44 protein-coding genes, 2 pseudogenes and 1 riboswitch (2 of these 47 running past the window's edge) are annotated in these 57,671 nt (G+C 66.7%); of the genes and pseudogenes, 13 read left to right on the top strand and 33 right to left on the bottom strand.

The features are described from left to right. The 6 genes in view from der to AC5Y7D_RS04575 are tightly spaced (each overlapping or abutting the next) and all read right to left on the bottom strand, a layout consistent with a single transcriptional unit that may run on beyond the window. Positions 1–289, bottom strand: partial view of a ribosome biogenesis GTPase Der gene (gene der, locus AC5Y7D_RS04550; RefSeq protein WP_499922081.1) — the start only. It extends 1,112 nt beyond the left edge of the window; the window shows 289 of its 1,401 coding nt (coding positions 1–289); its start codon is at positions 287–289; its stop codon lies off the left edge, out of view. Further along, on the bottom strand, positions 286–966 hold the full coding sequence (cmk, locus tag AC5Y7D_RS04555; protein ID WP_499922085.1) for a (d)CMP kinase: 681 nt from the start codon (positions 964–966) through the stop codon (positions 286–288). The genes der and cmk overlap by 4 nt, the downstream gene beginning before the upstream one ends. Then, positions 963–1,715, bottom strand: coding sequence for a pseudouridine synthase (locus tag AC5Y7D_RS04560; RefSeq protein ID WP_499922087.1), 753 nt, complete (start codon positions 1,713–1,715; stop codon positions 963–965). Before AC5Y7D_RS04560 ends, cmk begins: the two co-directional genes overlap by 4 nt. Further along, the gene (gene scpB / locus AC5Y7D_RS04565) at positions 1,715–2,410 is read right to left on the bottom strand and encodes an SMC-Scp complex subunit ScpB (protein WP_499922089.1); all 696 of its coding nucleotides are present in this window, start codon (positions 2,408–2,410) and stop codon (positions 1,715–1,717) included. Before scpB ends, AC5Y7D_RS04560 begins: the two co-directional genes overlap by 1 nt. After that, entirely contained in the window at positions 2,411–3,223 is an 813-nt protein-coding gene (locus AC5Y7D_RS04570; RefSeq protein WP_499922091.1) for a segregation/condensation protein A, read from the bottom strand. Further along, positions 3,220–4,083, bottom strand: a complete 864-nt coding sequence (locus AC5Y7D_RS04575; protein ID WP_499922093.1) for a ParA family protein — start codon at positions 4,081–4,083, stop codon at positions 3,220–3,222. The genes AC5Y7D_RS04570 and AC5Y7D_RS04575 overlap by 4 nt, the downstream gene beginning before the upstream one ends. A gap of 179 nt (positions 4,084–4,262) precedes the next feature. On the opposite strand from AC5Y7D_RS04575, the gene AC5Y7D_RS04580 reads away from it, so the two are divergent. Beyond that, positions 4,263–5,816, top strand: coding sequence for a DHA2 family efflux MFS transporter permease subunit (locus AC5Y7D_RS04580; RefSeq protein WP_499922095.1), 1,554 nt, complete (start codon positions 4,263–4,265; stop codon positions 5,814–5,816). On the opposite strand, the gene AC5Y7D_RS04585 is transcribed toward AC5Y7D_RS04580, so the two are convergent. Genes AC5Y7D_RS04585 through AC5Y7D_RS04615 form a run of 7 tightly spaced genes read right to left on the bottom strand, consistent with a single transcriptional unit; the run spans position 5,813 to position 13,908 of the window. Further along, positions 5,813–7,057, bottom strand: a complete 1,245-nt coding sequence (locus tag AC5Y7D_RS04585; protein WP_499922097.1) for a cytochrome P450 — start codon at positions 7,055–7,057, stop codon at positions 5,813–5,815. The two genes, AC5Y7D_RS04580 and AC5Y7D_RS04585, sit on opposite strands and share 4 nt — an antisense overlap. Further along, positions 7,041–8,426: an alkaline phosphatase family protein gene (locus AC5Y7D_RS04590; RefSeq protein WP_499922101.1), complete on the bottom strand. Its 1,386-nt coding sequence runs from the start codon at positions 8,424–8,426 to the stop codon at positions 7,041–7,043. The genes AC5Y7D_RS04585 and AC5Y7D_RS04590 overlap by 17 nt, the downstream gene beginning before the upstream one ends. Continuing rightward, positions 8,423–9,550, bottom strand: coding sequence for a metabolite traffic protein EboE (gene eboE / locus AC5Y7D_RS04595; RefSeq protein WP_499922103.1), 1,128 nt, complete (start codon positions 9,548–9,550; stop codon positions 8,423–8,425). The genes AC5Y7D_RS04590 and eboE overlap by 4 nt, the downstream gene beginning before the upstream one ends. Then, on the bottom strand, positions 9,547–10,398 hold the full coding sequence (locus AC5Y7D_RS04600; protein ID WP_499922105.1) for a TatD family hydrolase: 852 nt from the start codon (positions 10,396–10,398) through the stop codon (positions 9,547–9,549). Before AC5Y7D_RS04600 ends, eboE begins: the two co-directional genes overlap by 4 nt. Further along, the gene (locus tag AC5Y7D_RS04605) at positions 10,395–11,819 is read right to left on the bottom strand and encodes a TIM barrel protein (RefSeq protein WP_499922107.1); all 1,425 of its coding nucleotides are present in this window, start codon (positions 11,817–11,819) and stop codon (positions 10,395–10,397) included. The genes AC5Y7D_RS04600 and AC5Y7D_RS04605 overlap by 4 nt, the downstream gene beginning before the upstream one ends. Beyond that, on the bottom strand, positions 11,816–12,685 hold the full coding sequence (locus AC5Y7D_RS04610; protein ID WP_499922109.1) for an SCO3242 family prenyltransferase: 870 nt from the start codon (positions 12,683–12,685) through the stop codon (positions 11,816–11,818). The genes AC5Y7D_RS04605 and AC5Y7D_RS04610 overlap by 4 nt, the downstream gene beginning before the upstream one ends. After that, complete coding sequence (locus AC5Y7D_RS04615; RefSeq protein ID WP_499922111.1) at positions 12,682–13,908, bottom strand: inositol-3-phosphate synthase; 1,227 nt, start codon at positions 13,906–13,908, stop codon at positions 12,682–12,684. Before AC5Y7D_RS04615 ends, AC5Y7D_RS04610 begins: the two co-directional genes overlap by 4 nt. Positions 13,909–14,861: 953 nt before the next feature. On the opposite strand from AC5Y7D_RS04615, the gene AC5Y7D_RS04620 reads away from it, so the two are divergent. From AC5Y7D_RS04620 to AC5Y7D_RS04635, 4 genes and pseudogenes are all read left to right on the top strand, one after another. After that, the gene (locus AC5Y7D_RS04620) at positions 14,862–15,974 is read left to right on the top strand and encodes a PPE family protein (RefSeq protein ID WP_499922182.1); all 1,113 of its coding nucleotides are present in this window, start codon (positions 14,862–14,864) and stop codon (positions 15,972–15,974) included. 34 nt (positions 15,975–16,008) lie between these two features. Further along, positions 16,009–17,172, top strand: coding sequence for a PPE family protein (locus tag AC5Y7D_RS04625; protein ID WP_499922113.1), 1,164 nt, complete (start codon positions 16,009–16,011; stop codon positions 17,170–17,172). 61 nt (positions 17,173–17,233) lie between these two features. Further along, positions 17,234–18,602 (top strand): annotated as a pseudogene (locus AC5Y7D_RS04630) (amino acid permease); the annotation flags it as partial. Positions 18,603–18,730: 128 nt separating this feature from the next. After that, the gene (locus AC5Y7D_RS04635; protein WP_499922115.1) at positions 18,731–19,483 is read left to right on the top strand and encodes an O-methyltransferase; all 753 of its coding nucleotides are present in this window, start codon (positions 18,731–18,733) and stop codon (positions 19,481–19,483) included. Between the two features lie 12 nt (positions 19,484–19,495). On the opposite strand, the gene xerD is transcribed toward AC5Y7D_RS04635, so the two are convergent. The 12 genes and pseudogenes from xerD to AC5Y7D_RS04695 all read right to left on the bottom strand — a co-directional run bounded on the left by xerD (position 19,496) and on the right by AC5Y7D_RS04695 (position 31,569). Next, the gene (gene xerD / locus AC5Y7D_RS04640; protein ID WP_499922183.1) at positions 19,496–20,428 is read right to left on the bottom strand and encodes a site-specific tyrosine recombinase XerD; all 933 of its coding nucleotides are present in this window, start codon (positions 20,426–20,428) and stop codon (positions 19,496–19,498) included. A gap of 8 nt (positions 20,429–20,436) precedes the next feature. Beyond that, on the bottom strand, positions 20,437–21,060 hold the full coding sequence (locus AC5Y7D_RS04645) for an NUDIX domain-containing protein (protein WP_499922116.1): 624 nt from the start codon (positions 21,058–21,060) through the stop codon (positions 20,437–20,439). After that, positions 21,053–22,828: a CTP synthase gene (pyrG, locus tag AC5Y7D_RS04650; RefSeq protein WP_499922118.1), complete on the bottom strand. Its 1,776-nt coding sequence runs from the start codon at positions 22,826–22,828 to the stop codon at positions 21,053–21,055. The genes AC5Y7D_RS04645 and pyrG overlap by 8 nt, the downstream gene beginning before the upstream one ends. A 117-nt stretch (positions 22,829–22,945) precedes the next feature. Beyond that, positions 22,946–23,890: a copper transporter gene (locus tag AC5Y7D_RS04655; RefSeq protein ID WP_499922120.1), complete on the bottom strand. Its 945-nt coding sequence runs from the start codon at positions 23,888–23,890 to the stop codon at positions 22,946–22,948. Positions 23,891–23,901: 11 nt separating this feature from the next. Beyond that, positions 23,902–25,083 carry a putative cytokinetic ring protein SteA gene (steA, locus tag AC5Y7D_RS04660; protein ID WP_499922122.1) on the bottom strand — a complete coding sequence of 394 codons (1,182 nt, stop codon included), beginning with the start codon at positions 25,081–25,083 and terminating at the stop codon, positions 23,902–23,904. A 250-nt stretch (positions 25,084–25,333) separates the two neighbouring features. Beyond that, complete coding sequence (gene recN, locus AC5Y7D_RS04665) at positions 25,334–27,076, bottom strand: DNA repair protein RecN (protein WP_499922124.1); 1,743 nt, start codon at positions 27,074–27,076, stop codon at positions 25,334–25,336. Positions 27,077–27,079: 3 nt separating this feature from the next. Continuing rightward, positions 27,080–28,006: an NAD kinase gene (locus tag AC5Y7D_RS04670; RefSeq protein ID WP_499922126.1), complete on the bottom strand. Its 927-nt coding sequence runs from the start codon at positions 28,004–28,006 to the stop codon at positions 27,080–27,082. Positions 28,007–28,251: 245 nt separating this feature from the next. After that, positions 28,252–29,055, bottom strand: a pseudogene (locus AC5Y7D_RS04675) (TlyA family RNA methyltransferase); the annotation flags it as partial. Between the two features lie 8 nt (positions 29,056–29,063). Then, positions 29,064–29,240, bottom strand: a complete 177-nt coding sequence (locus AC5Y7D_RS04680) for a hypothetical protein (RefSeq protein WP_499922128.1) — start codon at positions 29,238–29,240, stop codon at positions 29,064–29,066. A 23-nt stretch (positions 29,241–29,263) separates the two neighbouring features. Next, entirely contained in the window at positions 29,264–30,298 is a 1,035-nt protein-coding gene (locus AC5Y7D_RS04685; RefSeq protein WP_499922131.1) for an HAD-IIA family hydrolase, read from the bottom strand. Continuing rightward, positions 30,267–31,049, bottom strand: a complete 783-nt coding sequence (locus AC5Y7D_RS04690) for a tetratricopeptide repeat protein (protein ID WP_499922134.1) — start codon at positions 31,047–31,049, stop codon at positions 30,267–30,269. The genes AC5Y7D_RS04685 and AC5Y7D_RS04690 overlap by 32 nt, the downstream gene beginning before the upstream one ends. 169 nt (positions 31,050–31,218) lie before the next feature. Then, the gene (locus tag AC5Y7D_RS04695; protein ID WP_499922136.1) at positions 31,219–31,569 is read right to left on the bottom strand and encodes a DUF732 domain-containing protein; all 351 of its coding nucleotides are present in this window, start codon (positions 31,567–31,569) and stop codon (positions 31,219–31,221) included. A 466-nt stretch (positions 31,570–32,035) separates the two neighbouring features. Between AC5Y7D_RS04695 and AC5Y7D_RS04700 the strand changes: the two genes are divergently transcribed. Together AC5Y7D_RS04700 and AC5Y7D_RS04705 are read left to right on the top strand one after the other, a co-directional pair. Then, complete coding sequence (locus AC5Y7D_RS04700) at positions 32,036–33,286, top strand: YcaO-like family protein (RefSeq protein WP_499922138.1); 1,251 nt, start codon at positions 32,036–32,038, stop codon at positions 33,284–33,286. Further along, entirely contained in the window at positions 33,283–34,722 is a 1,440-nt protein-coding gene (locus tag AC5Y7D_RS04705) for a TfuA-like protein (protein ID WP_499922139.1), read from the top strand. Before AC5Y7D_RS04700 ends, AC5Y7D_RS04705 begins: the two co-directional genes overlap by 4 nt. Before the next feature lie 6 nt (positions 34,723–34,728). Here AC5Y7D_RS04705 and tyrS read toward each other — a convergent pair whose 3' ends face one another. Further along, on the bottom strand, positions 34,729–36,009 hold the full coding sequence (gene tyrS / locus AC5Y7D_RS04710; protein ID WP_499922140.1) for a tyrosine--tRNA ligase: 1,281 nt from the start codon (positions 36,007–36,009) through the stop codon (positions 34,729–34,731). Positions 36,010–36,122: 113 nt separating this feature from the next. On the opposite strand from tyrS, the gene AC5Y7D_RS04715 reads away from it, so the two are divergent. Next, positions 36,123–37,001 carry a bile acid:sodium symporter family protein gene (locus AC5Y7D_RS04715; RefSeq protein WP_499922141.1) on the top strand — a complete coding sequence of 293 codons (879 nt, stop codon included), beginning with the start codon at positions 36,123–36,125 and terminating at the stop codon, positions 36,999–37,001. Here the strand turns inward: AC5Y7D_RS04715 and AC5Y7D_RS04720 are convergent. Further along, entirely contained in the window at positions 36,998–37,609 is a 612-nt protein-coding gene (locus AC5Y7D_RS04720) for a DNA-3-methyladenine glycosylase (RefSeq protein ID WP_499922142.1), read from the bottom strand. The two genes, AC5Y7D_RS04715 and AC5Y7D_RS04720, sit on opposite strands and share 4 nt — an antisense overlap. 56 nt (positions 37,610–37,665) lie before the next feature. On the opposite strand from AC5Y7D_RS04720, the gene AC5Y7D_RS04725 reads away from it, so the two are divergent. The 3 genes from AC5Y7D_RS04725 to AC5Y7D_RS04735 are packed head-to-tail and all read left to right on the top strand — an operon-like array spanning position 37,666 to position 39,781. Continuing rightward, positions 37,666–38,418, top strand: coding sequence for an ABC transporter ATP-binding protein (locus AC5Y7D_RS04725; RefSeq protein WP_499922143.1), 753 nt, complete (start codon positions 37,666–37,668; stop codon positions 38,416–38,418). Beyond that, positions 38,352–39,170 (top strand): ABC transporter permease, encoded by an 819-nt coding sequence (locus AC5Y7D_RS04730; RefSeq protein WP_499922144.1) that lies wholly within the window; start codon positions 38,352–38,354, stop codon positions 39,168–39,170. The genes AC5Y7D_RS04725 and AC5Y7D_RS04730 overlap by 67 nt, the downstream gene beginning before the upstream one ends. Positions 39,171–39,172: 2 nt before the next feature. Next, positions 39,173–39,781 (top strand): TetR/AcrR family transcriptional regulator, encoded by a 609-nt coding sequence (locus tag AC5Y7D_RS04735; RefSeq protein WP_499922145.1) that lies wholly within the window; start codon positions 39,173–39,175, stop codon positions 39,779–39,781. On the opposite strand, the gene AC5Y7D_RS04740 is transcribed toward AC5Y7D_RS04735, so the two are convergent. From AC5Y7D_RS04740 to AC5Y7D_RS04750, 3 genes are all read right to left on the bottom strand, one after another. Next, the gene (locus AC5Y7D_RS04740; protein ID WP_499922146.1) at positions 39,771–39,965 is read right to left on the bottom strand and encodes a Trm112 family protein; all 195 of its coding nucleotides are present in this window, start codon (positions 39,963–39,965) and stop codon (positions 39,771–39,773) included. The two genes, AC5Y7D_RS04735 and AC5Y7D_RS04740, sit on opposite strands and share 11 nt — an antisense overlap. Further along, complete coding sequence (locus AC5Y7D_RS04745; protein WP_499922184.1) at positions 39,958–42,945, bottom strand: acyl-CoA synthetase; 2,988 nt, start codon at positions 42,943–42,945, stop codon at positions 39,958–39,960. The genes AC5Y7D_RS04740 and AC5Y7D_RS04745 overlap by 8 nt, the downstream gene beginning before the upstream one ends. Positions 42,946–43,082: 137 nt before the next feature. Then, the gene (locus tag AC5Y7D_RS04750) at positions 43,083–44,777 is read right to left on the bottom strand and encodes a PPE family protein (protein WP_499922147.1); all 1,695 of its coding nucleotides are present in this window, start codon (positions 44,775–44,777) and stop codon (positions 43,083–43,085) included. A gap of 110 nt (positions 44,778–44,887) precedes the next feature. Next, positions 44,888–45,066: riboswitch (cobalamin riboswitch) on the bottom strand. A gap of 40 nt (positions 45,067–45,106) precedes the next feature. Between AC5Y7D_RS04750 and AC5Y7D_RS04755 the strand changes: the two genes are divergently transcribed. Together AC5Y7D_RS04755 and AC5Y7D_RS04760 are read left to right on the top strand one after the other, a co-directional pair. After that, on the top strand, positions 45,107–46,876 hold the full coding sequence (locus tag AC5Y7D_RS04755; RefSeq protein WP_499922148.1) for an ABC-F family ATP-binding cassette domain-containing protein: 1,770 nt from the start codon (positions 45,107–45,109) through the stop codon (positions 46,874–46,876). Continuing rightward, the gene (locus tag AC5Y7D_RS04760; RefSeq protein WP_499922149.1) at positions 46,873–48,168 is read left to right on the top strand and encodes a cytochrome P450; all 1,296 of its coding nucleotides are present in this window, start codon (positions 46,873–46,875) and stop codon (positions 48,166–48,168) included. The genes AC5Y7D_RS04755 and AC5Y7D_RS04760 overlap by 4 nt, the downstream gene beginning before the upstream one ends. Here the strand turns inward: AC5Y7D_RS04760 and AC5Y7D_RS04765 are convergent. The 3 genes from AC5Y7D_RS04765 to AC5Y7D_RS04775 all read right to left on the bottom strand — a co-directional run. After that, the gene (locus tag AC5Y7D_RS04765; RefSeq protein ID WP_499922150.1) at positions 48,165–49,226 is read right to left on the bottom strand and encodes a type III polyketide synthase; all 1,062 of its coding nucleotides are present in this window, start codon (positions 49,224–49,226) and stop codon (positions 48,165–48,167) included. The two genes, AC5Y7D_RS04760 and AC5Y7D_RS04765, sit on opposite strands and share 4 nt — an antisense overlap. 153 nt (positions 49,227–49,379) lie before the next feature. Beyond that, on the bottom strand, positions 49,380–52,394 hold the full coding sequence (locus tag AC5Y7D_RS04770; protein ID WP_499922151.1) for a type I polyketide synthase: 3,015 nt from the start codon (positions 52,392–52,394) through the stop codon (positions 49,380–49,382). Positions 52,395–52,403: 9 nt separating this feature from the next. Continuing rightward, positions 52,404–57,671, bottom strand: the 3' portion of a protein-coding gene (locus tag AC5Y7D_RS04775; protein WP_499922152.1) for an SDR family NAD(P)-dependent oxidoreductase. 1,032 nt of this gene lie beyond the right edge of the window; the window shows 5,268 of its 6,300 coding nt (coding positions 1,033–6,300); the start codon falls outside the window, past its right edge; its stop codon occupies positions 52,404–52,406.

The following is a 57,671-nucleotide window of genomic DNA, read 5'->3' on the forward strand; positions in this document are numbered from 1 at the left end:
ACTGCTGCAGGCCTGTCGCGTCGGGTTCCCATCCGCCGGTGTCCTGAACGACGAACCTGCGTCCGGTCCACAGCGCGTCGTAGGACACCCGATCACGGGTCACCCCCGGAACGTCCTGCACCACCGCTTCTCGGCGACCGATAACCCGGTTGACCAACGTCGACTTGCCGACATTGGGTCGTCCCACGATCGCCACGACCGGCGCCGGACCAGCCTCGCCCAGCTCGTCCGATTCGGATTCGGTTAGATCCCAGTCACTTTCGTCAGACCAGGTACCGTCCTCGGTCATCGCATCGCCCCACTTCGCTGCCTGACCAACTCCTGCAGGTGAGCGATCACCTCGGCTTCCGTCATGTCGCTCGTGTCTACGACGATCGCATCCGGCGCGGCTCGCAGTGGCGACACCGCACGGGTGGAGTCGAGGTGATCCCGACGGCGCACGTCCGCCAGGACGGCCTCGCAATCGTCGGCCAGTCCAGCCCGGACGTTCTGGGCGTTGCGGCGCGCAGCCCGGGTTTCAGCCGAGGCGGTAAGGAAGATCTTCACCGGCGCGTCAGGGAAGACCACCGTCCCGATGTCGCGGCCCTCGACGACAATTGTGCTTGGCCCGCTGGCCATCTCGCGCTGGAGATCCACCAGCCGGGTGCGCACGGACGGCACTGCCGACACTGCGGACACCGCCCGGGTGACGTCGTCGCCCCGGATCTCCGCCGAAACGTCTTCTCCGTCCAGAAAGAAGCTGCTTACGTCGGGGTCGTACCCCACCGAAAGCTGCACCGCCGAAGCTGTCTCGGCGACGGCCTCGGCGTCCGCAGGGTCGGCGCCGGCGCGCAACACCGCGAGTGTCACCATTCGGTACATCGCTCCGGTGTCCAGGAAGCGGGCCCCCAACCCGCGGGCCAGTCCCCTTGATACCGAGGACTTTCCGGTGCCCGCCGGGCCATCGATCGCAACAACCACATTCACAACCCGACCGCCTTGTACAGTTGCCCGATCTCGTCATGACGCAGTGCCCGCACCGAACCCGGGCGCTGTTTACCCAGCGTCACCGCGCCGATATCGGTGCGCACCAACGCTTCCACCGGGAATCCGACGGCCGCCAGTAGCCGACGCACAATCCGATTACGGCCTTCGTGCAACGTCACCCGCACCAGAGATTTGCCGGGGATCGAGTCCACCACCGCGAAATCGTCGAGTCTTACCGGGCCGTCATCCAACTCGACGCCGGCCCGCAGTTGCTTACCCAGTCCGCGTGGCACCGCACCGGCCACGGTGGCGAGATAGGTCTTGGGCACCTCATGGGAAGGGTGCATCAGCCGGTGTGCCAGTTCCCCGTCATTGGTCAGCAGGATCAACCCTTCGGTGTCGGCGTCCAGACGCCCCACATGGAACAACTTCTTGTTACCGCGGACTTTTCGTTCGATCAGGTCACCGATGCACGGCCGGCCACGATCGTCGGACATGGTCGAGTGCATACCGCGCGGCTTGTTCAGCGCGAGGTAGACAAGCGAGTCGTCCAGGACTACGCGGGCACCGTCGACGCGAATCACCGAGACGTCGGGATCGACCCTGGTGCCCAGCTCGGTCACCACCTGACCGTCCACCTCGACGCGGCCCTCGACGATCATCCGCTCGGCTGCGCGTCGCGACGCTATCCCGGCCTGCGACAACACTTTCTGGAGCCGAGTCCCCCGCTGCTCATCGAACTCGACCATCAGTCGTGGTCCACGTCGAACGTCAAAGGCTGATCCGCGACGCGGCCGCCGTTGAGTTTGATGAAACGTGGCTCGCTGTCCAGGTTTCCGCTGATGTCGTCGATGGTGTCGACATCAGGAAGCAGCGCCGCGATGTCGGGCAACTCGGACAACGACGTCAGGCCCAGGCGTTCGAGGAAAAGCTCTGTGGTAGCGAAAGTGACCGCGCCGCTGTCCTCGTCGTTGCCGACTTCGGTGATCAGCCCGCGCGCCAACAGGGTTCGCATCACGGCGTCCACGTTGACACCGCGGACCGCGCTCACCCGCGCGCGCGTCACCGGCTGGCGGTAGGCCACCACGGCAAGTGTCTCCAGGGCGGCGCGGGTGAGCTTGCTGCGCGCGCCGTCCAGCAGCAGCTTCTCGACGTAGGGCGCGAACCGCGCGCGGGTGTACAGCCGCCAGCCATCGCTGGTGTGCCGCAGATCGATGCCGCTGTCTCGTTCGGCGAGTTCGTCGGCCATCAGCCGCAACTTCGCCGCCACCCGGTAGACCGGCTGCTCGGTGGCCGAGGCCAGCGCCTCCGCGGTGACCGGGGTGTCCACCACCAGCAGCAGCGCTTCGAGCACCCTGCCCAGCTCGTCCGGGTCCATCTCGGCGGGCTCGGCGATCTCCGGGATGCCGGCCTCCAGTTCGCCACCGGGCGGCACTTCGGTCATCTACTGATCTCGCACTTCTAGCAAGGATTCGCTCGCTGGCCGTTCCCCGGTCCACGAAACCTGGAGCACGCCAAGGGGCTCGGACTGGTCGAATGCTACCGCCCGCGACCGATACAGTTCGAGCAGCGCAAGGAAGCGCCCGACGATCTCGACCGGAACGGTGCAGTCGGCCACCAATTCCGAGAAGGTCGCCCACTGGCCGCTACCGCGCCCCTCCAGCATCGCGAGGATGTGTCGGGCCTGCTCGGGCACCGACACCGGCTGCACGTGCAGGTGCCCGATACCCACCGTGGGAACCGGGCGCGGGGTGAAGGCGATCGCCGCGATCTCGGCGAATCGCTGGGCGTCCACCCCGATCATCACCTCGGGCAGCAGGCCCTCGAAGCGCTCCTCCAACGCCACCGAGCGCGGATAGCTGCGCAGTGCGGTGGCCTCCAGCTCGGCGAACATCTCGGCGACATGCTTGAAGGCCCGGTACTGCAACAACCGGGCGAACAGCAGGTCGCGCACTTCCAGCAGGGCGAGGTCTTCCTCGTCGTCAACCTGGCCGGTCGGCAGCAACCGGGCCGCTTTGAGGTCCAACAAGGTGGCCGCAACCACCAGAAAGGCGGTGGTCTCTTCCAGGTCCAGCCGAGCGCCGATGGCCTTGGTGTAGGCGATGAAGTCGTCGGTGACCTGGTGTAACGCCACCTCGGTGACGTCGAGCCGGTGGGCGAAAATGAGCTGCAGCAGCAGGTCGAACGGCCCTTCGAAGTTGCTCAGCCGGACCTGAAAGCCGTTATCGGATGCCGCCTGACTGTCTGGCCCGCTCACACGCCGAATCGGTCGATGAACTCGCGTGCCAGCGCGCGATAGGCAATCGCACCCGCCGACCGGGGCGCCCATGTGGTGATGGGTTCGCCCGCGACACTGGTCTCCGGAAAACGGACGGTGCGGGTGATCACGGTGTCGAACACTAGATCACCGAAGCGCTCGACGACGCGGGCCATCACCTCACGAGAGTTGACCGTGCGCGGGTCGTAGCGGGTGATCAGGATGCCACTGATGTCCAGTTTGGGGTTGAGCCGGTCGCGCACCTTGTCGACGGTGTCGGTGAGCAGCGCCAGTCCGCGCAGCGAGAAGAACTCGCACTCGGTGGGGATGACCACGCCTTCGGCGCAGGCCAGACCGTTGACGGTGAGCAGACCCAAGGATGGCTGGCAGTCGATCAGCACGTAGTCGTAGCGGTCGAGCACCGGATACAACGCCCGGGCCAGCGTCTGCTCACGGCCGACTTCGTTGACCAGCTGGATCTCCGCAGCCGACAGATCGATGTTGCTGGGCACCAGGTCAAGGTTCTTGACCCGGGTGTGGATCAGCACGTCGTCGATCGAGACGCGCGACTCCACCAGCACGTTGTGGATCGTCTTTTCCAGCTCGTAGTGCGGGACGCCCAGACCGGCGGACAGCGCGCCCTGCGGGTCCATGTCCACCAGCAACACCCGCCGGCCGTATTCGGCCAGGGCAGCGCCCAAGTTGATCGTCGATGTGGTCTTGCCGACGCCACCCTTCTGGTTGCACATCGCGACGACCTTGGCGGGGCCGTGGCCGGCAAGCGGCTTGGGGTCGGGAATGACCCGCGGTGGCCGGCCGGTCAGGCCGATTTCCGGACCGTTGCCGGGGTGCTCGGTCATGCCCGGTCGCGGTTGGTGGTCACGGGCGTCAGCATGGACATCGCAGGAAAGTCTAACGGCTTGCCTTGCCTGCGCCGGGAGACCCGCAGGCAACCGCCCAAGCTAGATGAATGCACCATCAGCGGGCGGGCGCTGTGCCAAGCTCTTGTCAAGCAATCCGCATCTGAGGAGCTGAGGGCATGGACGACACGGGCGCCGGCCAACTCAACGATTCCGGCCATCTCGACGCCCGGCTCCTCAAGATCGCCGGCGTGAGCGTACTGGGTTCGACGATGGCGATAGTCGACACCACGGTCGTCACCGTCGCGCAGCGCACCCTGGTCGCCACCTTCGACACCACTCAGGCCGTTGTCGCCTGGACGATGACCGGCTACACGCTCGCGCTGGCCGCGGTGATCCCGCTGGCGGGTTGGGCGGCGGACCGGTTCGGCACCAAACGCCTGTTCATCGGCTCAGTCCTGGCCTTCACCCTGGGCTCGCTGCTGTGCGCGGTGGCGCCCAATATTCACCTGCTCATCGCTTGCCGAGTCGTGCAGGGTCTCGGCGGCGGGATGCTGATGCCGTTGGTGCTCACCGTCCTGACCCGGGAGGCCGGGCCCAAGCGGATGGGGCGCGTGCTGGCGGTGCTGGGTATTCCAATGTTGCTCGGCCCGATTTTCGGGCCGGTTCTGGGCGGTTGGCTCATCGACAGCTTCGGCTGGCCGTGGATTTTCCTGATCAATCTGCCTATCGGTGTGGTTGCGGTGGTCCTGGCCGTAGTCGTGTTTGCGCCCGACCGTCCGGCACCCTCGGAGACGTTCGACTTCGTCGGCATGCTGCTGCTCTCGCCCGGCCTGGCGCTATTCCTGTATGGGGTCTCGGTTATTCCCGCTCGAAGTACGGTCTCCGATCCGCAGGTCTGGCTACCGGTGGCCATCGGCCTGACGCTGATCGCGGGGTTCGTCTTCCATGCCCGCTACCGGGCGGCTCATCCGCTGATCGATCTGGAACTGTTCACCAACCGCGTCGTCACACTGGCCAACACGGCGATGTTCTTCTTCGCCGCATCGTTTTTCGGCGCCGGTCTGCTCTTCCCGAGTTACTTTCAGGAGTTGCTGCACCAGACGCCGTTGCAGGCCGGACTGAGCATGGCGCCGCGCGGAATCGGAGCGATGATCACCATGCCGCTCGCGGGTTCGCTGTTGGACAAGAGTGGTCCCGGCAAGGTCCTGCTGGTAGGTATTTCGCTGATCGCGACGGGCATGGGCATCTTCGCCGTCGGTGTCGCCCTGCGGGCCGGTTACCTACCCATCCTGGTTTCGGGTCTTGTGATCATGGGTCTGGGAATGGGTGCCACGATGATGCCGCTCTCTGCGGCGGCGGTGCAGACCCTGGCCCCGCATCAGATCGCCCGCGGCTCGACACTGATCAACGTCAACCAGCAGGTGGCCGCCTCGGTGGGCACCGCGCTGATGTCGGTGATCCTGACTGGCCAATTCAACCGCAGCGAGCCGATCTCCGCCGCACACAAAGTAGCTGCCCTGCAAGAGGAATCCGCTCGGCGCGGAACACCGGTGGACCCTTCGACCCTCCCCAAGCAGGCACTCGACCCGGATTTTCCGGGCAACCTGCTGCGCGACCTGTCGCACGCCTACAGTGTCGTGTTCGTGGCGGCGGTAGCCCTGGTGGCGTTGACCTTCATCCCGGTGGCCTTGCTGCCGAAAAAGCCGGCCGGCCAGACGTCCGCGAATTAGCTTGATGCCCTGTCGAATTCGATGGGCAGGGTGATCGGTCCCGTCAGCGGGGTAAATGGCTTCCACGGCGCGGGTCCGGTGCGCCGCGGGTTGCGCATACGCCGTGTCATCACCATCAGCGCCTGAATGAGTTCGGCCCGGGCCAAGTGCGCGCCCAGGCAGTTGTGGGTGCCAAGACCGAATGCCAATGTCGGCGACGAATCTGCGCGGGTGATGTCGAGGCGCTCCGGATCGTTAAACACGTCGGGGTCGCGGTTGGCGGCGGCGATGTTGACGGCGACTTGGGTGCCGGCCGGAATGACCACGCCGGCGAGTTCGACGTCCTCGACGGCCTGCCTGACCAGGAAGATAACCGCCGGGGTATGCCGCATAATCTCTGTGACAGCCTTCGGCGCCAGCTCCGGGTGTTCGGCCAGTCGTGCCCATTGCTCCGGGTGATCGCAAAGCACCTGCACCGCTGCGGCCACCTGATGGCGGGTGGAGTCGGTCCCGGCTATCAATAGTGCCGACACCATCCTGCACACCTCGTCGTGGGTGAGGCGGTCGCCATTGTCCTCGGCGCGAAGCAATTCGGACACAAAGTCGTCGGTGAGGTTTCCGCGCCGCTGCTCGATCATGTCACCGATGTACGCATCGAGTTCGTCGTAGGCCTTCATGATGATGGCCTCGTTGCCAGCGGCATTCCAGGTGAACATCTTGAAGATGTCATCGGCCCAGTCCGAAAACAGCCGCCAATCCTGTACGGGGGCGCCCAGGAATGCGCAGATGACTGGACTCGGATAGAGCCGGGCGATGTCTTCGACGACATCACACCTGCCAACCGCGGTCAGCGGGTCTACGAGCGAGGTGATCACATCGGTGATCACCTCGCTCAGCCGCGCCGTAGAGCGTGGGCCGAACGCCGGGGAAGCCAGTCGGCGTAACCGATCGTGTTCGGCCCCGTCCAGGCTCGCGAGGTTAAAGCGGGACCTGTCCCACAACCGCCCCGAGGTAATGCCCTGGGCAGCAAGAAAGACCCCCTTCGGCACACAGAACCGGCGATCGGGCAGCACAATGCGCACCAGGTCGTAACTGATGATTTCCGGGCCGATCAGCCCCATGGCGATCGGACCCTGCTCACGGGCTTGCCGGATTAGCCGGTGCGCCTCCTCCGGACTTTCAGCGTCTTTGTAGGAGAGCGACGGCAGGTCGGCTTCAAACACGCTCGGGCACATGGAATTCACACTAACCTCGCGAGCCATGGGCATTGAGAACCAGGTCCCGTATCGTGGTGGCGGACATCGGCCCCGACGAGTCCGACAGCAGATCGGGCGACGAGGTGATAACCACCGGCGCGTCTTCCTCAGAATCCGGACGTCGCCCGTGGGTGCCGCCAACGGACGCGCCGTTGAGCGCTATGACGCCCATGGTGTACCGCAGCCCCACCGCCTTTTTCACCAGGGCCGCAGCAGCTTTGGCCTTCACCGCGCGGTCCGCGGGGTTCATCAGCAGCTCGGCCGGGTCATAGCCGGGCTTACGGTGAATATCCACGCACGGGGCGAACTCCGGGGCGCGGTCATCATCGAGCCAGTAGTAGTAGGTGAACCAGGCACCCGGCGCGGCGATCGCCACCAGCTCACCGGACCGGGGGTGATCAATCGACAAGCGTTGCTGCTTGTTTCGATCGAGCACCTCATCGACGCCGTCCAAACCGCTGACCAAACTGGCGACTCGGGCGATGTCCGAGTCATCGCTCACATAGATGTGCGCGGCTTGATGGTCGGCGACGGCGAACGCTCGGGATGTCCACGGGTCCAAGTACTCCCGGCCTTGCTGGGTGTACACGGCGAGGTAGCCTTCCCGCCGCAGTGCGCGGTTGATGTCCACCGGTTGGTGGGCCGGAGCGATCCCGTACTCGGAAACCACGATCGTCGTCATACCGTGCCCGGCGGCATAATCCAGCAAGGGGGCCAACGCTGTGTCGACGTCCGCAGCGGCCGCCACCGCCTGCGGCGAATGCGGTCCGTAGCGCTGAAAGTCGTAGTCCAGGTGCGGGATATACGTGGTGAGCAGGGTGGGCGAATAGCGGCGAAGTATCTCTATAGACGCGTCCACCAGCCACCGCGACGACGTGATGTTCGCGGTTGGACCCCAGTACTGGAATAGTGGAAACGTGCCCAGCTTCTCGGTCAAAATGTCATGTAGCTCTGACGGAATGACATAGCAGTCGGGCGATTTGCGTCCGTCTTGGTGGTAAACCGGCCGTGGTGTGACAATTACGTCATTGCTGGCGTTCATCGCGTACCACCACCCGACGTTCGCCGAGGTGTATCCGTCGAAACGGTCGGCCGCGGTCTCCCAGACCTTCTCCCCCGCCACCAGTTTGTTGCTTTGCCGCCAAAGCAGCACTTCCCCGAGATCGCGGAAATACCACCCGTTGCCCACGATTCCGTGCTGATTGGGCATCAGTCCAGTGACCATCGAGGACTGCACCGAGCAGGTGACGGCGGGAAAAACCGGGGCGAGCTGCCGGATGGCTCCCTGCGACGCCAGCGCCGACAGGTTGGGCATGTGCCGCAGCAGAGGTCGGGTCAGCCCGACAACGTTGACCAGCAGAACACGTCGCGTCATGCCGGATCCCGTGCCGCTAGCCGTTCCTCGAACCAGCAGATCTCGGCGGCCAGATCGTCGGCCATGCTGTCCATACGCAGCGACGAAGGCAGCACTTCCCACGTATAGGTCTCGATTTCGACGTCTACCGGCGCCGCGATCGTACCGTCGCGCAGCATGGTCATGACCTCGACGAGGATGTGCGCAGTATTGCTCAACGGTGCCGGCGGGCTGATGTGTAACGGCACGTGGTAGTGCACCCGGGCAGTTCCCGATGTCGGGGTGGACGGATCGGTCAGGTTCAGATCGTCCCGGAACCATCGGCGCCCGTCACCGTCGAAGCCGTTGACCTGGTGCAGATATGGCGAGTGCGGAAACAGCGCGAAGGCTTCGATGATGCCGTCGGCGGCCAGGTCGTGAATCTGAATAGCGTTGGAGGCCTGTATCTTCACTACTTCGACGCCCAAGTCGGCCAACCCCTTCACCACCTCGGCAGGGTTCTCGTACATCACGGCCAGGTGGCAGGCATCCAGGCACACGCCGATGTAAGCGAGGTCCAGCCCTCCAGCTTCCCGACCGAACCAGTCGATGGCATCGCCGCAAGATCCGATGACGCAGCCGGGTTCGGGTTCGATGGCCAATCTGATTCGTCGCCCGGTTCGTTCTTCGATACGGCGCAGTTCTTCGCTCAACGCAGCCAGATTGTGCCGCGCCCGGGCGGCGGAATCCTGGTCCCAGGGATCGGCCCAACCCAACGGCAATGTCGAGATGCTGCCGTGCTCGGAGTCGACCAAGAGCTCACTGAGGACTTCGGCACAGGCGGTGGTGTAGTCGAGCCGCTGCTGGGTTGCCCAATCGGGTTGGTAGACCGCATGCTTCACCACATCACCGTGGAAGTCACCGTAAGGGAAGGCGTTCATGGTCACCACGCACAGACCGTGCTCGGCCAGAATCGACGCCAAGCGCCGGCGCGCCCGGGGTTCGTCGGCCAACCGGGCCATGGTGTGCGCCGGCAGCCACAACCCGACGCCGAGGCGCTCGAGGCCGGCGCGTTCGCGGGCCGGCGCGAACACCGAACTCAGTCGCTGCTCGAGATCCTCCAGCGTGTCGGCAGCAACGACGTTGCTGCAGTAGGACAACGTCACAGCTTTTCCCCGCGGTTGATGGTATTTCCCGCGAACACCGCTTCCTGGTCGTCACTGAGCAGACGAAGTTGGCCGCTCTGATTGAAAAACTCCACCGGATTGCGCCACAGCACCCGATCGACGTCGTCGTCGGTGAACCCGGCGGCCAACATCGCCTGCGCCGTCTTGGCCGTCTTGAGCGGATCCGACCGGCCCCAATCCGCGGCGGAATTGACGATGATCCGTTCCAGCCCGAAGCGCTGCATCAAGGCGACCATCCGCGCTTCGTCCATCTTGGTATCGGGATAGATCGAGAACCCCATCCAGCAACCGCTGTCCCGAACGGGCTCGATGGTCACCTCATTCAGGTGGTCCAGCAACACCATCCCCGGGTCGATCCCCACCTTCTTCACCAAGTCGATGCTCGCCAGCGTCCCCCCGAGCTTGTCGCGATGGGGCGTATGCACGAGTGCGGGCAGCCCCCGTGCGGCGGCCATCTCCAATTGCGTCTCGAACACCGCTGTCTCCTCCGGTGTCATCGAGTCGTAGCCGATTTCGCCGACCGCGACAACACCGCTCTTGGAGAGGTAGCGCGGAATCTGCTCGAGCACACTTCGGCAGCGACTGTCGTTGGCTTCCTTGGGATTGAGGGCGATTGTGCAGTTGTGGGCGATCCCGAACTGCGAAGCGCGGTAGCGCTCCCAACCGATGAGGCTGTCGAAGTAGTCGATGAAGGACGCCGGGTCGGTGCGTGGTTGCCCCAACCAGAAAGCCGGTTCCACGATCGCCCGCACGCCCGCCGCGTACATCGCCTCGTAGTCGTCGGTGGTGCGCGACGACATGTGTATGTGCGGATCGAAGATCCTCACTCCGCAACCTCCATTCTGATGGCGGTCAGCTGTTTCAGCGTCTCGGCGTCGGATGGCACCGACCGTCCGGCAGCCTGCCGCTCTGCGATGTAATCGGTTGCCATTCTCCCTAATTCGGCATCGACGCGGGTGCGCAGGCCGTGCACCACGCGTAATGGCACGCCCATGAAGATCAGCTTCATCACACCGTGACGCCAGGTGTGCTGGTCCAAGAATCGCGAGCCGAATCCGCCGAGCGCCGCACCGACGAGGCGCGGATCGTTGCACCGCAACGCATCTGCGGCCAGCTCCACACCCGCCGCCGTCGTGACGGCGCCCAGCCTGTCATCCGGCGCCGCTGCCGACAACCCACGGAGCACGGCCAGGCGTTCGTCGGTGTCTCCCCAGCGGTAGAGCTTTTGCATGAGTGGACCCGCCGTCGCGTCGGGCGTATCAGCCAGCAACGCGGTGAGCAGGTGCTGCCGGGCCACCAAGGCCGCCTCGTCGCCGGCACCGGCAACACCGCGTTCGGCACCTGGAAACATCTCCAGGAGCTTGTCCGGATTCCTACTGATTTCCGCTGCGGCACCGGCGATCCACGAACGCGCGGCAGGTTTGAGGCGGGCCATCTTGATGGCCGACATGCTGCGGCGCATCACATTCGGCGCGTCATTGGAGTGCCGCGGCAATTCGACCGAGGCGATCCCGGTAAACCCGCTGCTGCTCAGCGCATCCAGCACCGCACCCAGATCCACGTTGCCGTGCCCGAATTCGAGATGCTCGTGTTTGTGTGGAGTCATGTCGTCGAGGTGGACATTGACGAGCTTTTCACCCAGTTCCACGATCGTCGGCGCGGCTCCGGACGGCTCAGTCATCACGCAGTGACCGACATCCAGCGTGATCCGCAGTGCCACCGGGTCGCCGAGTGCGTGGCATAGGTCGCGCGCTTGTGCCACGGTCTCGACGTACATGCCTGGCTCCGGCTCGAAACCCAGTGTGACGCTGTTGCGGTCGGCGTAGTCGACCAGTTCCGCCAGCCTGCCGATCAGCAGATCGCGGGTGGTCTGTGGGTCGGTGTGTCTGACCGCGTAACCCGACCAGAGTGAGACACAGGTCGCCCCCAGGTCCGCGGCGATATCGATTGCCCTGCGCATGAACTCGATGCGTGGTTGGGCGGCGATGTCGACCAGGGACGGCTTGTGCTTGTTATGGGGGTCAAGGAGGTAACGCGCACCCGTTTCGATTGCCAGCTGCAACCCGTGCTTGTCCAGCATTGCACGCAGTGCGCCGAGTTGGGCCCCAAGATCGGTATCGAAGGGACGTACGTGGGGATAACCGACGGTGAGCGCGACCGCGGTGTACCCGTGGTCAGCGACGAGCGCGAGCGCGTCCGCGAGTGGGTGGTCCGCCAGGCTGTTCGTGTTGTAGCCGATGTGCATCATGTCACCTCCGTCGGTATGGGCGCAGACACCCTGAGCCGCAGAGCGATTGCCAGCGCACACAGTGCGAGCAACGTCCCGGGCCGCGGCGAACGTGCCGCCAGGATTGTCTGCACGCCGATCATCGAGGCGATACCGCCGCGCACCGCACCGCGGATCACCTGTGCGGAGGGTTGCTGCCATGCTCGCCACAGACCAGGCCCAAACGACCACGCGTACAGAGCAACTCCCGGCAGCGCCCGATACCCGTGCGACGAACCGGCGGTGGCGGTGGCGGTCACTGCGGCGATGGCGACAGCCCCGCCCAATCCCGCAACCTGCACCGGGAGCTTGCGATCGGAGCCCGAGACCTCGCTGCGTGACAGCACCGTGACGGCGGTCGTGTGCAATCCGACCACCAACGCCGGTGACAGCGCGGACCCGTAGTCGGGCGCGGCGCCGAGCATGACGTCGAAGAACCGGCAACCCGACATGACCAGCGGCCCGGCGAACGTGTCCTTGGCGATCAGGTCATATACGGTGACACAGAGAGCAATTCGACTTGCGGCGGCCAGGCCGTGGCGTCCCCCGACCGCCGTCGCGGTGGCTGTTCCCGCCGCTGCCAGCGCCGTCGCGAGCGACAACGCTGTCCAGGGCGATACTGCGCCCGAAGGGATCGGCCTCTCCGGGCGTTCGAGTGCATCGCGCTCGCGATCAGCCCAGTCGTTGAGCACCATCCCGCTCCAGTACAACAGAGCAGAAGCCAGCGGCAGCGCATACCGCCGGCCCGTCAGTGGGCGTCCGGACCAGATGGCGCCCACGGCGGTGTCGCCGAGAACGGTTAGCGCAGCGGGCGCCCGCATCAGATCCAGGAACGGCTTGACCTTCACAGGTCGGCCGACGACGGCGCCGACAACGACTTGGCCCAGCGCAGCAGTGCATCGTATTGCGCTGCGAGCGAATGCGTTGAGCCGCCCCAGGGTTCCTTGAAGAAGTAGCCCAGTTCTCCGACCACGCCCCGCCTCCCGCGCATCCGCGCCGCGGCCAACAGCCTCGCGACGTCGAGAACCAGCGGAGCGGCCAGCGCGGAATCCGGTGCAGACCATGTTGTTTGCAGGGTGATCTGGCCGCCGAGGAACCCCGTGGCATGGATGTAATCCCAGGCGACCTTGGTTTCGCCGAGGTCTGGCACGTAGTCGATGTGCAGCGGAGCGCTCACCCCGCCGCCGAGCAGTTGTTGAATGCCCCGCTGCTTGCTGGCGAGCTTTGATTGTGCCGCAACAGGATCAGCCAGCGTCGCCCCGTCGCCGCCACCCAGCAGGTTGGTGCCGGCCCAGGAATGCACCGTCATCGCGCGGCTGGCGAACATCGGCGCCAGTACACTGCGCAACAGGGTTTGGCCGGTCTTGGCGTCCTGTCCCGCATAGAGAATGCCGGCCTCGTCGGCCAGGATCCGCAAGGCGGGTATACCCAGCGTGGGTGACGGGGTGAAGCAGGAATACGCGGCAGCATTGTTGATCGCGGCAAGCGTCGTCAGCGCGCTCGCCGGCAGCACGATTCGGTTCCGGTCCCCCAGTGCGGCCATCAGCAGATCAGGGTCGTGATACTCGGGCAGGTCCGCGACGGGCGGCTGGGTAGAGGCGACATCGATGACGATCAGGACATCGAGCGAGTTGCGCGAGACGAACAAAGCCATCGCGTCACTCAGGCGCTCGACCAGTTCGGCTTGGGTGGCAGCACCGGCAGTGGATGGATCCGAGGTCGCCATACAGGACGGGCCGACGATCTCGTCTTCGGTGGTCGCCAATCGATCCGCCACCGCGTCGACCACGCCGGGCGGTAGAAGTCCCGCCTCGACCAGGGTCTCTGCCCGTTTGGCCAGCGGAGTCGTGGAGACGTCGCGGCCGGCCACCACGAAATCGGAATAGCCCGGCAGCTTCACATCCGCGAAGTCCTCAGTTGCGGTGACGCACCCGGTCTCAGCAATCAAACCGGCGGACAGGGCATAGAGGCCGACGATCGATGTGGTCGCCACCGAACCGCGGGCTCCCGTGAGCCACAGTCCGCAGCGCGGATCAGCCCCCGACCCCCCGGTGTTGCGGTCGTGGCTCATCGCGCGTTCCCCGATTGCAAAGTCCTGGATGTTCGGCGTGTCGAACAACTGCTAAGCAAGCGATGCTAGCCCCGTGGCGGACTTTGGGTCTAGTAGGAAGCTTGCTGATCAGCCGGCCGCGGGGAAGGTCGGTGGCGCCGCACGCCGCCGGCGTTGCGGACGGGCGGAATATTGGTATCCGTGTCACCGCCGGGGCGAGTTTGTTCTGCAATGACGACCTACCCGTTTTTTTCCCAATCTCTCGATGCTGCAAAGTCTTTCGAACCCCGCTCATTCGTTGGCCACGCTCCGGCCGTCCACCCATGGTGCAGCCGGCAGTGCGGCGGGCACCGTGCGACCCACCCCGTCCAGTGCACCGGAGCCTGGGGCCAAAGCTGTCTCGCAACCGGCCCAGGAACCTGGGCTGGGGGCGGAATCCGCACGCTGGGATAAGGCGCGACGGCCTGTCCCACGAGTCGGGCGCAGCGTCGACCCACCCATGGCAGGTTTGCGAGAAATAGAACAGCATTCGACTTTCCGGGGCTTGGCGCAACTCCGGACGGTGGGGGCGTCGTTTGTTACGCCGCATTAAGTGTCCGCTGATTTTATCTCGATGAGGGTTCTCTACCTGCGGGTTTGACGAATTCCATGCCAGACCGACTGGCGGTGAGCATCCTCCCCGGTGAGGATTAATGCACTTGGCAACTATTGCAAGCACATTGTTTGCTGTCAGACAGAGCTGTCACGGCATACCTCGCCACTCCAACGAACCAGGCGGTGTCAGTGACTGTCCGTCACCCAACCCACAGAATCGATACGCGCAGCATGGCCTCGTCTCGATCTACCTGGCTCAAGCACGTGGCTGCTCAGGAGATGGGCCAGTAGCCATGTCCGGCGGGCTGACTTCGTCTCTTAACTGGAGCGCGTTCACGCCCAGCAACTTCAGCTTGTGCCCAGTACCGGACTTCGCAGCGTTGCCTCCCGAGATCAATTCGGGCCGTATGTACAGCGGCCCCGGATCGGGATCCCTGCTAGCAGCCGCAGCCGCCTGGGACGGTCTGGCGGAGGAACTCCAGTTAGCCGCGACTGGCACCGGTGGGGTGATCTCCGAGCTGACAACCCTGTGGTGGCAGGGCCCGGTCGCGGAATCGATGGCGGCCGCAATGCTGCCGTTTGTCACTTGGTTAAGTGAAACCGCACTGCTTGCAGGGCAAGTCGCAACAAAGTGCAAGGCTGCCGCAGCCGCCTACGAACTGGCCTTTGCGCTGACCGTGCCCCCGCAGGTGGTCGCGGCCAACCGGACCTTGCTCATGACCTTGATCTCCACCAATTGGTTCGGGCAGAACACGCCGGCGATCGCGACCGCCGAGTGCCATTACTCCGAGATGTGGGTCCAAGACGCCGTCGCCATGGCCGAATACGCCAACTCCGCGGCAGCCGCCTCGATATTGACTCCGTTCGCACCGCCGCCGGAGACCACCAACCCCGCCGGCCTGGCGGATCAGGCGGTCGCGACGGCCCACGCTGCCGCGACCACCGCACACCTGGTTGGCACAACGGCGGTGGTGTCGCTGCTGCAGCACCACGCCTCGATCGCGGCATTCCCCTGGAACACAGCTCTCAAATACTGGACCGAGTTCCTTAATGCCGTGGCCACCACCGAGGCTTTCGTCTACGACACCGGAGGGTTCACGCTGATGGACCTCCAGGTGTTGGGCGTGTTGTTGTCGGCCAATCGCACCGCGCCCACCGGTGTGGCCGCTGCAGCGGCGGATGCGGCCGGTGCCGCTATGGGGTCGGGCTGGTTGCAGCCCGGTGCTGGACCGATCGCCGCGGCAGTGGGTCTGGCCGACAAGATCGGACCAATGTCAGTGCCGCCGGACTGGGCCGTGTCGCCCACCACGCCAGGCGCGCAAACAGTGGGGATATCGGCTCCCAGTGCTCGCGCCGCCGCCACCCGGGCAGCTGAAATGTCTGGCCTACTCCAGGGCCTGTCACCACGGCGGGCGGGAGAGACCGGCGGCAACTTCGGACGCCGATACGGATCAAAAGTCCGTGTCGTCTGCCGCCCACCGAGCGCGGGATAGCCCGAGCGCCCAGAGTTACAGAGAGGAACACGACGTGGATTTCGGAGCCTTGCCACCGGAGGTCAACTCCGAGCGCATGTACGCCGGCCCCGGTTCAGCGCCGATGATGGCTGCCGCGGCGGCCTGGAGCGGATTAGCTTCGGAGTTGAACTCGGCTGCCCAAGGTTACTGGGAAGTCATCACAACACTGCATTCCGAAGAATGGCTGGGGCCAGCCTCGGTCGCAATGGCCGAAGCGGTCACACCGTATGTTGCGTGGATGCGCGCCACCGCGGAACGAGCCGAGCGAACCGCCAGTCAAGCGCGCGCAGCCGCCGCCGCCTTCGAGGCGGCGTTCGCCGGCGTGGTACCGCCACCACTGATCGCCGCTAACCGCGCACAAATTGCATCGTTGACTGCGAAAAACGTGTATGGGCAATACAATGCCGCAATCGCAGCTCTTGAAGCCGAATACGCCGAGATGTGGGCTCAAGACGCCAGAACCATGTACAGCTATGCGGGTTCCTCAGCCAGCGCCGCACAGGTGACGCCCTTCGCCCCGCCGCCGGACACCACGTCATCGGAGTCCACCCAGTCCGGCGCGGTAGCAAGAGCCGCCGCCGGCCAGGCCGGCACGGCGCAGAGCACACTCTCCGAAGTGGTCTCGCATCTGCCGAACTCGCTGCTGAGCCTCACTTTGCCCGCATCAGCACTGTCGCAGGCCGCAGCTTCAACGACTCCGGGTTGGCTCGAGTGGTTGATCCAGTGGTATCTGCCGATCTCACAGCTCATTTACAACACCACAGGTTTGCCGTACTTCGGCATTGGTATCACCAGCAGTCTCGCCTCCACGGTCAGTGCGCTGGGAATTGTCGGGCCGGCAGCCGCCAAGGCCGCGGCCGGGGTGGCTGCCGCCGCAGGTGCCGCTCCCGCAGCAGTCGCCGGCGCTGCGCCGATAGCAGCCAGCGTGGGCAACGCAGCCTCCGCCGGCGCCCTTTCGGTTCCCCCCTCCTGGGCGCCGGAACCGGGCCTGGCCTCGGCCGCGCCGTTGAAGGCCCTGCCGCTGACAAGCGACATCGTCAATCCGCCGGAGGTGGGAGCGCCAGGAAACCTACTGGGAGGCGTACCATTGGCCGGCACCGGCGCTGCCTCGGCCGGTTCGGGCCCCCGCTACGGATTCCGCCCCACTGTGATGGCCAAACCCCCGTTTGCCGGCTGATGCGCGGCAGCCCCCGTCGCGACCGTCCACCCGCTGAGGGCGCAGGTACGTACCAAAGGAAGGCGCTGTCGCCGACCCCGCCGACTCAGTCGCAGCTGCACCGTGGTCTTTCCAGCCGTCATATCCAGTTGATCGCTATCGGAGGTGCGATCGGCACCGGGCTGTTCATGGGGTCTGGACGCACGATCGCCCTCGCCGGCCCGGCGGTCGTGGTGGTGTACGCGATCATCGGGCTGTTCGTCTTTTTCGTGCTCCGCGCGATGGGTGAGTTGCTGCTGTCGAACCTCAACTACAAATCGTTCGTCGACTTCGCAGCCGATCTTCTGGGGCCGGCAGCGGCCTTTTACGTGGGGTGGTCGTACTGGTTCGCATGGGTCGTCACCGGCATCGCAGACCTCGTCGCGATCACCGGCTATGCCAAGTTCTGGTGGCCTGACTCACCCGCGTGGTTACCGGCGCTGGTCACGGTTGCTCTAATCCTCATGGTCAACCTGTTCAGCGTCGCCAACTTCGGCGAGACAGAGTTCTGGCTCGCCCTGATCAAGGTCGCCGCGATACTGGGCCTCATCGTCGCCGGTGCGTTCCTGGTGGTGACCGATTTCGTTTCCCCGCAGGGCGACCGGGCGACAATCGCTAACCTCTGGAACGACGGCGGGTTGTTCCCCCGAGGATTCATGGGGGTAGCCAGTGGCTTCCAGATCGCGTTCTTCGCATACATCGGCGTCGAACTCGTCGGCGCCGCCGCGGCCGAAACATCCGACCCACGCCACACTCTCCCCCGCGCGATCAATGCCGTTCCGCTGCGCGTGGCGATCTTCTATCTCGGTGCGCTGGTGGCAATCCTGGCGGTTGTACCGTGGCGGCGTTTTGCCGGCGGCGATTCCCCGTTTGTCACGATGTTCTCCCTGGCAGGTCTCGCCGCTGCCGCATCGGTCGTCAACTTCGTGGTGACCACCGCAGCCGCCTCCTCTGCAAACTCGGGCGTGTTCTCCAACGGCCGAATGCTTTTCGGCCTCGCCGATGAAGGCAGCGCCCCATCAATCTTCCGGCGTCTCAACCGCTGGGGCGTCCCCGCACACGCAATTCTGTGCACGGTGCCGCTGCTATTGACCTCCATCCCGCTGCTCTACGCGGGCGGTTCGGTGATAGGCGCCTTCACCCTGATCACCACGGTTGCGTCTCTGCTCTTCATGTTCGTGTGGACGATGATCATCCTCAGCTACCTCGTCTACCGCCGTCAGCACCCGCAGCGTCACCGTGACTCGATCTACAAGATGCCCGGCGGCGTGCGAATGTGCTGGGCCGTTCTCGTCTTCTTTGCCTTCCTGATCTGGACACTGACCACAAAAACAGAAACCTCGATGGCACTTGCGTTGGTCCCAGTATGGTTCGTCGTCCTCACCGTGGGCTGGCTGATCGTTCGGCGCCGGCCAGCCGCGGCGGACCGCGAGCCGTACCAACAACCGCCAGTGACACTGCCTCAAGAACCCAGCTGATGCGATGTCGTTCGTGAGCCTGCACCGCCAAGCCTGGAAAATTGCTGCGTAAGCTGAAGCCGATGAGCCTCAGAGCACGCTTCGCCCCGCTGCGGTGGTCCGTCTGGCGCATGGCGCCGGGAATCCTCAACATGAGCCGGACCGGTCAGATCGGCGACGGCCGGGAAGCGGCCGCCGTCGATTATGTTCTCCGGCATGCCAAAGCCGGCGATATCGACGACGTGCTGGCCACCATCGACCGGTTCGCCTACGAGAAGTCGATGTTGATCAACGTCGGAGACGAGAAGGGGCAACTGCTCGACGCCGCCGTACGACGCGCCGATCCCTCGTTGGCTCTGGAGCTCGGCACCTACGTCGGATACGGCGCGCTGCGCATCGCGCGGGCGGCACCCCAGGCCACCGTCTATTCGGTGGAGCTTGCCGAGGCCAATGCCGTCAACGCCCGGCGGATCTGGGCGCACGCCGGGGTTGCCGGCCGGGTGATCTGTGTGGTGGGCACGATCGGCGACGGCGGACGCACCTTGGAAACGCTGGCCAGTCAGCACGGATTCGGCTCGGGCCGTTTGGATTTCGTTTTCATCGACCACGACAAGAATGCCTATCTGGACGATCTGCACAGCATCCTTGGCCGCGGTTGGTTGCATCCCGGCTCGATAGTGGTGGCCGACAACGTCAGGGTGCCGGGGGCACCCAAGTACCGCGCGTACATGCGCGAGCAGCAGGACGTGTCGTGGCGAACCGTCGAGCACAAGACGCATCTCGAATACCAGTCCATGGTGCCGGACCTGGTGCTCGAGTCCGAGTACCTGGGCTAGGCGTTCGGCAAGTCAGGTGGCCCGCGGATGGGCCCCGGCCCACACCTCGCGCAGTGCGTTGACGGTGACCAGGGTGTAGATCTGTGTCGTGGTCACCGAGGCGTGGCCCAGTAACTCCTGCACCACCCGCACGTCAGCGCCGCCCTCCAAGAGGTGCGTGGCGAAGGAGTGCCGGAGCATGTGCGGTGACACACCCGAGGTGATGCCGGCACGTTCGGCCGCATCCTGCAATACCTGCCATGCACTCTGCCGCGACAACCGACCGCCCCGGGCGTTGAGGAAAATGGCCGGCGTACCGCGCCCCCGGCGGGCCAGATCCGGGCGGCCGCGCACCAGGTAGGCGTCCAGCGCGTGTACCGCCGGACGGCCCACGGGCACCAATCGCTGTTTCCCGCCCTTGCCGCGCAACAACACCGACCTAGCGTGCGTGTCGATGTCGTCGACGTCGAGGCCGACGGCTTCGGAGATCCGCGACCCGGTGGAATACAGCAGCTCCAGCAGCGCACGGTTACGTAACGTCAACGGGCCATCCGAGGCGTCTTCGCCACCGGCGGCTTCCAGCAGCGCCAGCACCTGGTCGACAGTCAGGCTCTTGGGCAACCGGCGGCCCGGCGTCGGCGGACGGACCGCCCGCGCCACATCCAACTCGGCCAGCCCCTCCGCGGCGGCGAATCGATGCAGTCCACGCACCGCGATCAGGGCCCGCGCCGCCGACACCGCGGACAGCGCCAAGGCACCGGATTCCGGGTCACCTCGGCGTAGCGCCACCAGGAACTCGCTGACATCGTCTTCACCGACCTTCGCCAGGTCGTGAATTCCTCTGTCTGCCAGGTGCTTTGAGTAGCGGCGCAAGTCGCGTCGATAGGAACTCAGGGTGTTGGCCGCCACACCGCGCTCGATCGTCAGATGGTCGAGATAACCCTGCAGCTGAGCGTCGAGCGTCAACGCCGCAGTCACTGCGCGGCCTTGCGTTCAGCGAAGGCCGTGGGCCTGTCGAGCCACGGACTGTCCACCGGGCGCGCCCGGGCCAAACCATTCCGCACCGCGTAGGCGGCCAGAATTCCAGCCACCGCAATGGAATTGACGAAGTCACCGGAAAGCACCCGCTGCACCGCGTCGTCGAGAGGATACCAGCGCATGATCATGTCGGCTTCCTCGTCATGCGCTTCGGGCCGGCCGATGTCGCGGAGACCCGTCGCCAGGTAGACGCGCACCGACTCGTCGCTGTAGCCGGGCGCGGTCTGCAGGTCCACCAACATCTGCCAGGTGCTCGCGTGCAGCCCGACCTCTTCCTCGAGTTCGCGCGCGGCGGTCAGGTGCGCGGGCTCTCCCGGTTCGTCGAGCAGGCCGGCGGGCAGTTCCCACAGTCGCCGGCCGGCGGTATGCCGGTACTGGTACACCATGGCGACGTTGTCGTCGTCGTCCAAAGCCACAACTGCGACGGCGCCGTAGTGTTCCAGGACTTCACGTCGGGCGATGTTGCCGCCCGGCATCCGTACCTGATCCCGACGTAGGGCGAAAATAGCCCCCCCATAGAGGATTTCAGACGAAATCGTCTCGAAGTCGTGCTCAGCCACGGGTGACGGGTTCGGCTAGCGGCTGCCCTACCACCGAACCGGCATTCTCTCGGTGCTCGCTGCCGTTGGAGGCGTGGTGCTCCGGGATCTCGGGGATCTCGACGGGAAGCAGTTCACCCGCCTTGTAATCGATTGCCGCTTTGACGAATGCCACGAACAGCGGGTGCGGCCGCGTGGGCCGGCTCTTCAGTTCGGGGTGGGCCTGGGTTCCGACGATGAACGGGTGCTGATCGGAGGGATACTCTACGAACTCCACCAGATGCCCGTCGGGTGAGGTCCCGCTGAATCGCAGTCCGCTCTCGGCGATCCGCTCCCGGTAGGCGTTGTTGACCTCGTAACGGTGCCGATGGCGTTCGGAGACCTGGGTGACCTGATAGGCCTGGGCCACAATGGAATCGGGCTCCAACACGGCGGGGTAGGCACCAAGCCGCATGGTGCCCCCGAGGTCCGCCTCGCCGGCGACGGCCTGTTCCTGGTCGGCCATCGTCGAGATCACCGGATCCGGTGTCTGCGGCTCGAATTCGGCTGAGTTCGCCTCGGTGAGACCGACCGAGCGGGCCGCTTCGATCACGATGCACTGCAAACCCAAACACAGCCCCAGCAAAGGTAATCCGCGCGAGCGCGCGTACTTTATGGCGCCGATCTTGCCCTCGATGCCACGGATGCCGAACCCGCCGGGTATCAGCACCCCGTGCACGTCACCGAGCGTGGCCGCGGCACCGCTGGGACTTTCGCAGTCGTCGGAGGCCACCCACACGATTTCGACCTTGGCGCGGTGCTTGAAACCCGCGGCACGCAACGCCTCACTGACCGACAGATAGGCATCGGAAAGCTCCACGTACTTGCCTACCAATGCGATTCGAACCGTTTCATGGGGTTCGTGTACGCGGCGCAGCAGGTCATCCCACTCAGTCCAGTCGACGTCGCGGAACGGCAGGTTGAGCCGGCGAACCACGAAGGCGTCGAGCTCCTCGCGGTGCAACACCTTGGGGATGTCGTAGATCGAGGGAGCATCCGGGGTGGAGATGACGCCATCGATGTCGACGTCACACATCAGCGCGATCTTGTTCTTCAGCGCTTCGGGGACCTCACGGTCGCAGCGCAGGATCAGCGCGTCCGGGCTGATACCGATGCTGCGCAGCGCGGCCACCGAGTGCTGGGTGGGCTTGGTCTTCAGTTCGCCGGACGGAGCCAGGTACGGCACCAGCGACACGTGCAGGAAGAACACGTCCTCGCGACCCAGGTAGTGGCGGACCTGGCGGGCCGCCTCCAGAAACGGCTGCGATTCGATGTCGCCGACGGTGCCGCCGATCTCGGTGATGACGACATCGGGACGGTGGCCGCTGGCGTCCGGTTCGGCCATCGCCAGAATGCGACGCTTGATCTCGTCGGTGATGTGGGGAATCACCTGGACCGTGTCGCCCAGATACTCGCCGCGGCGCTCCTTGGCAATCACCGTCGAATACACCTGCCCGGTAGTCACATTCGCGGACCCGGAAAGGTCGCGGTCGAGGAATCGCTCGTAGTGGCCGACGTCGAGATCCGTTTCGGCACCGTCCTCGGTCACGAAGACCTCACCGTGCTGGAACGGGTTCATCGTGCCGGGGTCGACGTTGAGGTATGGGTCCAGCTTCTGCATCGTGACGTGCAGACCGCGTGCGGTCAGCAATTGTCCGAGGCTGCTCGCCGTCAGGCCCTTGCCCAGGGAGGAAGCTACCCCACCGCTGACGAAGAGGTGCTTGGTGGCGATTTGCGAATGCTTACGCAACGGGGCGACCTCCGTGAAGACGGGCAGGGCATGATGCAGGAAAATCAACGAGCTGGGCCTGCCGACCCACGGAAACCCACCCTAACATCCACGGCTGCCGGCCGCGTCGAACACGCCCTACTGGGGAACGGTGACTGACGTCGCCCCATGTCCGGTGCCGTAGTGACCGGGGTGGCCACCGGCGGCCAGATCGTGCAGGGCCAGGATCGCCGTGATGCGTCCCGGCTCGGCGTCGACGTCGTCGACAGTGCTGATCGCGGCCGCCATGCCGGCATCGGCGCGGGCGACCGCCACCGCGGCACTGCCGCCGGCCGAACCGTCGCGGCCGGCCAGCACCGCGCCGGAGCCGTGCGGTGCCAACGCAGCCGCGAACCGGGCCACGGTCACCCCCTGATTGCCTGCGTCCGCGGGTACGGCGCCGCCGGTGACCACGATGGCGGCGTTGGCGGCCGCCATGTGACTGTTGGGCTGGTAGGTGATGAAGCCGGTCTCGCGCAGGGCGCCGAGCACGGTGTCGCGGGCGGTGTCGTCCACGGCCGGCGCCTGCGGGTTGGTGTTGACCAGTAGCGCGATGCCGAGCAGGTCACCCGCCTGCGAACCCTGGTCGACCAGCTTGGTGCTCAACTGGGTACCGGCCGGCAGGATCGACGAGTTGACCACCGAGCGCAGTTTCTCCCCGGAGTTGGCCTCGACGAATTCGTGCGTCAGGGACACGGTGCCCGTGACCGAGCCGCCGGCCTGCCCCACGATCTTCGACACCGCGGCCACGTCGTCGTCTTTGGCGTCCGGCGTCCTGAATACGACGACCGTCTTGCCCGCCAATACGTCGCGCACGATGCGGCCGAGCACTTGTGCGTCGAATGTATTTGCCGCGCCGAGCTTTTCATTGAGACGATTGCGCTGGTCGTTGAGCCCGTTGACTTGGCTCGCCAGGTCGCGCTTCTCATTACGCAGAGTGGACAGCACGGTGTCGGAGAAGAAGCCGGAGCCCAGCACCACTCCGATGGCCAGCGCCAGGAAGACGGCGGCCAGCGAAATGGCGTGTTGGCGTAACGAGATCATCAGGGCACTTCCTAGGAGATCAGGTGCTGGATCCAGAGCGTGAAGCGGTTCCAGTAGTCGAGGATCCAGTGCAACACCACGCCGTCGGTGCGGGAGACCCACAGCACCACGATGATCGCGATGAGCATGGTCAGCGCCAGTAGCGCAATCGCGCCACCGGAGATGTGGTTGCGGTACAGCGTCGCGACCGCCTTGGCATCCACCAGCTTCTCCCCTACCCGGAGCCGGGTGAGGAAGGTCGACGGGTTGCTCTGCGAGCGCGTCCGGTCGAAGAACGTCTCGATGTTGGCGGTGTGGCCGGCGGTGACCAGCAGCGCGGCGCCGTGATGGTCGGCCAGCAGCAGAGCCAGGTCGGTGGCAGAGCCGGCGGCGGGGAATGTCATGGCCCCCACACCGAGGTCCTGGATCCTCTCCAGACCGGCAGCGTGACCGTCGGCATCCGCCGGCAGTACAACCTGCGCGCCGCATTTGAGGACTTCGGTGCTGATCTTGTCGGGATCACCGACGATGAGCTGGGGCCGGTAGCCCGCCTTGCGCAGAACGTCAGCCCCGTGACCGACACCGACCAGGACGGGTTGGTACTCCTTGATGAACGGCTTGAGGGACTTCAAGTCCTCCTCCGCGCTGGGCTCCTCGGACACGATCACCACATGGCGGCGGCGCATGTCGACGTCGATGTCGGGAATGCCGATGCCGTCGATGAGTAGCGGGCTTTCGCTGCGGATGAACTCGATCGTGTTGCCCGCGAACGCTTCCAGATGCGCAGCCAGACCGCTCTTGGCCTCCCGCATCAGGTCGGCGATGTCATGGTCGGTGCGCTCGGTGCCACGAATCAGCCGGCGGTCGCCGGAGTAGACGCCGCCTTCGTAGAGGCGGATCTTCGAGCCGTCTTTGACCTTCTTGAAAATCTCCGGACCGGTCTCGTCGATCAGCGTGACGCCGTTGTTGACCAGTACCTCGGGACCGAGGTTGGGGTATCGGCCCGAAACGGACGGGGAGGCGTTGACGACCGCGGCGATGTCAGCCTCCACCAGCGCGTCGGCGGTGATGCGGTCGAGGTCGAGAATGTCGAGGACCACGATGTCGCCAGGGCAAACCCTGCGTAGCAGCCGGTCGATGTTGCGATCGACGCGGGCGGTGCCAACGAGGCCGGGCCGGACGGTGTTGCGAGATAGAAGCGCTGACATCTTCATGGGAGCCGATTCTGTCGGCGATGGGCCGCCGCGGTGTGGAGGCGCGCCGTAACATCTGCCCCATAAGTTATAAAGCGTCACATCTGTCACATTTCCATCGCGGGCCCGTCTCGCCGCTGCCCGACACATGCCGCGACACTGCAATCAGGAACAAGACACGCCGGAGCGAAGGTGCGTGACTTCAAATTCGGCGACAGATGAGCGGTCCTCCGCCCGTCGAGCTCCCCGAGCTCGCCGAGAAGCAGCGAGACTACGCGCGGTCGCGCTGTGCGGTCTCGAGCAGTTCGCGGGCATGCGCGCGGCCGCTGTCGGACTCCCCCAGGCCGGCCAGCATCCGGGCCAGCTCGGCCACCCTGTCGTCACTGGTCAGCCGCCGTACCCCGCTGGTGCCCCGGGGCCCCTGGCTGTGCACCACCAGGTGCACGTCGGCGTAGGCGGCCACCTGCGGCAGGTGTGTGACGACGATGACCTGGTGGGTACGCGCCAGCCGGGCCAGCCGCCGGCCGATCTGCACCGCCGCCCACCCGCCGACCCCGGCATCGACCTCGTCGAACACCATGGTGGTGCCGGTGGCCGAAGCAGACAGCACCACCTCCAGCGCCAGCATCACCCGCGAGAGCTCCCCGCCGGACGCGCTCTTGGCCAGCGGCAGCACCGACATCCCACGGTGGGCGGCGAAGCCGAACTCCACCACGTCGATACCGTCGGCCCCGGCCCGCGCCGCTTCGCCATCGGCCAGGACCAGTGCGGACGGATCATGCGGATCGACCGCGTCGGTGCTCACACCGATGGTGAACTCGGCGTTGTTCATCGCCAGACCGGCCAACTCGGCGGTGACCTCTTTGGCCAGCTTCTTTGCGGCCTTCCGCCTGATCTTGCTGAGATCGACTGCCGCTTCTGCCAGTTGGCTTCCAAGTTCGTCGACCCTGCGTTCCAGGGCGGCCAGACCCTCTTCGGACACGTCGAGTTGAGCCAGCCGGTCGCGAGAGTCCAGCGCCCATTGCAGCACTCCGTCGATATCGGCGGCGTACTTGCGGGTGAGCGTACGCAGTTGGGCTTGGCGGGCCAGTTTGACGTCCAGCGCGCTGGCATCGGTGGGCAGCGCTTCCAGGTAGTCGCCCAGTTCGCCGACCGCGTCGACGACCATCGTCAAGGCGCCACTGATCTGGTCGGCCAACGCGCGCAGCCTCGCGTCGCCCGTCGATTCCAGTGCGGCCTTCGCCCGTCCCAGGGCGTCGGCGGCGCCGAAGGCCTCCTCTGACGTACTCGACAACACTTCGCGCGCCGAGGCTGCGGCCTCGCGCAAAGTATCCAGTTCGGAGAGCCGGACGATATCGGCGACCAGCGCCTCGTCTTCCCCCGGTTGCGGGTCGACGGTGTCAATCTCGTTGAGCGCAAACTTCAGCCGATCAGCTTCCTGCGCGAGTTCGCGAGTGCGGTCGCGGCGGTCGACGAGGTCGCTCCGCGCAGACAGCCAGGCTTCGCGTAGCTTCCGGTATCGCTCCAGCGCGGGGCCGGTGGCGGCAAACCTGTCGAGGGCGGCACGCTGCTCGTCAGGCCGCATGAGCCGCAGCTGGTCATTCTGGCCGTGCAGGGCCAGCAGCTCAGTAGTGAAGCCGCTCAACGATTTTGCGGGTACGCTGCGGCCACCCAGGTAGGCGCGCGACGGCCCCTCCCGGTTCACCGTCCGCATGGCGATCACGCTGCCGTCTTCATCGCGCTCCGCGCCGGAAGCGTTCAGAATCTCGTCGAGCCGGGCGGTGACCGCGTCGTCGACATCGGAAGTGGTGAAACGACCTTCGACCACAGCGCGCTCGGAACCGGACCGTACCCGGGTCGCGTCGGCACGGGCGCCACCGAGCAAATGCAGGCCCGTCACCACCATCGTCTTGCCGGTTCCGGTCTCACCGGTCAGCACGGTCAAACCGCGATCGAACTCGGCGGTCGCAGCGCTGATCGCACCCAGCGCTTCGATGCGAATCTCGGTCAGCACCGGCTACTGCCGCCCACGCCAACCCGTTACCGGCAACCGGAACTTCGTCACCAGCCGGTCGGTGAAGGGTGCGCTGTCCAACCTGGCCCATTTCACCGGTGTGTTGCACCGGGTGACTTCGAGCCGGCTGCCGGCCGGCACCACCATCTGCCGGCGGCCGTCACAGAACACCAGCGCGTCATGTCCACCTGCCTCGACCTCGATCGCGATGGAGGCATCGGGACTGGTGACCATCGGCCGCCCGAAAAGCGCGTGAGCGTTGTTGGGTACCACCAGAATCGCTTCCAGGTCCGGCCATAACACCGGTCCGCCGGCAGAGAACGCGTACGCGGTGGAGCCGGTGGGCGTCGACACCAGCACCCCGTCACAGCCGAACGTCGACACCGGCCGGCCGTCGATCTCGACGACAACGCCGAGTACGCCCAGCCGTGGACCCTTTTCCAGACTGGCTTCGTTGAGCGCCCAGCCCTGGTCGATGATGTCGCCGCCCTGGCGCACCACGACATCCAGAGTCAGCCGCTCTTCCACCCGGTAGTCTTGCGCGACAACGTGTTCGAGGACGACTTCAATCGCCTCGGCTTCAGCCTCGGCGAGGAATCCGATCCTTCCGAGGTTGACCCCCAGCACCGGAATGCCGACATTGCGGGCCAGTTCCGCGGCGCGCAGGAAAGTTCCGTCGCCACCGAGCACCAGCACCAGTTCGCAACCTTCGGCGGCCATCGGGTCGGCGTCGACCACCTCGATGTCGACCCCCAGCGCCCGCATATCGTTGGGACTCAGCCGCAACGAACCCTTGTCGACCGCCTCTGCCGACAGCGCTCGTAACCCAATCCCCTTTTCTTCCAACACTTTCTCGACCCGCCGCGCGGTCTCGGCCGCTTCGTCGCGGCCAGAATGGACCACGAGCAGAACGGTACGTTCGGTGGTCATTGCAGACCTCTTTTCGATTGCCCGACCCCACCCCGGGTGGTGTCTCCCCCTGGCGTCCCGCCCCGCATCGTCGTCGGGCCGGGTCCACATTGCCCGACTTCTCCCCGAGGCGTCCCGCCCCGCATCGTCGTCGGGCCGGGTCCACATTGCCCGACTTCTCCCCGGGGCGTCCCGCCCCGCATCGTCGTCGGGCCGGGTCCACATTGCCCGACTTCTCCCCGGGGCGTCCCGCCCCGCATCGTCGTCGGGCCGTCGCTCACGGCGCGCCGCGTTGCCGCCAGCAACTCGTCCCCCTCCAGCGCGCGATCGGTCTGGGCACGCAGCCACAGAAAGTATTCGACGTTGCCCGATGGTCCCGGCAGCGGGCTGGCCGTCACATCGACAGTGCGCCAGCCCAGCTCCGCGGCGCGCCGCGACACGGCGAGCACCGCGTCGACGCGCAGCTGCGGGTCATGCACCACCCCGCCGTGTCCGACCTGACCCTTCCCCACCTCGAACTGCGGCTTCACCATGGGAACGATATCGGCGTCGGGCGAGGCACAATCAACCAGAGCGGACAACACCGTGGCCAACGAGATGAATGACAGGTCGGCCACCACCAGGTCGACGGGCCCGCCGATCGCCTCAGGTGCCAGTTCTCGCACGTTGGTGCGTTCCACGACCACCACCCGCGGGTCGCTGCGCAGCGACCATGCCAGCTGCCCGTACCCCACGTCCACGGCAACTACTTCAGCGGCACGGCGGTCGAGCAGCACCTCGGTGAACCCGCCAGTCGAGGCCCCCGCATCCAGACAGCGCCGTCCCGCGACCGCGATCTCGAAGGCATCCAGTGCGCCGATGAGCTTGTGCGCCCCACGCGACACCCAGGAGCGCTCGCCGTCGTCGGTCACGGTGAGCGCCGAAGTCACCGCGACCGCAGTGGCCGGCTTGAGCGCCGGGAGTCCGTCGATACGCACCTTGCCGGCGCCGATCAATTCCGCGGCCTGTTGCCTGGACCGCGCAAGACCCCGCCGAACCAGTTCGGCGTCGACGCGGGCACGCCGTGGCATGCGGGCACTCAGCCCTTCTCCGCCGACTCCAGCGCCCGCAGCAGCACGTCGTGCGCCTCGGAAAGACGGCGGGCGATTTCTTCCAGCTCGTCCAGGGACGGCCCGGCGCCCGGGTTATCGGCGTCCGGTAGCTGGGCCAGCAGGGATTCAATCTCGGCACGAATCTGTTCAGGATCGATAGTCATTGCGCTCCTACGGTAGTCACCGGCTACTCGCCGCGCATCAGGGACCAGCGGTCCAGGGCAGCACGGGACCGCTCGTCACCGGCTTCGAATCGCACCGGGACCGCAGCGTCCCAGACAGCGTGGGCGACGGCGCGGACGATCGCCAGGTCGTCGTTGTGCTGGTGGTCGGTGGCCGTCACCGTCGCCACCTCGTCGTCGACGTCGACCCGCCAGCCCGGCTGCGGCGCCACCTTCAGTAGTTCGCCGTCCTGGTGCAGCGACCTCAGGTCATGGCCGATGTAGGTCGGCCGCTGGGCGGGTTCGGCGTACACGGCGTCACGCGCGGAATTCACCCCGGTGAGCACCATCAGGCTGGGCAGTTCTGCGGCGTTGGCGCCTTCGATGTCGGTGTCCAGCCGGTCACCGACCACCAGCGGCGCAGCGAATTCGCCCCGACCCACCGCATCCTTCATCAATTGCGGCCCCGGTTTGCCGGCCACCTGAGGCTGCGCACCGGTGGCCGCACGCAACGCCGCCACCAGTGATCCGTTGCCGGGCAACAGACCTCGTTCGGTAGGCAGCGTGAGGTCGACGTTGGCCGCCACCCAGAGCGCGCCGGCCCGGATGGCCAGTGCAGCCTCGGCCAGCTCCGGCCATCCAATGCTCATGGAAAGACCTTGGGCGACGGCGACGGGCTCGTCGTCAAAGCGGTGGACCGGCGCGAGTCCTGCGGCCGTGATCTCGTCGGCCAGCGCGTCGGTGCCAACGATCAGCACCTTCGAACCCGCCGGCAGTTGGGCGGCGAGCAGGTGCGCCGCGCTTTGCGCACTGGTGACGACGTCGTCGACATCGGCGGTGAATCCAAGTTCACGCAGATGTGCGGCCACCGCCTGAGCGCTGCGCGAGGCGTTGTTGGTGACGAACAGCTTGCGGCTGTCAACCGCGTCGAGCGCGGCCACGGCGCCGTCGGTGGGCCGATGTCCGCGAAAGACCGTGCCGTCCAAATCGAGCAACAAGCAATCATATTGCCGTGCAATGCTATTCGTCTCAGCCAAGTTCGTTGACCCGGTCTTCGGCATCGGTGACGCCCTCGATGTCGGCGGCCGCCGAGCGCAGGAACCACTGCAGCGCCTCGTCGCCGCGCCCGAGGGCAAGCAGTGTTTCGGCGTAGGCATAGAACAACCGCGCAGCCGTCGAACCGGTGCGTGCCGGGTCCAGCTGGGGGGTCGACAACACCGTCAGGGCCTGTTCGAGCTGTCCCAGATCCGCGCGGGCGCCGGCAGCGACGATGCGCAACTCGTCGGCGTCGTCACCGCTGAGCTCAGCCGCCTCGGGTCCGCGCGTCAGTTCGATGGCGCGCTGCGGGCGGCCGAGGCCGCGCTCGCAATCGGCGATCAGCGCCAGCAGCGGGGACTTGCTGCCCATCCGGCGCGCGGCGCGGAATTCGGCCAGCGCCTGACCCCAGTCGCCGCAATGGTAGGCGGCGATTGCGACCGCCTCGCGCACCGCGGCGATTCGGCTGGCCCGGGCCCGGGCCGCGCGCGCATGGCTGAGAGCGGCTTCGGGATCTTCGTCGAGCAGACCGCCCGCGGCCACCAGGTGACGTGCCACCGCGTCCGCCGTGGCCCGATCCAGGGTGCTCAGCTCGCGTCGCACATCGGGCGCGAGTTGCCGGGCGTCGATGTCCGCAGGAATCGGCGGCCCGGCCAAGGCGGCGTCCGCTTGCGGTCGGGCCGATCGCGCCCGACCCGGGCCGGAGCGTCGCGGCGCGCCGTTGGAGCCAGATCGCGGTCGCCACTCGCTGCTCCGACCGCGCCTGTCATCGACCACCCGCTAGAGATTACGGGCACTGCCGGTGCGCTCACAATTTGCGGTCCGGCCGCCCGTGCCGCCGTCAGCGCCGCTAGCAGCACGTTTTATGACCGCCCGGACTCGACCACGGCGCGCTGAACAGGATGAGCCATGTCATTTGCAGGTGTGTGCGAGCTTGAATGACGGACTATGCCTGCAGTCGGTGCGGCAACATCGGCGCGATCAGCGCCGGACAATACGTCGCGATGGCCACGATGGTGAACGCGGCCGCCCGCTCCCGCGACAAGCCACTGATCTCGGCCATCTCGGAGACGATCGACTCGAATGACCCTCCCGGTGCCAACGCCTTGGGGCACACCGAGCGCCCCAGGGCCACCGTCGTAGCGGGCTGACTGTAGGGAACACCGGCGTTGTTGAGCGCATTCAGGAATGCGTTACCCATCATGTCGGCGTGGATGGGCGCCGCTACCGTGGCCGACACCCCGACCACGCCCACTGCCATAGCCAGGAATTTGCGGGCGATCGCGGCTGCGGTCATCGTGACAACAGTGCTTAACAAGTGTCACATTCGCAACACGGTGAGGTAAAGATTTGCCCACTAACGCGTTTCGGTGCCCGCTCGCCGCGTCTACCCGAGCTAGCGCGTTTGCTGTCCCCCGACCGGTGGACACCGACCTCGTGCCCGCGGCGGACACCGAATTACGCCGCCCATCAGCCAGCGGTGGGATACCCCGGTGGCTCGGCACCACCAAGAATTGATCTCGCACGGTAACCGCCAACAGAAATGAGGAACATTTTATGGCTTACGAGATCCTGTTCTGCGAGACCGAGAACACCTACTCCGCTCCGGCGTTCCACGCCGGCGACGCCGAGTGATCTGACTTCCAGCGGGGTCTCACCGCTCCCCCTCCCCCTCCCCTCGCGATGAGATCCCGCTGGACTTTTCTTATCCGAACCCCGCCGAAGGCCCTCCGCTGATGTCTTTACTCAGTAGCGTGACTCGCATGTCGGAACTGCCGGGCCTCGGCACTGCGCAAATCAGTGGTCCCGATTGGTCACATTGGCCCGCACGGGTATTGGGCCACGCCGATCCGTTGCGGATCGGTCACCATGCAGGCACCCACCGCGTCATCTCGCCGGACCAGACGTGGTCGGCCATCCAGCCGCTGCTGGCGACGGCCGGCATCACCCGCGTCGCCGATCTCACCTGGCTCGACGATCTGGGCATCCCGACCGTGCAGGCCGTGCGCCCCGCGTCACTGACGCTGTCGGTAAGCCAGGGCAAGGCCACCACCTACCGGGCCGCTCAGGTCTCCGCCGCCATGGAGTCCCTGGAGAACTGGCATGTCGAGAACATCGCCCCCGATCTGTTGGCAACGCCCACAACCGAACTCACCGATACGCTGACTTACGACCCGGCCGATCTCAACCGTCCCGCCGGAAGCTTTTATCACCCCGGCGCGCGGCTCGACTGGATGGTCGCGACAACATTGCTGACCGGCCGCCAAACCTGGATCCCATGGCTGGCCACCGTCGTGAACATCTCCGTCAGCGACTCCTGGGGTCCACCGATCTTCGGCATGGACACAACGGGATTGGCTTCGGGTAACAGCTATCACGAGGCCACCCTGCACGGCCTGTACGAGATCATGGAGCGCAGCGCGATGGCCACCGCACAGCCGGGGTGCACGTTGTTCGAGGTGCCCATTGAAGACGTCCTCCGCTCGGAATGCGCAGAGCTGGTCGGGAGGATCCACCGCGCGGGAAGCGAACTGCAAGTCGCCCGCATGGACACCTGGGATGGCTTCTACTGCTTCGCCGCCGAAATCACCTCACCTGCGATCGAAATTCCGTTCAGCGGCAGCGGGCTACACCACGACCCCAATGTCGCACTGTCACGGGCGATCACCGAGGCGGCACAATCGCGCCTGACCGCAATCAGCGGGGCCCGGGAAGACCTACCCTCGGCGATCTACCACCGATTCGCCCGAATGCACACCTTCGCGCCGGCCCGCAAATCCATGCAGACCATGCCCGAAGCCGATCCCACGCCCTGGGACGTCACCAGCACCGACTCACTGGGCGAACTGCTGGCCTCGGCGGCGACCGCCGTAGCCACGGTGGCCGGCGCCGAACCGCTTGCGGTCGTATGTGACTTCGCCGACGCCTGTGTCCCGGTCGTCAAGGTCATCGCGCCCGGCATGTCCGCGACGGTGCAATCACCGTTGCGCACCCCACTGCAGGAGCACTCGTGAGCGCCGGGGGCCGGGTGGTCGTCACCGCGGGGCCCACCATCGGCGCCGCGGACATCCACGAAGTGATTCCTCATGCCGAAGTGGTGCCACCGATCTCCTTCGGCGATGCGCTGCGGTACGGGCTGCGGCCCGGCGACACCCTGCTGATCGTCGACGGGTTGTTCTTTCAAAGCGCCTCGGTGCGGCACAAGGAACTGCTGACCTTGATGAACGACGGAGTGCGGGTGGTCGGTTCATCGAGCATGGGGGCGTTGCGCGCGGCCGAATTGCACCCGTTCGGCATGGAGGGCTACGGCTGGGTCTTCGAGGGATACCGCGACGGAACCATCGAGGCCGACGACGAAGTGGGCATGGTGCACGGCGACCCAGAAGACGGCTACCCGGTGTTTGTGGACGCGCTGGTGAACATCCGCCACACGGTGGCGCAGGCGGTCGAATCCGGCGTACTACCGAAAGCAACGGCCGACCAACTCATCGACGCGGCCCGCGGCACCCCCTTCACCCAGCGCACCTGGAATCGCCTGCTGGAGTCGGTCGGCGTACCGCAAAGTACCGCGTTGGCAAGACAATTGAGAGCGATGCGGATCGACATCAAGCACACCGACGCGGTACTTGCGCTGCGGGAGGTGATCCGCGGCCCGCGGAATGTCGCGGTGCGCCCCGGACCTCCGCCGACGGTGTGGTCGGAGCGCTGGCGGCAGCGTTGGGCACCGCCGACACCCGTCGCCGTGACGCCCGACGGCGCCGAAGTCGTCGACATCCTGGACCTCGACGTGCTATCGCTGCTGAGTGTGTGCGCCACCGACCGCTGGGCCTACCGCCCGGCCCTGGAGCAGGTTGCCGCCTGGTACTGGACCCGCTCCCATCCCGGTGGCGGCAGCGTTCGCGACCGCGCCGCCCGGGCTGTCGCGGAGGTGGGCATCGACGACTACGAACGCGCGCTGGAAACCATCGCCCACCGATACGCGATAGCCTCCGGAATCATCGATGCGTCAGGCTTTCCCGAACAGGTTCGGGCGCACTGGCTTACCGACGAAGAGAGCCAGACTTTCGGCAACGACCCGATCCCGGTGTCGGCGCGACTGACCACCCGCACCCTGTTCTTCGACCGGTCGCTGCCGGCCATCCAGCATTTCCTCGAGTTGCTGCGCCAGGATCCTCGGTTGCCTGACTGGCGCGCCATCGTCGCGCAGGCGTTGGCCCGGCGTGACGAATTAGCCCGTCAGAAACCGAATCTGAACCTGCGGCGACCCGATCCCACGCAACTCAAGCGGCTGTTCAGCATGCGATGGGCCACCGAGGTGAACCACATCGAGCTCGCGCAACGCGGCCTGATGACCAACGACGCCTTCTACAACGCGGCCAGCCTGTTCGCGGTAGCGGCCGCCGACGACATGCTGCCCGCGATCGAGGTCGGCGTGCTGGGTGGCGGCTGAACCGGCCTAGACCCTTTCCACCCCGGCGACATTCCGCTTACCCCGGCGCAACACCAGCCACCGGCCATGCAGGAAATCCGTTGGCTGCGGCGACCATTCGGCGCTGCTGACGCGAAGGTTGTTGACCGACACGCCACCTTCGCCGACCGTGCGCCGCGCGGCTTTCCGGCTTTCCGAAAGGCCGGTGGCCACCAGCAGGTCCACGATCCCGTCCGGTTCTCCAGGTTTCAGCTCTGCCACCGACGTCTCGCGCAACGCTGAAGACAATGTGGCCTCGTCCAGGCGGTCCAACTCCCCCTGCCCGAACAACGCCCGGCTGGCGTGCTGCACGGCTTCGGTGGCGGCCTCGCCATGCACCAGAGTGGTGAGCTCGGCGGCGAGCCGCCGTTGTGCGGCGCGCTGGTGCGGCCGCTCCTCTGTCGCCTGCTCGAGCTCGGCGAGTTCCTCGGCCGACAGGAAGGTGAACCAGCGCAGGTAGCGGATCACGTCCGCGTCCGCGGTGTTGACGAAGTACTGGTACCAGGCGTACGGGCTGGTCATCTGCGGGTCCAGCCACAGGCTGCCGCCACCGGTGGACTTGCCGAACTTCTTGCCGTCAGCCGAAGTCACCAGCGGCACGGTGAGCGCATGCACAGCTGCACCGAGCTTCTGGCGCACCAGGCGTACCCCCGCGATGATGTTGCCCCACTGGTCGGACCCCCCGATCTGCAGTGAGCAGCCGTGCCGGCGTCGCAGTTCCACGTAATCGTTGGCCTGCAACAGCATGTAGCTGAACTCGGTGTAGGAGATGCCCTCGCCCTCCAGGCGGCGGCGTACGGTGTCGCGGTCGAGCATCACGTTGACCGAGAAGTGCTTGCCGATATCGCGCAGGAACTCGATGGCCGACAGCGCACCGGTCCATTCGAGGTTGTTCTCGACGATCGCGCCCGTCGGTGAATCGTCGAAGTCGACGAACCGCTCGAGCTGCCCCCGAATGCGCTCGGCCCATTCGGCAACCGTGTCCGCCTCCTGCAGACCGCGCTCGCCCACCTCGCGCGGATCGCCGATCATGCCGGTGGCGCCGCCCGCGAGCACAATCGGGCGATGTCCGGCACGCTGAAAGCGACGCAGCGCCAGCAGCGGGACCAGATGCCCGGCGTGCAGGCTCGCAGCAGTGGGGTCGAATCCGGCGTAGACGGTCATCGGTCCACGCTGTGCCTCGGCCGCCAACGCGTCGAGGTCGGTGGACTGCGCGATGAGTTCGCGCCAGCCCAACTCGTGGAGAATTCCAGCCGACTCGTTAGTCATGGCAGCGATCCTTCCAGGCTGGTCGTCCGCTGCTGCGCGCCGGATGCCTCATCGGTTCAGGCTGATTCCAGAGGGTTCTTCGCGCGCGGCCATGGGGTAGTTTGCGGAGGGCTATGGACAACCGCTATTTCCCGTTGGTCGTGGTGGCGGTCATGCTCGCCCTGGGCCTCACCCTCACGGTGGCCGACTTCGCCCGGGCCGCCACGCTGCGCCGGCCGCTGCTGGTGGCGCTGCTGTGCCAATCAGTCCTGCTCCCGATGCTGTGCCTGCTGATCGCCGAGGCGCTCGATCTCGGGCCGAAGCTGGCGGTCGGACTGATGCTGATGGCGGCAACCCCGGGCGGACTGATGGCCAATGTCCTGAGCCATCTGGCCGACGGGGACCTAGCCCTCAATCTCACCCTGACGGCGATCAATGCCGTGCTGTCGATCTTCGCAATACCCGCGATCCTGGCGTTGTCGATGACCTGGTTCCTGGGCGAAGGACGCTTTATCCCGCTGGAGTTGGACAAGTTCCTCGGGGTGTTCGCCGTTGTGCTGATACCCACTGCAATTGGAGTCGCCATCCGTCACCGCTATCCCGGGTTGGCCCGGCGATTGCACAAACCGGTCCGGATCGCCGCTGCGGTGCTCCTAGTTGTCGCGCTGGCGGCAGGTATCGCCGGAGGCCGTACGACGCTGGTAAGGAACTTCGGGGTACTGAGCGCGGCCGTCGTATGCTTTTGCGCCCTCAGCCTGACAGTCGGTTACCTCGCCTCGCGCCGGATGCGGCTGGAGCCACCGCAGGCCGTCGCCGTGAGCCTGGAGATCGGCCTGCACAACGCCGTGGTGGCGATCGGTATCGCGCTGAGTCCGCAGTTGCTCAACGATGCCGAAATGGCGACCCCCGCCGCGGTATACGGCGTTCTGGCGCCGTTGGTCGCGCTCATATTCCTGTTCGTCGTGCGCCGGCTGGATCCGGCATATCGAGGGCAGTCCCGGCAGCAGACCTAGTCGCTGGTGCCCGGGGCCGGTGCCCGCGGACTTCGCCGGTAAGCGGACACCTCTGGCCGGCCCGCCAGCCACAACCGCCACGGCCGGTCTGCGGCCTGGCTGACGCCTACCCGCGGGCCGGCGGTGGCCGTCAGCGGCGCGCTGAGTCGCAGCGTCACCGGAGCATCTGGATCGAAAAGATCAATCCCATTGTCCTGCATGGTGATTCCCAGTGCCGAGCAGAGATTTCCCGGACCCCGGGCCAGTGCGCTGCCACGGACGGCCGGACCGCGGCGGGCCCGGGCCACGTCGACACCGTCCTGGATCGCACACGCCCGTAACAGCACGGCGGCGGCAATGCCGTCGGGTCCACATGCGACGTTGGCGCAGACGTGAATGCCGTGGCTGCGATAGGTGTAGAGGCGGCCGGCCGGGCCGAACATCACCGCGTTGCGTTCTCTGATGCCCCGGTAGGAGTGCGCGGCGGCGTCCGGCCAGGGCCCGTCGGGGACTCCACCGTAGGCCTCGACCTCGACGATCACCGCCGTGACGCCCCTCGCACGCAGCGTCGCACCAAGCAGTCGGCGGGCGGCCGCAACAGGCTCGACGAGCAGTTCGGTAGCGCTCACCGAACCGATTGTGCCTGCCTCTTGACATGCATCGGCACAGGGCGGATATTCATCCTATGATGACTTCATCGTATGATGAATTAGATTTGCCGGCCGTCGACATCAAGCATCTGCGGGTCAACCGCGGCAAACGCACTGCCCTGCATGACTTTTCCGTGCAGATCGGGCGTGGCACCATCACCGGCCTGCTCGGCCCGTCCGGCTGTGGCAAGACCACGCTGATGCGCAGCATCGTCGGAACCCAGATCGTGTCGGCAGGTACCGTCACCGTGCTCGGCCAGCCCGCGGGATCGGCCGCGCTGCGCAGGAGGGTCGGTTACGTGCCGCAGGATCCGACCATCTACGGCGACCTGCGGGTCATCGACAACGTCCGGTATTTCGCCACGTTGTACGGCTACGACGCCCAGGCCGCCGATTCCGCCATCGATCGGGTCGGCCTGACCGATCACCGCACGGCATACTGCAGCAACCTGTCCGGCGGTCAGCGCACCCGCGTGTCCCTGGCCTGCGCTCTGGTCTGCGGGCCCGAGTTGCTCGTCCTCGACGAACCCACCGTCGGGCTGGATCCCGTTCTCCGCGTTGATCTTTGGTCTCAGTTCAGCGAGCTGGCCCGGAGCGGCACCACGCTGCTGGTGTCCAGCCACGTGATGGACGAGGCCGACCACTGCGGTGACCTGTTACTGATGCGCGAAGGCCGTCTGGTCGCTCACACCACCCCGACCCAGCTACGAGAGGACACGTCATGCACGTCACTGGAGGAAGCGTTTCTGTCCATCATCCGGCGCAGCACCGAGCGCCAGGCCGGATAGGCATCAGGGGGTACACGGCCACCACTGCGCGCATCCTGCGTCAGCTCGCCGCCGACCACCGCAGCGTGGCGATGATCCTGCTGGTGCCCAGCCTGGTGATCGCGCTGATGTACTTCATGTTCGAGAACGTTCCGCATCGGCCCGGCACGCCGACGCCGTTCAATGCCGCCTGCCTCGTCATGCTGGGCCTGTTCCCGCTGCTACTGATGTTTCTGATCACCTCGATCACCATGCAGCGCGAGCGTGCGTCGGGAACGCTGGAGCGAATCTTGACCACCCCGCTGCGCCGACTCGACCTGCTGGCCGCCTACGGCACCGCCTTCTCCATTGCCGCTGCCGCGCAAGCGATTCTGGCCTGCCTGGTGTCGTTCTGGCTGCTCGGTCTCAGCACCGCGGGCAGTCCGTTCTGGGTGTTCGTGATCGCCATCATCAACGCGGTGCTCGGCGTCGGCCTGGGCCTGCTGTGCAGCGCCTTCGCCCGCACCGAGTTTCAAGCCGTGCAGTTCATGCCGGTGGTGGTCGTTCCGCAGTTGCTGCTGGCCGGCGTGATCGTGCCGCGCGGCGCAATGCCCGACTGGCTGCACTGGATCAGCAACGCCATGCCGGCCAGCTACGCGCTGGAGGCACTGCAGCAGGTCGGTGCACATACCGGACTGACGGCGACTACGGTGCGTGACATGGTGGTCGTGTTGTTCTTCGCTCTCGCGTCCATGTGCTTAGCCGCCGCGACACTGCGACGGAGGACGCCCTAACCGTGGCGGGCCGGCGTCCGGGACGGCCTGCGGGAAACTCTGACACCCGGGAACGCATCCTGGCGAGCGCGCGAGAGTTGTTCGCGGTCAACGGTATAGACCGGACATCGATCCGGGCGGTGGCCAAGGGCGCCGGTGTGGACGCCGCCCTGGTGCACCACTATTTCGGCACCAAAGAGCAGCTTTTCGCTGCCGCGATCCACATTCCCATCGACCCCATGCAGGTGATCGGACCGCTGCTGGAAGCCCCGGTAGAAGAGCTGGGGCTGATGCTGCCCTCGCTGTTGCTCCCACTGTGGGACTCCGAGCTGGGCGCCGGGCTGATCGCCACGCTGCGCTCGCTGATCTCGGGTGACGACGTTGGCCTGGCACGCTCGTTTCTGCAGGAGATCGTGGGCGGCGCAGTGGGGTCCCGCGTCGACGATCCCCCGGGGACAGGCAAGCTGCGCACCCAGTTCGTCGCATCCCAACTGATGGGTGTGGTGATGGCGCGCTACATCATCAAGGTGGAGCCGTTCGCGTCGCTGCCCACCGAGCAGATCGTGCAGACCATCGCGCCTAACCTGCAGCGCTACCTGACCGGGAAGTTGCCCGACGGCCTTAACCCATGAGGCGGGCGTGTTCCTCGTCGTCGACGTCGCGCGCTTCGTCGATCAACAGCACGGGGATGCCGTCGTCAATGCGATACGCGCGGCGCAGCCTGGGGTTGTACAGCTCCCGGCCGTCGTTCACCAGCCGCAGCGGGCCGCGATCGGCAGGGCAGACCAGAATGTCGAGCAGCGTGTCGTCAAGCATCGCGGTTCACTTGCTTTCCGCTGAGCTCGGCGCGCGTGGCCGGCGTCAGCTTACGAAACTCGTGGGTCGCGGCGTCGAAATACCAGGCCTGACGCCCGGACTTCGGGATTCCGGCCGCCCGCAACGCACTGACGGTAGGCCGGAACGTCGCGCTCAGCGTCATCTTGGGCACCACGTGCACGATGTCGGGCCCGAGCCCGACCGGCATGCCCGCCACGGCCTCGGCGAGGTCGGCCGCGGTGATCGTCGCACCGGGCCGCAGCGTCACCGCCGACACCGCCAGTTGCCGATCACCGACCGAGACGCCGTAGGTCACCGCCAGATCGACCGCGTCGATCAGGCCGAGCGCATCGACGACCGGCTCCGCATAGACCATGCCCCGCGCCGTGCGGATCACCGCGCCGCGCCTGCCGGCCAGCCAGAAGTCCCCGTCTTCGTCGCGGCGGAACAGGAACTCGGTGGAGATCCAGGTGTCGGCGGGAGCGAATACCCCGCGCTTGACCGAAGCGGTCGGGTCGATCGGGCCGCGCGACTGGGCGAGCAGGACGCCGATCTGGTTGGTGCCGGCGACTTGTACGAAGCCGTCGTCGTTCTCGAGGATCAGGTCGTTCTCGGGGTCATAAGCACCGAGCTCGACCCGCCCGACGCCGGGCAGCGGCCGGCCCTTGCTGCCGACCTTGGCGCCCGACACATTGGCCAGTACCGCCTGCCCGTCGGTCGTGGCGAAGAATTCGACGACGTGGGCGGGCGCGAACGCGTCGCAGACACGTCCCCACAAACCCGTCGGCATACCCGAACCGATGAACAGCCGGACCGGGTGGTTTCCGTGCAGCCCGAACTCCGGGTCGTCGACCACGTCGCGCAACATCGCCCAGGTGTAGGACACCACCGTGACCCCGTATTGGCGGATTTCGGCGACGAACCGGTCCGGACGCAAGCCACGGGACAAGGCGATGCGAGTGCCCCCCACGACCGCCCCCCCCAGGCTGACCAGCAACGCGGACTCGTGGTGCAGCGGAGTCAGGCAGTACACCGTGTCCTTGCGGTCCAACGCGGCCGTCGAGGCGGTGCCGAAGGCTGACAACGCCCACCGGTAGTTGGTGATCTGCTTGGCGACCAGTTCGCCGCCGGCCGCGTTGAAGGCGATGAACGCCAGATCCCGGGCGAACCCCGGGTTGGCGCGGTACCAGGCGGGCAGCTGCACCGCATCGGGGTCGATCTGCTCCATATCGATCACTTCAGCGTCGTCGGGCAGGTGCAGATCCCGTGATTCGCCGCCGCCCAGCACCAGGATCTGGCCCGGAAGTTGGCGGGCGGCGTCCAGGTTGGCGGGGTCGGTCAGAATTTCGCTGACCGCCCCGAGCCGCACCTGCGCGGCCAGGTCGACATCGTGGCGCATCAACACGGCGACACCACCCAGCCGGGACAGGGCGGCGATCGCGACCAGCGCACTTGGCCGGATCTCCATCAGGATGCCCACCCGGTCGCCCTGGCGCACCCCGACCTCGATAAGGCCGCGCACCACGTTGTTGATGCGCCGGTTGACCGCCTCGTAGGTGTGCACCCGGCCGTCGAACAGCAGGAATTCGCCTTGGGGCGCATCGTGAGCCTGCTCTTCGATGATGCGGCCCAACGAGATTCGGGTGTGGTCGTTGAGCTGTCCGAGACGGGCCAGCCGCGGAAGGGTGCGCACCGTTTCGACGGCGAGGGTGCGCATGGAGCGGTTGGCCGCGACGACGGCGTCCGCCGCGCCACGCGCCAGCGCCAGCGCCGCCTCGGAGACCTCACCGATGCCGTGCGCGATGCGGGAGCTGAAGGCCACCCCGCTGTCGTTGTGTTCCTCCGGCTGCTCGACCATCAGGCTGATGCTGGGCGGCTTGTCACCGTTGCTGGAGATCCAACGCACCCACTCGGCGACGGTGGGCCAGCTCTGCAGGGCAGCGCGCGATCCCACCACCAGGCCGAAATGTCCTGTGCGAATCAAGCATTCGTACACTTCGGTGTTCGGTGCCGCCCGCCGGATGCCGCGCACCGAGGCCGGCTGACCGATGTCGTCGACTTCGCCGACGAAGGCCAGGATCGGACAGGTGATGTCGGTCAGTGTCACCATCTGACCGTTGATGGCGAAGCCACCGGTCATCATCCGGTTGTGGGCGATGAACTGCTTGAGCAGTTCGGAGATGGCCGGCCCGGACCAGGCGATCCAGCCCTCGCGCTCGAGGAACCTGCGCTGTTGTTCGCGAGGCAGCAACGCCTCGCGGTCGTGCAGCTGGCGCACGAAGTCGATGCGGGCCTGGGCCGTCTTGATCGGGTCCATCATCTGAAAACCGGTGCGCGCCATCCAGCTTGGGATATTAAGCCGGTTGAACACGTGGTCGGCCATGAAGTCGGCGACGCCGGCGCCCATGTTCGCCGGGATGCCCATCGGCAACGCTGCCAGGGTGTCGACCGGCGAACCGAACGCCACGATGCTGGCCAGGTTCCTCGACCGGCGGTAGGCCGCGACCTGGTAGCACCACATGCCACCTTGGGAGTACCCGACCAGGTGCACGTCCTGGCCCGCGGTGTCTTTGACCGTGTCGATGGCCTGGTCGAGCGCGACGATGTGGTCGGCCAGCGTGCGGCGCATGCCGCCCTCGATCTTGTCGGGGGAACCGAAGTCGATGACCCAGGGATCCAGACCGCTGGCGTGCAGAATGCCCACGGCCCCGTCTTCACGGGTGACGTCCCACATGTCGGCCGACATCATCATCGGGTGCACCATCAGTACCGGGGGACCCACCGGCGGCTGGCCGGGCCGGCTGTCGGGCGGAAAGTACCGTCGCAGCTTGTACATCGGCACGCTCTCGACGACCTGGGACGGCGAGGGGATGCTGCCGGTTTCCAGGCCCCCCAGCCGTAGTACTTCCAAACCGTTCTGAGCCGTGGCCACCAGCCGCTCGACCGGTCGCGTGACCATCGAAAAATTGAGATCCACCACTGCTCCCTGAGTGCTTCCTGGATGAGCCTTGACCAGCGTGGACATCATGGCACATCGGTATGGGCGTGTGTTCCAGGTCACTCCTGCGAGTACGGGCCGGCCGAAAATCCCTCTCGGCGCACCCGGTGGGGTGCGGTCTAACCCGGCCTTGCCGGCGGATCCTCGCTGCGCGGGCGATCGTCAGATTTTCGCTCTGCCTTCCAGGTGCCCGGCAACATCGGACTGCGGGGCGCGCCGGCGAAGGTGTGCCCGCTCAGCGTCGTGATGCCTGCCGCCTGGTGGGCGCCCAACGGCGCAGACCCGGCGAAACCCGCGGTTATCGCACCCGCCGCCGCCATCTCGGGCTCCGGGTCCAGGTATTCGTACCCCCGGCCCGGCTGGGTGACCTTCGCCCGGCGACGCCGCGGTGTGCCCACCGGTTCCCTGGTTGCCGGCACAGCCGTGGGCGCCTCGGTGCTGTCGGGTTCGGACGCCTTCCTCCGGGCGCCGGCACCGGTCGAATGTCTGGCGACCGAGCCCAGGTCACCCACCAGGTAGCCGAAGTTCTCCATGCCGGCGCCCAGGCCCAGACCCACGCCGGTGCCGGTGCTCGGTGGCGGGACGGTGTGGGGTGGAGCAACCCCGGGCGTCGGGCCCGGCACGGTCGCCGCCGCGGGGGTGGGCGCCGGGGACGAGGTTGAGCTAGGCAGAGACGGGGCGAGCGCGGCCAATGGCGGAGTGACCGGCGGTGCGACCGGTGGTGCGGGCGGGACGACAGCGAGCGCCGCCAGGCCCTTGATGCCGATCGGTGCGAGTACGGCGCCGGCGGCCAACGGCACCAATGGGGCGGTCAGCAACGGCACCACCACCGCGAGCAGTACGAGGGTCTGTTCCAACAGTGTCTTCAGGAGCGCGATGGTGTCGGTGATGACCGTGCCGATGATCTCCACCGTGACGAACAGGATGGTGAAGCCGATGGTCACCGGATTGCCCGAGGCGAACGCCGCGGTGAGGTCCAGTGCGACGAACGAGAACATCTGCGACAGCAGCACCACGTAGGTGCCGATGTCCATCGGGTAGCCGAGGGCGAACGCGACGTTGAAGGGGCTCAGGTAGGTCAGCGGGTTGCCGAGGATGACGAGATAGGGATCGAATCCGGAGAACAGCGCCTGGAAGAACGGCATGTTCGAGAGCGCGTCGATCAAGGGCTGAATGTAGTTGTCGTAGAAGTCGGTATAGCCGATGTCCTGCAGCCAGTTGAAGAAGTCGTTCTGCCGGTCCGGGGGTAAGTCGTCGGCGGCGGCCAGCGCGCCGGTGGTGACGATCTCCGGCGCCGCGGTGGTCTGCGGCGCGGTGTTGACCGCCACGGCCGCGACGTCCTGATAGGTGGTCATCACGGTGGCGGCCTGAATCCACATCCGCGCATAGTCGGCCTCGTTCAGCGCGATCGGAACCGTGTTGACACCAAAGAAGTTGGTCGCCAACAGCACCGCATGGGTGGCGTGGTTGGCGGCCAGCTCGGCCAGCGTGGGCATGGCGGCCAGCGCGCTGGCCCAGGCTGCGGCCGCGGCTTCCTGCCGGGTAGTCAGGGCGTAGCTGTCGGCCGCAGCCTGGTTCAGCCACGCCAGATAGGGCAGGTGGGCGGCCACATATGCCTGTGCTGTCGTGCCGTTCCAGCTCCCGGCCTGGACGGCCGCCAATACCGCCGCCAGGTCCCGGGCGGTTTCCGCGTAGACGGTGCTCAGCGACCTCCAGGTCGCCGCCCCGGCAAGTAACGGACCGGCCCCGGGGCCGCTACTGAGCAGGGCGGAATGCACCTCGGGGGGCGTGGCCAGCCACACCGGGGCGGTCATCGCGCACCGCCGTCAGGAATGAAAGCCGTTGGCGGCGTGGGGATTCCAGTGAAAATGACAAGCCGAAGACGCATCGACGACGATCGCTCTCTCGGGGTACACCGCCCCGGGTCGCAGGACGCGATGACGCGAGTATCCTGGCTCTCGGATCGCTGCTTGCCTCGCCTTCCAGCTGATCGCCGTGGCGTATGAGGGTCGCTCCCCGATTACAGTGGCGGGACCGCGCCGGCTTCGCACCGGCTTCCTGCATCGTCATTGCCTAACCGCAGCATTGTCTCATCCCGCCGGCCCCGGTGGTAGCCGGCAGTGCAGCCGGTACCCTCAGTCCAGTGGCACACCTGCTCGGAGCCGAGGCCGTCCACCTGGCATATCCGACCCAGGTTGTCTTCGAATCGGTCACCCTCGGCGTCAACGACGGTGCCCGCATCGGAATCGTCGGCCGCAACGGGGACGGCAAATCCAGCCTGCTGGGCCTGCTCACCGGCCAGCTCCGGCCGGACTCCGGACGAGTCACCCAGCGCAGCGGCTTACGGGTCAGCGCGCTGGCTCAAGCGGACACCCTGGATCCCGAGCACACCGTCGGCCGGGTGCTGGTCGGTGACCAGGCGGATCACCAGTGGGCCGGCAGCGGCCGGGTGCGCGACGTCGTCGCCGGTTTGGTATCCGATATCGACTGGGATGCAACGGTTTCCACGCTTAGCGGCGGTCAGCGCCGTCGGGTGCAGCTGGCCCAACTGCTCATCGGCGAGTGGGACGTGATCGCCCTCGACGAACCCACCAACCACCTCGACATCGAGGGCATCACCTGGCTGGCCGGCCACTTCAAACAACGCTGGGCGCGCAACAGCGGCGGGTTGCTGGTGGTGACCCACGACCGCTGGTTCCTGGACGAGGTCGCCACCGCGACGTGGGAGGTGCACGACGGCATCGTCGAACCGTTCGAGGGTGGTTACGCCGCGTACGTGCTGCAACGGGTGGAGCGGGATCGGCAGGCCGCCGCCTCGGAGGCCAAGCGACAGAACCTGATGCGGAAGGAACTGGCGTGGTTGCGTCGCGGCGCCCCTGCCCGCACGTCGAAGCCCAAGTTCCGCATCGAGGCCGCCAACCAGTTGATTGCCGACGTGCCGCCGCTGCGCAATACGGTGGAGCTGGCCAAGCTTGCCACCGCTCGGCTGGGCAAGGACGTCATCGACCTGCTCGACGTCTCGGTCTCCTATGGCGGGCGCGCGGTACTTCGCGAGGTCGAGTGGCGAATCGCGCCTGGCGAGCGCACCGGAATCGTGGGGGCCAACGGGGCCGGCAAATCCACGCTGCTGGGTTTGCTTGCCGGAACCGTTCAGCCCGACACCGGACGCGTCAAGCGTGGCAAGACCGTCCGGCTGGCCGTGCTCGATCAGCAGGGCGATGAGCTCACTGCGGTTGCCGGAGAGCGGATCGCCGACGTGCTCGGCCGGCTGCAGCGTGGTTACGAGGTCGAGGGCCGGGAGATGACCCCGGGCCAGCTGCTGGAGCGGTTGGGCTTCGCCCGCGGGCAGCTCTCGGCGCGCGTCGGCGAACTGTCCGGCGGCCAGCGTCGGCGCCTGCAACTGATGCTCACGCTGCTGTCGGAGCCGAATGTGCTGTTGCTCGACGAGCCCACCAACGATGTCGACACCGACATGCTGACCGCCACCGAAGACCTGCTCGACTCGTGGGCGGGCACCTTGATCGTCGTCTCGCACGACCGTTACCTGCTGGAACGCGTCACCGATCAGCAGTACGCGATCCTGGACGGCCGGTTGCGGCACCTGCCCGGAGGTATCGACGAATACCTGCGGTTGGCCGCGCGACCGACGGACAAGCCGACGGCGCCGAAAGCGCAACCGCCGCAGACCATGTCGGGTGCTCAGCGCCGGACCGCCGAGAAGGAGCTGGCTGCCATCGACCGCCAGCTGGCTCGCCTCGCCGACCGGATCGAGGCCATGCACGTCGAGCTTGCCGAGCATGACCAGTCCGACCACGTCGGTGTCACGCGCTTGACGCAGCAACTGCGCGAACTCGAGGAAGAGGTCACCACGCTGGAGGGGCAATGGCTGGAGTTGTCGGACGTGCTGGAATGAGACCGGTCCGGTATTGGCCCGGCGAGGCGCTACGCGCCGGGTACAACCGCCGTGGCGCGGTGATCGACTCGGGCATCGGCCGGCACGGCTACACCTATCTGCTGGGCGCCGAGGCGAACCGATTCGTATTCGCCAATGCCGACGCTTTCAGTTGGCGCCAGACGTTCGAGAGTCTCGTGCCGGTGGACGGTCCAACCGCGCTGATCGTCAGCGATGGTGAGGACCACCGCCGTCGTCGCAGCGTGGTGGCGCCGGGGCTGCGGCACCGGCAGATCCAGGACTACGTGCAGACCATGGTGACCCACATCGACACCACCATCGACGGCTGGCGACCCGGCCGGCGGGTGGACATCTATCAGGAATTCCGCTCGACGGTACGACGTAGCACGGCCGAAAGCCTGTTTGGGTCACGCCTGGCCGCTCACTCGGATTTCCTCGGCGAGCAACTGGAGCCGTTGCTGGACCTGACGCACCTGCCACCGGGGGTCATGAAGCTTCAGCAGCGCGTCAATTCACCCCGCTGGCGGCGGGCAATGGCCGCACGCAAACGCATCGACGAGCTCATCGATGCCCAGATCGCCGACGCACGCCGCCGGCCCCGCCCGGACGACCACATGTTGGCGACCCTGATCAACGGTCGATCGGACGAAGGACAGGTACTGCGGGACAACGAGATTCGTGATCAAATCGTATCGCTGATCACGGCCGGCTACGAGACGACCAGCGGTGCGCTGGCTTGGGCCGCCTACACGCTGCTGACCTGGCCGGGGGTCTGGGACGCCGCCGCCGCCGAGGTGGACCGGGTGCTGGGTGGCAAGACGCCGACGGCCGCCGACCTGCCGGCCCTGACGTATCTCAACGGCGTTGTGCACGAAACACTTCGGCTGTATCCGCCCGGCGTCATCTCGGCCCGCCGAGTGCTGCGCGACCTGCGCTTCGACGGGCACCGGATCCCGGCGGGACGACTCATCGTCTTCAGCGCTTACGTCACCCACCGGGATCCCGAGTCATGGCCCGACCCAACGCAATTCCGTCCGCAGCGGTGGGATCCGGCGGACCCGGGCTACCGTAAACCCGCGCCGCACGAGTTCATTCCGTTCAGCGGCGGCTTGCACCGGTGCATCGGTTCGGCGATGGCCATCACCGAGATGACGGTGATGCTGGCACGGCTGGTCGCCAAGACCAGGCTACGGCTGCCGGCGCAGCGGATCCGAGCCGCGAACTTCGCCGCGCTCAGTCCCCGGCCGGGCCTGACGGTGGAAGTTCTCGATCGGGCGGCTACCGAGCGCTAGTGCCAGCGCAGCAACACGAGTTCAGCGCAGAATCCGGGCCCCATCGCCAGCATCAAACCGGGACTGCCACTGGGCGGCCGCTTCTCGATGGTGTCGCGCAGGATGTGCAGCACCGACGCCGAGGACAGGTTGCCGATCTCGCCGAGCGACCGCCAGGTCAGCTCGAGCGCCTCCGGCGGCAGATCCAGGCAGTTGGTGATCGCATTGATCACCTTCGGTCCCCCGGGGTGACTCACCCAGGTGCCGATGTCTTCCCTGGTCAAATCGTGACCGGCCAGGAATCCGTCGACATCGGCCGGCAGGTGCGCTTCGATCAGGTCGGTCAACTCTGGGGCAAGCCGCAGCTGCAGGCCGTGCGAGCCCACGTCCCAGCCCATGATGCCCAGCGATTCGGGGTACAGGCGGCTGCGCGAGTCGACGATCGTGGGGCCGGTGGCCCGCACCCGCTCGGCGCGGCGGTCGCCTACGGCGACGACGGCAGCCGCACCGTCGCCGAACAGGGCCGTGCCGATCAAGCCCGACACGGTCGGCTTGACCGCCGGGTAGGTGAGGGAGCAGAGCTCGACGGAGATCAGCACCGCGACGTCGTCGGGTGCGCCCCGGAGGTAGTCGTGCAGACGGGCCACTCCGGCGGCACCGGCCACACAACCGAGGCCGAACAGCGGCATCCGGCGGATATCGGGACGCAATCCGAGCCGCCCGGCGATCCTGGCGTCCAACGACGGGACCGCGACGCCGGTGACCGTGGTGGTGGCGATCATGTCGATGTCCTGCGGCTGCAGGCCCGCTTCGTCCAACGCGCCCATCAGCGCCTCGATGCCGAGGTCGACCGCCTTATCGAGGAAGATCTCGTTGGCGTCGCCGAAGTCGTTGAGGGCCGGATAGCGATCCAGCGGCAGGGCGAAGTGCCGATTGTTCACTTTGGCGGACCTGTGCAGGCGCCGAACGATCTCCTCGTGCTCCTTCAACCCGGGGAATTCGACGAACAGATCGGTGATCTCCGTCTGGCTGTATCGGTGCGGTGGCAATGCACCGAAGACCCCTGCGATGACGCTCATTCACCCTGCCTCATTCAGCTGCTCGTCAGATAGCCCGCCCGCAAGACTCCCCAAATTCCTTAGCTTAGTGGACTTTCCGAAGGCACGCAAAAGACGGTGATATTCAACACTTGTCGTGCAGCTCTGACAATTATTTGTCGGCGGCACCCTTTGTCAGGCTTTATCATCGTCGCCGTCCAGCGTCATCGCGATTAACGCGTCAGGGCTCAACGAGTCGATTACATCGTCACCCATTTGGGCTTCTGACATGGCTCTTTGCGGATCACCAGCCAACAGCAGGAGTTTGTCGAGTAATCCGGTTCGCCGTAGCTCGCTGATTGGAATCGTGTGCAGTAACGACCAAAACCGGTCGTCGTCCGATTCGTTTTCGGAGCGACCGGAAATTTGCTGGGCGAGATGGCCGGCCAGGGCGTTCGGAGTGGGATAGTCGAAAATCAGCGTGCGCGAGAGAGACAATCCCGCCAACTCGCGCTCGGTTTTCAGACGGTTACGGAGTTCGACGCCGGCCATAGAGCTGAAGCCCTGGTCCTGGAAGGCCCGCTCGGCATCGACGTCACCTGCCCCGGCATGCCCCAGCACCACCGCGGCGTGTAAACACACCAATTCGACCAGTCGGCGATGCCTATCCCCGGGATCCAGCTCCTGCAACCGCGCACCGTCGGGGACAGTGACCGGGGTATCGTCACCGGCGCCCACCCAGAACCGTCGCCGCACGAATCCATAGGCCGGCAGGTCTACCCGCCGTGCTCCCAGGCCGTCGAATGTGGCGGCCCAGTTCACCTCCGCGCCGTGGGCGAACAGCTTTCCTACCGCGGTGAGCGCCGTCTCGGCCTCCGCAAGACCTTCCGCCATCGTCACAACCGACATGTCTTGGTCGGCGGTCAAACCGGCGCCGGGCCCCACTTCGATGAACACCTCGCCGCCCAGTCGTCCGGCTGTCTGCACGCCATCGGCGAATCGCACCGGATTGCGGACATGGTCGGCCCAGTACCGAGCCGACCCGTATCCCGGGCCGGCCAGGTCGCCGGTCACGTTGGAGATGAGCCCGGTGCGTGGCGATGCCGCCGGCAGATCGACGAGCGCGGTCGAGAACTCGTCGAGCATGGGCTCCATCAGCGCCGAGTGAAAGGCATGCGACACCGCGAGCCGGTGCACTCGGATGCCCTGCGCCGTCAACCGGTCCGCCACCGCACCCACCGCGGCCTCCGGTCCGGACAACACCACCGAATCCGGCGCGTTCACGGCCGCCACACTGACCTGCTCTCCCAGCAACGGCGCCACTTGCGCTGCACCGACGGCCGCCGCCACCATCGCTCCGCCCGCCGGCAACCCGGCCATCAGCCGGCCGCGAAGCGCCACCAACTTGGCCGCGTCCGGCAGTGACAGCACCCCGGCCAGATGAGCGGCGGCGACCTCGCCTACCGAGTGGCCCAGCAGCAAATCGGGTGTCAGGCCCCAGGACCGCAGCAGCGCGGCCGTCGCCAGCTGCACGGCGAACAGGCTGGGCTGGGCGAATTCCGTACTGCGCAGCAGCGCCGGATCGCCACCCCACATCACTTGTCGCAGCGGCTTTTTCAGGCATGTATCCAACGCGTCGGCAACCTCGTCGAAGGCCGTCGCGAACGACGAAAACCGGCCGTAGAGCTGCCGGCCCATGCCGAGGTACTGCGAGCCCTGCCCGGGGAACACGAAAACCGTTCTCGGCGGCGGCCCGGACCGCCCGGCCGTCACGCCCGAGCCTGGCGCGCCCGCCGCCAAGCTGCGCAGGCCCGCGCTCAATTGATCAGTGCTGGAACCGACCACGACGGCGCGATGCTCGAACGTCGACCGCGCGGTCGCCAAAGTCCAACCCACATCCGCGATCTCACACTCGGTGACCGGGCCGGCCAAGCGTTCCGCTTGGTTGGCCAGCGCTTCGGCCGACCGCGCGCTGAGCACCCACGCAACGACCGCATCGCCGATCGGCGCTGTACTGGCCCGTTCCTGATCGGGAGCCTGTTCGACGATCACGTGGGCGTTGGTGCCGCCCATGCCGAACGAGGAGACCCCGGCCCGGCGCGGCGCCGCCTCCCAGCGCGTCAGGGTGGTGTTGACCCGCAATCCCAGCGCCGACAGATCGATGCCCTGGCTCTCGAAGTTGAGACTTGCCGGTACTGCGCCGTTTTCGAGGGACAGCACCGTCTTGATCAGGCCGGCGACGCCGGCGGCCGCCCCGGTGTGGCCGATGTTGGTCTTGACCGAGCCGATGGCCACCGGTTGCCGCCGCCCACCGAACACGGCGCCGAGGGCCCGGGCTTCCACCGGGTCGCCCACTTCGGTTCCGGTTCCGTGCGCTTCGACATAGTCGACCTGGTCGACGTCGAGTCCGGCGCTGGACAGAGCGCGCTGAATGACATCTGCCTGCGCGGCAACCGAGGGCACCACCAGGCCCGCGCCCTCACTGCCCGCATTGCCCACCGCGCTGCCGGAGATGACGGCACGGATTCGGTTTCCGTCTCGCAAGGCAGCCGGTAGCGACTTCAGCAACACCAGCCCGCCACCGTCGCCACGCACGTACCCGTCGGCACGCCGGTCGAATGCGTAGGTGTGCCCGGACGGTGAGACGGCGCCGAACTCCCTTTCCAGCATTGCCATTTCGGGTGCGAAGTTCAGATGGATACCGCCGGCGATCGCCATCGGCGAAGCGCCCGTTCGGATGGCGGCGCACGCTTCGTGCACCGCCACCAGGGAAGAGGACTGACCGGAGTCGACGGTCATGCTCGGGCCGCGCAACCCGAAAAAATGTGACACCCGGTTCGCGATCATCGCGCGACTCAGGCCCGCAAAAGCATGGTGACCCAGGTCGTTGCCCCGCAACGCCAGCAACAGGTAGTCGTCGCTCATCGCGCCGAGGAAGACGGCGATCTCCAGACCGCGCTGCGTCTCCGGCACCACAAACGCGTCCTCGAAGAGCTCCCAGGTCAGTTCCAGGGCCAGCCGTTGCCGAGGGTCCATCGCGCACGCCTCACGCGGGGACACGTTGAAGAACTCGGCGTCGAACAACGCCGCGTCGGCAAGGGCTTCGGTGACCTCGCGCCCGTGTCGCAGCAGCTCCCAGAACTCACGCGGGGTGGCGGCGCCCGGAAAGCGGCATGCAAGCCCGATGATGGCGATGTCCTTCCCGTGCACGCCAACCTCTCAGGGTGTGAAATCGTCGCCGAGGAGTGCCAACAGTTCACTCTTGCCGGTGGTGGGTTCGTCCGCCTGGACGGGCGCGGCGCTCAGGTCGGCAATGATTTCCTGTAGCCGGGCGGCGACTTGGGCCTTTTCCTCGGGTGTCAAGTCGGGCTGGTGGACCAAGGTGTCGAGTTCGCTGCTCAGGTCATTGAAGCGGCCCAACCGGTTCAGTAATTCGCCGGCAGGAGCCGCACCGGCGGCCAACTGGTCCGCCAGGTGTTCGGCAAGCGCTGCCGGGGTCGGGTAGTCGAAGATCAGCGTGGGCGAAAGCGTAAGCCCCGTAGCGGATTTGAGGCGGTTACGCAACTCCACCGCGGTCAGCGAGTCGAACCCCAGTTCCTGGAAGGCCTTGTGGCCGTCGATATCGATGGCGCTGCTGTGGCCCAAAACCGTTGCGGCATTGCTCGATATCAACTCGGTCAGGGCCCGCTGACGCTGTTCGGGCGGTAGGGTGTGCAGCCGCTCCACCATGCCGCCGGCCACCGCGAAGGTGTCGGCGGCATCGATCACGCGCCGGGTCGGGCGGGTTACCAGGTCACGCCAGAGCGGCGGCAGGTCGGCCTCGCTGGTCAACGCCGTCGTGTCCAGCCGGGCGGCTACCGCGACCGCATGATCTGCGAGCAGTGCGGCATCGAGCAGCGCAAGTGCCTGTGCGGTCGGCAGTGGCGACAACCCGACCTGTCTCATCCGGGCCAGGTCCCGGTCACCGAGGTGGCGGGTCAGCGCGCTGACCTCCTCCCACAGTCCCCAGGCGATCGAGTTCCCGGGCAGGCCCTGCTCGCGGCGATGGCTCGCCAGTCCGTCCAGGAAGGCGTTGGCCGCGGCGTAGTTTCCCTGTCCCGGACTTCCGACGATGCCGGCGAGCGACGAGAACGTCACGAAGGCGGCCAGATTCGCGTCGCGCGTGAGCTCATGCAGATTCCACGCCCCGTGCACCTTGACCCGCAGCACCGAGTCGAGCCGCTCGCGTGTCAGCGACGTGATCACCGCGTCATCGGTTACCCCGGCAGCGTGGAACACGCCCTTCAACGGGAACTTCTCGGGTATCTGACCGAGCAGCTCGGCGACGGCGGCGCGGTCGCTGATGTCGCAGTCTGCGACCGTCACCTGTGCGCCGGCCTGTCTGAGCCCGGCCACCAGATCGTCCGCGCCCTCGGCCCGCACGCCGGATCGGCTGACCAGCACCACATGCGCGACGCCGTAGCGCTCCACCAGATGCCGGGCCACCGCCGCACCCGCCATTCCGGTGCCGCCGGTGATCACCACGGAGGCGCCGGTCAACGGCGACTGCGCGCCGGCAGGCCCGTTCGGCACGGTCAGCACCACCTTGCCGATGTGGCGGGCCTGGCTGACGAACCGATACGCCTGTCGTACGCAGCGCACATCGAAAACCTTGATCGGCAACGGTTTCACCGCTCCGTCGGACAGCAGCCCGAGTATCTCCGCGTACATCTGCCCGATCAGGTCGGGCCCCGCCTCGAACAGGTCGAACGCCTGGTAGCGGACCCCGCGGTGCTGTTCGGCGACGACCTGCGCGTCGCGGAGATCTGTCTTGCCCATCTCGAGGAAACGCCCGCCCGCGGCCGTCAGCCGCAACGACGCATCCAGGAACTCACCGGCCAGCGAGTTGAGGACGACATCCATACCGGCGCCATGGGTGACCACCCGGAATTTATCCTCGAACTCCAGCGTCCGGGAATCGCCGATGTGATCGTCGTCGAAACCCATGGCCCGCAACGTGTCCCACTTTCCCCGGCTGGCCGTGGCGAACACTTCACAACCCCAGTGGCGGGCCAACTGCACGGCGGCCATGCCCACGCCACCGGCCGCGGCATGAACCAGCACCCGCTCACCGGCCTTGAGTCCCCCCAACACCGACATGCCGTACAGCGCCGTCAAGAACACCACCGGAACACTGGCGGCGGTGGCCAACGACCAGGCCCCGGGTACCCGGGTCACGATCCGCTGATCCACGACCGCTTCGGCGGCGGCCGCACCCAACTGGCCCATCACCGCGTCGCCGACCGACAACTCGGTCACGCCGGTGCCGACCTCCACGATCACCCCCGCGCCTTCGACACCCAGCTCCCCCGCGCCGGGATACATGCCCAGAGCCAGCATCACGTCGCGGAAATTGACACCCACCGCGCCGACGGCAACCCGAACCTGCCCGGGGCCCAATTCAACCCGTTCACAACGCCGGGCGGTAAGCTCCTCGAGCGTCCCCCCGCTGCCGGCACCCAATCGCCACATGCCATCCGGCAGCTCCAGCACCGACGACGAGGCACGCACCAGCCGGGCGCCGTACACCGTGCCCGAACGCACCAGCAGTTGGGGCTCCCCGTATCGCAGCGCCTCCTCGACAGACGCCGAATCATCGGTATCGATCAACACGATCCGGCCAGGATGCTCGGCCTGCGCGGAGCGCACCAGGCCCCACACCGCGGCGCCTGCCAAGTCCGACGCGGTTCCATTGGGCAGCGCCACGGCACCGCGCGTCACGACGGCCAGCACCCCCTCGGCGGCCAGGTGATCCTGCAGCACCCGCAATGCCTGGTGTGCTGCGCCAGACACTGCGTCGGGGAGATGGGCACCCGAAGGCAGTTCCCAGACTGACTCTGCGCCAACGACGCCAGCGCCGTTGTGCGGTAACGGCGTCCACACCACTTCCAGTAAGCCGCCACCCGTCGCCGCCGCCGGGGCAGCCGCCGCCAGGGCCTGCTGCGAAACCGCGCGTACCACCAACTCCCGCGCGGAAAGCACCGGCAACCCCGCGGAATCGGCCAGCTCCACCGACACTGAACCGGCGCCGGTCGGCGCCAGCCGGACCCGCAGCCGGGATGAGCCGGCAGCGTGCAGCGTCACCCCCTGCCACGAGAACGGCAACGCCAACTGCTCGCCACCCTCGACGAATCCCCAGGCGTGCAGCGCCGCGTCCAGCACGGCGGGATGAATGCCGAAGCGTCGCACGTTGACTCCCTCGGGCGCCACCACCTCGGCGAAGACCTCGCGTCCGCGTCGCCACACCGCACGCACCCCCCGAAATGCCCGCCCATAGCCGTAGCCCCGCCCGGCCAACTGCTCGTACACACCCGAAACGTCGACCGACACAGCACCGACCGGCGGCCACGCCGACAGATCCGCCCCGCTGCGGATCCCACCGGGACCCAGGACACCTTCGGCGTGCAACACCCACGATTCACGGCCGGCGGCAGCCGAATACACCCAGACACCATGGCGTCCGGAGTCATCAGCGGCAGCAACGACAACCTGCACCGGCACCCCGCCGCCGGCCGGTAAAACCAACGGCGCCAGCAGGGTCAGCTCCTCGATAACGGGGGCGCCGGCCTCGTCGCCGGCCCGCAACACCAGCTCCACGAAACCGGCGCCCGGAAACAGCACCACCCCGCCGACCACGTGATCGGCCAACCACCCTTGCACCGCGGGTGACAGCGAGCCGCTCAACACCACACCGCCGACGTCGGGCCGCTCAACCACCACAGCCAGCAGCGGGTGGCCACTGCCGGCCAGGCCGACGGTGGCCAACTGGGCGGGCCCGACCCCCGGCTCTGCCAGCCAGAAGTGCTGCCGGGCGAACCCATAGGTCGGCAACGCAACCCGCCGAGCGCCGAGTTCGGCGAACGCCTCGCGCCATTGCACGCCGACACCGGCGGTGAACAGCCGGCCGAGTGCGGTCAACAGCGTTTCCACTTCGGGACGGTCCCTGGCTATCAGGGTGGCCGATACGGGTTCGCCCGCAAGGGATTGTTCGGCCAGCGCCATCAGTCCGCCACTGGGACCGACCTCGACAAAAATCTTGGCCCCCAACGACTCCGCCAGCCGGACGCTGTCGGCGAATCGCACCGGCTTACGCACGTGCTCGAGCCAGTAGTCGGCTGACCCGTATCCGGGGCCGGCCAGTTCACCGGTGACGTTGGACACCAGCCTGATCCGCGGCTCCGACCCGGTCACGTCGCCGAGGACCGCCGCGAACTCGGCGAGCATCGGCTCCATCAACGCCGAATGGAAGGCGTGTGAGACAGCCAACCGGTGCACCCGCCGACCGCGGGCAGCGAGCGCCTGCGCGGCTGCGTCCACTGCGGCTCGCTCGCCCGAGATCACCACGGAATCGGGCGCATTCACGGCGGCGATGCCGGCGCCGGGGCCCAGCTCGGCGACTGCCTCACCCTCGCCGGCTGCCACCGCCACCATCACCCCGCCGGGCGGCAGCCCCGCCATCAAGCGGCCGCGGGCCGCGACCAGCCGCGCCGCATCCTCGAGTGACAACACCCCTGCCACGTGTGCGGCCGCGATCTCGCCGACCGAGTGACCGAGCACCAGGTCCGGCATCACCCCCCAGGACTGCAGCAACGCCGCCAGCGCCACCTCCACGGCGAACAACGCCGGCTGGGCGAACTCCGTGCTCTCCAGCTGAGCCGGGTCGGATCCCCAGAGCACCTGCGGCAGTGGCACTCTGAGGTGAGCGTGCAACGCATCGGCGGCGGCGTCGAAGGCCTTGGCGAAAACCGGGAAACGGTCATAGAGACCACGTCCCATGTCCAGGTATTGCGCGCCCTGCCCTGGAAACACGAATACGGTCTGGCCCACCGGCCGGGTGCGGGCCACCGCGACATCCCCGGCCGGCCGGCCGGCACCCAGGCCGGCGAGAGCCTCCAGGAATTGCGCACGGTCGGTTCCCACCACCACGGCGCGATGCTCGAACAACGACCGGGTGCTCACCAGTGACCAGCCCACATCCAGTGGGCGCACATTGGCATCGGAACCCAGCCGCGCCAACAACCGCTGAGCCTGATTGGCCAGGGCGGCCGGCGAACGCGCCGACAGCACCCACGGAACCGGGCCGGTGAAAGGTTCTGGCTCAACAACTTCCGGTACCGGCGCCTGTTCCAGGATGACGTGCGCGTTGGTGCCGCTGATCCCGAACGACGACACGCCGGCCCGGCGCGGCCGCCCGGGTGCCGGCCAGGGCCGCGATTCGGCCAGCAACGACACCGCTCCCGCCGACCAATCCACATGCGGGGTGGGCGCATCCACGTGCAGCGTCTTGGGCATCACCCCGTGCTGCATGGCCAGCACCATCTTGATCACCCCGGCCACCCCTGCCGCTGCGGACGAATGACCGAGGTTTGACTTGATCGACCCCAGCCACAGCGGCTCCTGGCGGTCCTGGCCGTAGGTGGCCAGGATGGCCTGCGCCTCGATCGGATC

The organism is Mycobacterium sp. NGS49, assembly GCF_059812565.1.

What these genes read in the sequence shown, in the direction of transcription:
- AC5Y7D_RS04605 (WP_499922107.1), bottom strand. Translation starts at nt 11,819, where the DNA reads ATGATGCACATCGGCTACAACACGAACAGCCTGGCGGACCACCCACTC.
- AC5Y7D_RS04765 (WP_499922150.1), bottom strand. Translation starts at nt 49,226, where the DNA reads ATGAGCGTCATCGCAGGGGTCTTCGGTGCATTGCCACCGCACCGATAC.
- AC5Y7D_RS04670 (WP_499922126.1), bottom strand. Translation starts at nt 28,006, where the DNA reads ATGACCACCGAACGTACCGTTCTGCTCGTGGTCCATTCTGGCCGCGAC.
- AC5Y7D_RS04700 (WP_499922138.1), top strand. Translation starts at nt 32,036, where the DNA reads ATGTCGGAACTGCCGGGCCTCGGCACTGCGCAAATCAGTGGTCCCGAT.
- AC5Y7D_RS04695 (WP_499922136.1), bottom strand. Translation starts at nt 31,569, where the DNA reads ATGACCGCAGCCGCGATCGCCCGCAAATTCCTGGCTATGGCAGTGGGC.
- AC5Y7D_RS04730 (WP_499922144.1), top strand. Translation starts at nt 38,352, where the DNA reads ATGCACGTCACTGGAGGAAGCGTTTCTGTCCATCATCCGGCGCAGCAC.
- AC5Y7D_RS04575 (WP_499922093.1), bottom strand. Translation starts at nt 4,083, where the DNA reads ATGACCGAGCACCCCGGCAACGGTCCGGAAATCGGCCTGACCGGCCGG.
- AC5Y7D_RS04655 (WP_499922120.1), bottom strand. Translation starts at nt 23,890, where the DNA reads ATGATCTCGTTACGCCAACACGCCATTTCGCTGGCCGCCGTCTTCCTG.
- AC5Y7D_RS04750 (WP_499922147.1), bottom strand. Translation starts at nt 44,777, where the DNA reads ATGACCGCCCCGGTGTGGCTGGCCACGCCCCCCGAGGTGCATTCCGCC.
- AC5Y7D_RS04580 (WP_499922095.1), top strand. Translation starts at nt 4,263, where the DNA reads ATGGACGACACGGGCGCCGGCCAACTCAACGATTCCGGCCATCTCGAC.
- AC5Y7D_RS04585 (WP_499922097.1), bottom strand. Translation starts at nt 7,057, where the DNA reads ATGGCTCGCGAGGTTAGTGTGAATTCCATGTGCCCGAGCGTGTTTGAA.
- AC5Y7D_RS04635 (WP_499922115.1), top strand. Translation starts at nt 18,731, where the DNA reads ATGAGCCTCAGAGCACGCTTCGCCCCGCTGCGGTGGTCCGTCTGGCGC.
- AC5Y7D_RS04715 (WP_499922141.1), top strand. Translation starts at nt 36,123, where the DNA reads ATGGACAACCGCTATTTCCCGTTGGTCGTGGTGGCGGTCATGCTCGCC.
- AC5Y7D_RS04680 (WP_499922128.1), bottom strand. Translation starts at nt 29,240, where the DNA reads ATGACTATCGATCCTGAACAGATTCGTGCCGAGATTGAATCCCTGCTG.
- scpB (WP_499922089.1), bottom strand. Translation starts at nt 2,410, where the DNA reads ATGACCGAAGTGCCGCCCGGTGGCGAACTGGAGGCCGGCATCCCGGAG.
- AC5Y7D_RS04740 (WP_499922146.1), bottom strand. Translation starts at nt 39,965, where the DNA reads ATGCTTGACGACACGCTGCTCGACATTCTGGTCTGCCCTGCCGATCGC.
- AC5Y7D_RS04615 (WP_499922111.1), bottom strand. Translation starts at nt 13,908, where the DNA reads ATGAGCCACGACCGCAACACCGGGGGGTCGGGGGCTGATCCGCGCTGC.
- AC5Y7D_RS04590 (WP_499922101.1), bottom strand. Translation starts at nt 8,426, where the DNA reads ATGACGCGACGTGTTCTGCTGGTCAACGTTGTCGGGCTGACCCGACCT.
- AC5Y7D_RS04725 (WP_499922143.1), top strand. Translation starts at nt 37,666, where the DNA reads ATGATGACTTCATCGTATGATGAATTAGATTTGCCGGCCGTCGACATC.
- AC5Y7D_RS04760 (WP_499922149.1), top strand. Translation starts at nt 46,873, where the DNA reads ATGAGACCGGTCCGGTATTGGCCCGGCGAGGCGCTACGCGCCGGGTAC.
- AC5Y7D_RS04560 (WP_499922087.1), bottom strand. Translation starts at nt 1,715, where the DNA reads ATGGTCGAGTTCGATGAGCAGCGGGGGACTCGGCTCCAGAAAGTGTTG.
- tyrS (WP_499922140.1), bottom strand. Translation starts at nt 36,009, where the DNA reads ATGACTAACGAGTCGGCTGGAATTCTCCACGAGTTGGGCTGGCGCGAA.
- steA (WP_499922122.1), bottom strand. Translation starts at nt 25,083, where the DNA reads ATGAAGATGTCAGCGCTTCTATCTCGCAACACCGTCCGGCCCGGCCTC.
- AC5Y7D_RS04685 (WP_499922131.1), bottom strand. Translation starts at nt 30,298, where the DNA reads ATGCCGAAGACCGGGTCAACGAACTTGGCTGAGACGAATAGCATTGCA.